This window comes from Amycolatopsis sp. NPDC005003 (genome assembly GCF_053600695.1).
In genome coordinates, this window is record NZ_JBSGAI010000019.1 from 57672 (window position 1) to 113713 (window position 56042).

The following is a 56042-nucleotide window of genomic DNA, read 5'->3' on the forward strand; positions in this document are numbered from 1 at the left end:
AGGACCGGGGGATCTGCGACAAGCCCGCGTGGAGCGTGAGCGCGGCGAACGGGACCGACTGCCACACGACGAGCAGCCAGACGAGGGTGAACGCCGACGCCGGGGACGCCGTCCAGTCGCGCTGGGTGAGGTCCCCGAACCCGAGCCGGGTCAGCAGCCAGTTCACCACGCCGTAGCCGGGCTGGAAGAGCCACTGCCAGACCAGGGTGGACGCCACGTTCGGCAGGGCCCACGCCGCGATCAGGCAGAGCGTGACGGCCGTGCGCATGCCGCGGCCCAGGCGTTGCAGCAGCAGGGCGACGCCGGACGCGATCACGAGCGTCCCGATGACCAGCGCGGCGCAGAACCCGACCGTGCGCGCGAGGACCGGCAGCAGCTGGGGGTCGGCTAGGACGGCGGTGTAGTTGTCCCCGCCGGCGAAGCCCGTCTTGCCGGTGAACAGCGACCGCAGGCCGTACTCCTGCAGCGAAATGCCGACCAGCCGGACGAGGGGGTAGCCGAGCACCAGCCCGAGCAGCGCGGCCGCGGGCAGGAGCAGGCCGTAGGGGAGCAGGGAACGGCGTCTCGTTCTCTCCCGGGTGCGCGCCTTTTCGAGCAGCACAAGGACTCCTTCGCGGAACAGGGGCGGGGTGGCCTGGCGGGGACGGCGGTCGGCCGGGCCACCCCGCCGGTCAGCGGGTGCCCAGTGCCTCGGTGAGGTGGGCGTCGAACTCCCGGGCCGCGTCGGCGATCGGCCGGCGTCCGGTGGCGATGTCGGCGAAGAAACCGTTGATGGACTTGTCGCTCTCGATGGTCGCCCAGCCGGGGGCGGCCGGGGTGGCGACGCTGGTCTTCGCCGCGGTGGCGAAGGCCGCGTTGACCGGCGGCAGCGTGGGCGTGATCCGGTCGATCAGCTCGGTGGAGATCGGCGTCCAGCCGTCGATCCCGGCGATGGCGTCGCGCTGGACGGCCGGGTCCGTCGCCGCCTTGAGGTAGGCCAGCGCCAGGTCCTGGTTACGGCTCTTGGCGGCGACGGCGAGGTCCGAGCCGCCGAGGAACACCGGCTGGGTCTTCCCGGGCGTGGCGCTCGGGAAGGGGAACGTGCCCAGCCGGTCCTTCAGCTCCGGCTTGTTCTTGAGCACGGTGTTGACGCTCGTGTCGAGGATGGCCGCCGCGCCGCCGGAGGAGAAGATCGCGGCCTGGTCCGGGGCCTTGGTGTCGACGTTGCGGGACGCGGGGGAGGAGTAGGCGTTCTGGAAGTCCTTCCACGCTTGCAACCCCTTCAGCGCCTCGGGGCTTTCGAGGGCACCGGTCCACTTCCCGTCCTTCCGCGTGGCGAGCTGCCCGCCGGCGTCCCAGACGAACTGCAGCGCGCCGAACCAGTACCGGCCGGGGAAGTGGAAGGCCGAGAAGTCCGGGGCCGGGTGCTTCGCCTTGACCTTGTCCAGCGCCGCGGTGAGCTCCGGGAACGTCGTCGGCGGGGCGGTGACGCCGGCGTCGGCCCAGAGCTGCTTGTCGTAGATCACCGCCCGGTTGCCGGCGAACAGCGGCGCGGCGTACAGCTTTCCGTCCACAGTGGCCGGTCCGGCCAGGCCGGGCAGCCAGGTCTGGCCCACGGCGAGCTCCTCGCGGTGCGGGGTGAGGTCGGTCAGCGCGCCGTTGGCGGCGAACAGCGGGACGTTCGTGTTGCCGATCTCGATGACGTCCGGGGTGGTGTCCTGGGCCAGCGCGGTGCTGATCTTCGTGTTGATGTTGTCCCACTCCTGGATCTGCACGGTGACCTTCGCGCCGGTGGCCTTCTCGAACGCGGCGTTGATCGCCGCGGTGGCCTGGTCGCTGAGGTCGCCGTTCATCAGCCAGACGGTGAGGGTGCCACCGCCGGCGGCCGGTGCGGGGGTGTCGGTGCCGCAGGCGGTGGCGGTCACGGCGGCGACGGCCAGTGCGGCGGCGAGGGTGCGTCTGCGCATGGGGAGCTCCTGAGCGGTCAGCAGTGGCCGAGGTCGCGCCACTGGGCGGTGAGGCCGGGCTCCGAACCCTGGGTCCACCAGTTCGCCTGCCAGAGGTGGGCGTTGTGCTTCACGCGCTGGCCCTCCAGGTACACCGTGCCCCAGTCCCATTCCGCCGCGGTCGAACAGTTCGCGGGCTGGGAAGGCGTGGTGGGCGTCGTCGGCGTGGTGGGCGTGGTCGTCGGCGGCGGGGTGGTCGGCGTCGTGCAGCCGGTGACGGTGTCCACATGGGACGTTCCGGTCGAGCGGTACCGCCCGGCCTGCGCGACGGCGTCGGCCGGGGAGACGACCTGGTTGCCCGCGTAGTAGGTCCAGTCCACCTGTTCGGTGTAGACGCTGTTCCCGCTCGTGTGCCCGGCGGTGTCGATGAACCACATGTTGTAGTTGATGGACATCGGCGTGCGCGGGTACACCGGGTTGCCCTGCGCGTCGGTGGTGTGGTCGGCGGTGAGCACGCCGTCGATGTAGTACTTCACGTGCCCGCCGGAGACCTGGGTGACGACGTCGTGCCAGCCGGCGAAGCTGCGGTTCTGCGCGGTGGACGTGCGCAGGCCGTCCCACGACGGGTTGTTCCAGTAGGTGTACCAGCTGGTCTGGTAGTTCGCCTGCGGGCCGCCCCAGCCGCCGTTGGGCAGGTACTCGGAGAAGTCGAGCTCGCTGTAGAGCGGGTCGCGGTCGTACCGCAGCGGGGAGATCGTGAAGTAGGTTTCGTTGACGTGGTCGCCGTCCGGGCCGCTGTCCGGCGCGTCGGTGAAGCGGACGCGGCTGGCGTAGGTGCCTTCGAAGAACCGCAGCTGGTTCTGGTAAAGCTCGGCGTGCGTGGTGCCCGCGGCGCTGCCGTCGGTGGTGGCGGTGAGCTGGGCGACGCGTTCGCCGTTCACGGCCGGGAAGCTGACGTTGCTCGTCAGCCAGCGAGCCCCGGGGACGCCGGGGCTGCCGACGTCGTTGCGCGTGGTCCACCCGGCGCCGCCGAAGGCGCCGTCGGTGGGCGAGGCGTAGTGGAAGTCGTCGAAGAGCACACCGCAGCCGGCCGCGGCGGACGCCGGGCTGGCGTCGGCCCCGCCGGAGAGGACGAGGGCCGTCGCGGCCGCGGTCGCGATGCTCGTCAAGGCTGCTGTGGTGGTCCGGATGGACATGGGTCTCCTCCTGGGGATGCCGTCCGCGGGGAGCGCCGATTGGTCTAGACGAATCAGGTGGCCAGTACCTTCCTCCCTGACCACTGGTAAAGTCAAGAAGGCAGTAGAACTTACCTTTGGTAATTTCTGGTGGGGGTCAGCCGATCCAGGCGCGGTAGGCCGCCAGGTCCACGTTGCCGCCGCACACGACCGTCACCACGTGGCGGCCGGCGAACCGGTCGCGGTCCTCGAGGACCGCCGCGATGCCCAGCGCCGCCGACGGTTCCACCACCAGCCCGGCGTGCTCCAGCAGCAGGCGCATGCCGGTGATGATCGACGCCTCGGTGACCAGGACGGCGTCGTCCGCGACGACGAGCAGGTCGGCCAGCACCTCCGGGATCGGCCGCCGCCCGGCGACGCCGTCGGCGATCGTGTTCGTCGGGCCGGTGGTGACCACGCGCCGCGCGTGCCAGGAACGCGTCATCGCCGGGGCGCCGGCCGGCTGGACGCAGACCACCTCGGTCCCGGGCGCCTCGGCCCGCAGGACGTGCCCCACCCCGGTCGCCAGCGCGCCGCCGCCGAGGGCGATCAGGACGGCGTCGAACGCGGGCCCGGCGGCCGCCAGCTCCAGGCCGATGGTCGCGGCGCCGTCGCACGTTTCGAGGTCCAGGCTGTCTTCGACCAGCCGGATGCCGTCGCGGCGGGCGATGGCCGCGGCGCGCTCGCGGGCCAGTTCGTGGTCGCCGTCGACCAGCTTCAGCCGGGCGCCGAGCGCGCGGATGCGGGCCAGCTTGGCCGCCGTCGCGTGCCGGGACGCGACGACGGTGACGTCGAGCCCCCGGTCGCGGCCGGACCACGCGAGCGCTTGGCCCAGGTTGCCCGCGCTGGCGCACACCACCGCGCCCGTGAGCCCGCTCGCCACCACTTCGGTGCCGCGGCCCTTGAAGCTCCGCACCGGGTTCGCCGTCTCGAGCTTGATGCTCACCGCACACCCGAGAACCGGTTCCAGCGCTTCGCAGCGGAACAGCGGTGTGTCGAGGAAGACCGGGTCGATCACCGACCGGGCCGCCCGGATCCGGGCGAGGTCGAGGCGCGTTTCCGGCACGCCGGCAGCCTAGTGCGCGGGCTGGAACAGCTCCACGAGGTTTCCGGCCGGGTCCGCCAGGAGGATCTGCCGCCCGCCGGGCCCGGACACCACCTCGGTGCGGAACGCCACCCCGGCCTCAGTCAGGCGGGCGATCTCGGCGTCGAGGTCGGCGACGACCAGGTGGATGCGGTTGCGCCCGGCGGCGGCGGAGTCCGCGGGGGTGGCGCGGGCGCCGGAACTCGCCGGGCCGGACAGCAGCAGGCGCAGGGAGCCGCGGGTGACGTCGGCGAAGGCCGGCGCCGCGCTCATCCGGACCGTGAAGCCGAGGTGGGTCGTGTAGAAATCGAGGGCCGCCGGTACGTCGTCGACGACGTACCGGACGCTGGCGTACTGCTCACTCATGACCGGGCCTCCTTGCCGGGTACCAGTTCCGGCAGCAGGTGCCGGATGCGCGTGTCGAGCTCCGAAGCCGTCATGGCCATGGACTCCGCTGTCGGGTCGGGGATGCTCCAATGGCGGCGCCGCGGGTGGTGCGGGAACTCCGGGCAGACCTCGCGGACCCGGTCGCACACCGTGATGACGTGGTCGAACCGCCGGCCGGCCACCGTGTCCAGGTGCCGCGGCCGCTGCCCGGTGACGTCGATGCCGAACCGCTCGCCCAGCACCCGGATCGCGCCGGGGTGCAGGGCGGCCTTCGGGTGGCTGCCCGCGCTGGTCACCGTCACCTTCCCGGCGGTGCGCCGGCGCAGCAGCGCTTCGGCGATCGGGGACCGGGCGCTGTTGCCGGTGCAGAGGAACAGCACCGCGACCCGCCCGGGCGAGGGGAGTCCGGGACGCAGGGCCGGGTGCAGTGCCGCGCCGGTCTCGGCGAGCGCGGCCGCACAGTGGTCGAGATCGAGGTGGTAGTAGCTGTCCCGCCCGTCGAAGCTGCTGCGCGTGGCGGTGACCAGGCCACCGCCGCGCAGCAGCCGCAGGTGGTAGGAGACCAGGTTCTGCGGCTCGCCGACGCGCTCCACCAGTTCCCGGACCCGCAGGTCGCCGCCGGCGAGCGCGGTCAGCAGCGACCACCGCAGCGGGTGGGCGGCCAGGCGGACGAACTCGGGTGGCTGAGCGGCCATGCCCGGACAATACATCAAATGGATTTGATGGAAAAGGGCGTCATGATGAGACACGGGCCGAGCGAAGGGACAGCGGATGACCGAGGAGGAAGCCGCGATCGTCGCGGTGGTGCGGGACTTCGTCGATCGCGAAGTCCGGCCGGTGGCACGGGAACTGGACCACTCCGACACCTACCCGGAAGCGCTGATCGAGCGGATGAAGGAGCTCGGCGTCTTCGGGCTGGCCGTCCCCGAGGAGTGGGGTGGCACGCCGGTCTCGGCCCGGTGCTTCGCCGAGGTCACCGAGGAACTGGCGCGCGGCTGGATGAGCCTGGCCGGCGCGATGGGCGGCCACACCGTGGTCGCGAAGCTCCTCGTCACCTACGGCACCCACGAGCAGCGGGAGCGCCACCTGCCGCGGATGGCCACCGGCGAGGTCCGGGCGACGATGGCGCTGACCGAACCCGGCGGCGGCTCCGACCTGCAGGCCCTGCGCACCACCGCCCGCCGCGACGGGGAGTCCTACGTGGTCGACGGCGCGAAGACGTGGATCACCAACGCCCGCCGTTCGCGGCTGGTCGCGCTGCTGTGCAAGACCGACCCGCACGCCGAACCCGCGCACGCGGGCATCAGCGTCCTGCTCGTCGAGCACGGGCCGGGCTTCGAGGTCGCGCGGGACCTGCCGAAACTGGGGTACAGAGGGGTCGAAAGCTGCGAACTGTCCTTTTCGGACTTCCGGGTGCCGGTCACCGCGCTGCTGGGCGGGGCGGAGGGCCGGGGGTTCGCGCAGATGATGCGCGGGCTGGAGATCGGCCGGATCCAGGTCGCCGCCCGCGCCCTCGGCGTCGGCCGGGCCGCGCTGGAGGATTCGCTGCGGTACGCCCAGGAACGCGAGACGTTCGGGAAGCCGATCTGGCAGCACCAGTCGGTCGGCAACCACCTCGCCGACATGGCCACCAAGCTGGAGGCGGCCCGTCAGCTGGTCCACCACGCCGCCCGCCGCTACGACTCCGGCGAGCGCGCGGACCTCGAAGCGGGGATGGCGAAGCTCTTCGCTTCCGAGACGGCGATGGAGATCGCCCTGAGCGCGGTCCGCATCCACGGCGGCTACGGCTACTCGACGGAATTCGACGTCGAACGGTACTTCCGGGACGCGCCGCTGATGATCGTCGGCGAGGGCACCAACGAAATCCAGCGCACGGTGATCACCCGGCAGCTGATCCGGCGGCATCGCCGCGGCTGAAGTGGAGTGAGCGTGGTGGGGCCGTGCCGACTTGGGGGGAGGGGCAGGCACCGCCCCACCACGCTCGGCCGGGCGACGCGAGGTGGCGCCGCGTTGCCCGGCTGGTCCGGAATCGCCTACCGTGTCCGGGTTTCCGCCGGGTGGGCGGTCCAGGGCGGATTGCCGCACTGCGGTCGCCAGGTGCCGAGGTGCACCCACTGGCGGCCCCAGGTGTGGGACATGAGGACCGTCGGGCGCCGGCACCGGGGGCAGGTCTGCGGCGCCGAGTCGATGGACACCTCGTCCTCCTCCGAGCGGTGAGTGGTGGCGGGGACGAGGATCGTCCGAACAGGACCGGAGGGGACCGGGGAAACTACCCGGATCGCTACGCGGGTTGCCCGGGTTGCCCCGCCAGCCAGGAAGCGACCTGGGTCCGCGAGTTGAGGCCGAGCTTCACCAGGATGTTCTCGACGTGCCCTTCGACGGTCCGTCCGCTGAGGACCAGGGCGGCCGCGATCTCCTTGTTGCTCATCCCGCGGGCCACCAGCTCGGCGATCTCCCGCTGCCGCCGGGTCAGCCCGCCGGGCTCGGCCGCCTTGTCCGCCACCCGCGTGGCGGGCCGCTCCCGCAGCGCGTAGCGGACGACCTCGTCGAGGCCGCAGCCGGCCGCGTCGGCGAACGCCGCGGCGAAGGCGTCGTCCCCGAGCGCCTTGCGGGCCGGCGCCGCGCACTGCTCGTCGACACCCTGGTACGGGCTCATTTCGCCGACGCGGGCGCCGCTGAGCCGCCAGACCGCGTCGGCGCCGCCGAGCAGCCGGGCCACCCGCTCGTGCTCGCCTTCGGCGGAGTGGCACCACGCGAGCGCCTCGACGAGGAACGCGAGCAGCGTCCGGTCGGGCAGCCGCAGCGCGACGGCTTCGTGCAGCAGGTCCGCGGCCCGCCGGGGCTCGCCGGCGCGCCAGCGGTGGATCGCGACGGCCCACAGCGCGTAGCCCCGCGACCAGCGCGCCTCGTGCCGGTCGGTCAGGGCGAGCGCCTCCTCCGCGGCGACGGCGCCCTGCGGGTCACCGAGGAAGAAGCGCGCGGCGGCCAGCAGGATCAGCGTGTCGAACACCAGCAGCGCGTCGCCGGCCGCGCGGTACCCGGCCAGTGCCCGCTCCAGCAGCTCGGCACCGCCGGTCAGGTCGCCGGTGAAGAAGGTGGCCATGCCGGCGCATTCCGCGTGGCCGGCCCGGAGCCGTTCGTCGTCGAACTCGACGGCGAGTTCGCCCAGCTCCGCCAGCAGTTCGGCGTGCGGCGCGCCGGTCTGGATCGCCAGGAACGCCATCGCGTACAGCCCCCGGGCCCGGACCAGGGTGCGCTCCCGGCACAGTTCGAGGCCGCGCCGCAGGTAGCGGCAGCCTTCCGGGACGAGGCCGCCGCCGTACCAGAAGTTCCACAGCGAAGCCGCGATGTCGAGCGCCTGGCCGGCCTGCCCCGGGCCGGCCAGGCAGTGTTCCAGTACCGCCCGGAGGTTGGCGTGCTCGCGGCGCAGCCGGCCGAGCCACTCCGACTGCCGCGGGCCGAACCCCTCGGCCCGGTAGCGCCGCGCGAGGTCCGCGTAGTACCCGGCCTGCCGGGTCCGCACGTCGGCCTCGGTGGCCAGCCGGGCGCCGCCGTATTCGCGCACGGTCTCCAGCATGCGGTACCAGGCGTGCCGCCCGAAGGTGCCGTTCTGCCGCCGGATGACCGATTTGTCGACCAGGCCCGTCACGACGTCCAGCGTGCTGCCGCCGCCGTCTTCCGCGGGCACGCAGACGTGCTCGACGGCGTCGAGGTCGAACCCGCCGGGGAACACCGACGCCTGCGCCCACAGCCGCTGCTCCGCGGGCGTGCAGAGCTCGAAACTCCAGTCGATCGCCGCTTCGAGCGTCCGGCGGCGGGGCGGCACGGCGGCCGGCCGGGAAGTGAGCGGGCCGAGCCGGTCGTCGAGGCGTTCGAGGACCTGGTCGACCGTCAGCACGCGGACGCGGACGGCGGCCAGCTCGATGGCCAGCGGGATGCCCTCCAGCCGGCGGCAGATCCGGCTCACGGCCGGGCGGTTGTCCGGGGTGAGCTCGAAGCCGGGCGAGACGGCCGCCGCGCGGTCGGCGAACAGCGTGACCGCTTCGACCGGGCCGCCGCCGGCGTCCCCGGGCCGGGGGACGGGCAGCGGCTCGACGTGCAGGAGGTGCTCGCCCTCCACGTGCAGCGTGTGCCGGCTGGTGGCCAGGACCCGGAGCCCGCCGGAGCCCGCGAGCAGCTTGGCGACCAGCGTCGCGCATTCGTCGGCCACGTGCTCGCAGTTGTCCAGCACCAGGAGCAGCTGCTTGTCTTCGAGGTACTCCGCGAGCCCGGCGGCCTGGTCGCTGGTCCCGCGCAGGCCGAACGCCGTCGCCACGGTGGCCGGCACCAGGTGCGGATCACCGACGTCGGCCAGCTCGACCAGCCACACGCCGTCCGGGAACGCCCGCCGCACGTCGGCGGCGACCCGCAGCGCCAGCCGCGTCTTGCCGACACCGCCGGCCCCGGTGAGCGTGACCAGCCTGGCCGTGGCCAGCAGCCGCTTCACCTCGCCGAGCTCGTGGCGCCGGCCGACGAAGCTGGTCAGCTCGGCCGGGAGGTTTCCGGCACTTCGGCGGGATCGGGCACCCATGCGCCGAGTCTAGGTCCGCACCGCGTCGTCCCTCCAATCACCGGTGATGCCTCCTCAGTCACGGGTGATGCCCCGCTGATCACGCGAGATGCCTCCCGGATCACGCGAGACACCCGGCGGAACAAACTTCGTCGCAGATATTGTTAACAATCTGATCGACGATTAGGGTGCGGGTATCGAGACCCGGAGCGACGAGGAATCCCCTTGATCATCGACTGCCACGGCCACTACACCACCGCCCCGCCCGCCCTCGCGGCGTGGCGCGACCGGCAGATCGCCGCGCTGGACGGCGCCGGTGCCCCGCCCACCGCGGCCGGCCCGCGAATCAGCGACGACGAGATCCGCGAGAGCATCGAAGGCAACCAGCTGCGGCTGATGGACGAGCGCGGCATCGACCTGACGATCTTTTCGCCCCGCGCCTCCTTCATGGCCCACCACGTCGGCGGCTTCGAGACGTCGGCGGCGTGGGCGGCGATCTGCAACGAGCTCTGCCACCGCGTCAGCACGCTCTACCCGGAGCGGTTCGCCCCGGCCGCGATGCTCCCGCAGTCCCCGGGTGCCGACCCGGCGACGTGCCTCCCGGAGCTGACCCGCTGCGTCGAGGAGTACGGCGCCGTCGCGCTGAACCTCAACCCCGACCCGAGCGGCGGCCACTGGACGGCCCCGCCGCTCACCGACCGGTCGTGGTACCCGGTCTACGAAAAGATGGCCGAGTACGACATCCCGGCGATGGTGCACGTCAGCACCAGCGTCAACCCGGCGTTCCACACCACCGGCGCGCACTACCTCAACGCCGACACGACCGCGTTCATGCAGCTCGTGCAGGGCGACCTGTTCGCCGACTTCCCCACGCTGCGGCTGATCATCCCGCACGGCGGCGGCGCGGTGCCCTACCACTGGGGCCGGTTCCGGGGGCTGGCCATGGCGCTGGGCAAGCCCGAGCTGGAGGAGCACGTGCTGAACAACGTCTTCTTCGACACCTGCGTCTACCACCAGCCGGGCTCCGACCTGCTCTTCGACGTGATTCCGGCGCGCAACATCCTCTTCGCGTCGGAGATGATCGGCGCGGTCCGCAGCGTCGACCCGCGCACCGGCCACCACTTCGACGACACCCGCCGCTACGCCGAAGCCGCCCACCTGTCCGAAGACGACTGGGCGGCCGTCCGGGAGCACAACGCCCGCGCCGTCTACCCGCGCCTGGACACGCTCCTGAAGGGCCAGGGCCGGTGACCGCGCCGAAGACGCCGGGCTGGCTCGACTGGTGCGCCGCACCGTCCACACCGGACTTCCGGTTGCCGCCCGGCACGGTGGACGCCCACTGCCACGTCTTCGGCCCGCAGGCGGAGTTCCCCTTCGCGCCCGAGCGCAAGTACACCCCCTGCGACGCGGGCAAGGAGCAGCTCTTCGCCCTGCGCGACCACCTCGGCGTCTCCCGGAACGTCATCGTCCAGGCCACCTGCCACGGTGCCGACAACGCCGCGATGGTGGCCGCCGTCCGCGCGGCCGGCGGCCGGGCGCGCGGGGTCGCCACCGTCCGGTCCGACGTCGGCGACGCCGAGCTGCGGGACCTGCACGCGGCCGGGGTCCGGGGCGTGCGGTTCAACTTCGTCAAGCGGCTCGTCGACGCCGCGCCGCACGACGAGCTGCGCGCCATCGCGAAGAAGATCGCTCCGCTCGGCTGGCACGTCGTCCTCTACTTCGAAGCCGCCGACCTGCCCGAGCTGGAAGGCTTCTTCGGCACGCTGCCGGTGCCGCTGGTGATCGACCACCTGGGACGGCCGGACGTCACGAAACCCGTCGGCGGCCCGGAATTCGGCCGGTTCCTGGACTTCGCCGGCCGCCACGACGTCTGGGTGAAGGTGAGCTGCCCCGAGCGGCTGACCGTCACCGGGCCGCCCGCCTACGCCGACGTCGTCCCGTTCGCCCGCCGCGCCGTCGAGGAGTTCCCGGACCGGGTGCTGTGGGGCACCGACTGGCCGCACCCGAACCTGAAGCACCACATGCCCGACGACGGCCTGCTCGTCGACCACGTCCGGCACGTCGCGGACACCCCCGGAACGCAGCGGAAGCTGCTCGTCGACAACCCGATGCGCCTCTACTGGCCCGGCGAAACCGCCTGAACCCCCGAAGGGCATGCAATGCAGCACGCCAACGCGCTGAACCGGCTGAACCGCCTGCCGATCGCCCGGTTCCACAAGGTCACCCTGTTCGCCGTCTCGTTCGCCTATTTCTTCGAGTTCGCCGACATCAACAGCTTCGCCACCACCGCACCCAAGCTGATCAAGCTCTGGGGCGTCACGGTCGACCAGGTCGCGTACGTGACCTCGTTGTCGTTCGTCGGGATGTTCTTCGGCTCGATCATCGCGAGCACCATCGCGGACCGCTGGGGCCGCAAGAACGCACTGGTGCTGACGACCGTCTGGTTCGGCGTCTTCTCGTTCGCGGCGGTGTTCTCGTGGGACATCGTGTCGCTGGGGGTGTTCCGCGTCCTGACCTCGGCGGGCCTCTCGGCGATGACCGTGGTCGCGGTGATCTACGTCAACGAGCTCTACCCCGCGGCGAACCGGGGCAAGTACCAGGCCTACGCGATCGTGATCGGCATCTGCGGCACGCCGGTGACGAACCTGATCGCCAGCGTCGTCGTCCCCCTCGGCGACTGGGCGTGGCGGCTGGTCTACCTGTGGGGCGCGCTCGGCGTCCTGCTCGTGCTGTTCACCCGGCAGCTGAAGGAGTCGCCCCGCTGGTACGAAAGCCGCGGCGAGCACGCGAAGGCGGACGCGGTGCTGCGGGAGATCGAAGCCCGGGTGGCGGCCGAGAAGGGCCCGCTGCCGGAACCGGCGCCGCCGGCCGGGGAGGCCCCGGTGGCCAAGGCCCCGCTTCGGCTGTTGCTGCGCAAGCAGTACCTGCTGCCGACGTTGCTGCTCACCGTCCTGTGGGTGACCCAGACGATCGGGTTCTTCGGCTATTCGAGCTGGGCGCCGACGCTGCTGGCCAAGGAGGGCTTCAGCGTCGAGAAGTCGGTGTTCTACGTGGCGCTCACGACGGTCGGCGCGCCGCTGGGCTCGTACCTGGCGGCCCTGGTCACCGACCGGTTCGAGCGCAAGTGGTGCCTGGTCGCGTTCGGCACGGTGATCGCGCTGTGCGGGCTGTTCTACGGGCTGACGTTCGATCCGGTGCTGATCGTGGTGTTCGGCTTCCTGGTCAACATGTTCGAGCGCGGTTACACGGCCCTCGGGTACGCGTACTCGCCGGAGCTGTTCGACACGCGCGGCCGGTCGCTGGGCACCGGCGTGTCGTACGGCTTGGGCCGGCTGTCGAACGCGGCGGGCCCGCTCATCGTGGCCGGGCTGTACAACGGCAGCGGGTACCGGAGCGTGTTCTTCTTCATCGCCGGGACGTGGCTGGCCGGCGCGGTGGTGCTGGCGGTCTTCGGCCCGCGGACGCGCCAGGCCCGGCTCGCGCGGGCCGCCGCGGCGCCGGCCGGGGTCTAGAACGCGTACCGGACGCGCAGGTACGGCGCGTGGACGGCGATCAGGTCCAGCAGCTCGTCCAGCAGGGCCCGCTTGTGGCCGGTGCGGTAGCGGACGTTCACGCCGCCGCCCTCGCTGCGCTTGGTCTCCTGCAGGTCGGGCCGCCAGAGGACCTGCTCGGCCTTGGGGTGCCAGCCGAGGTTGACTTCGTGCAGCGCGCGGTTGTGCGTCAGCATGATCACCTCCGCGGCCAGCTGGGCCTTGGTGGCGTCGTTCGTGGCGTCGCCGAGGTCCCGCAGCAGCCGGGCCCAGTCTTCGAGCCACCCGTCGTAGACGACGACCGGGCTGAGGTTGACGTGCACCTCGTACCCGGCGGCGACGAAGTCGTCCAGTGCGCGCAGCCGGTCGGCGATCGGGCTGGTCCGCAGGTCCAGCAGCTTGGCGGGCCGCTCGGGCATCAGCGAGAACCGGACGCGGGTGCGGCCGCGCGGGGCCAGCTCCAGCAGCCCGCGGTGGACGTACTTGGTGGCGAAGGACGCCTTCGCGGCCGGCTGGCCGGCGAACAGGGCGATCAGGTCCGCGACGTTGTCGCTGACCAGCGCGTCGACCGAGCAGTCGGAGTTCTCGCCGATGTCGTAGACCCACGCGGCGGGATCGCACTGGTTCGGCTCCGGCTTGGGGCCCCGCCGGGCGATGTGGCGGGCCAGGTAGCCGGTGATCTGCTCGATGTTGGCGAAGACGGTGATCGGGTTGGAGTAGCCCTTGCGGCGGGGCACGTAGCAGTAGGCGCAGGCCATCGCGCAGCCGTTGGACGTCGAGGGCGCGATGAAGTCGGCCGACCGGCCGTTGGGCCGGGCCGTCAGCGACTTCTTGATCCCCACGACGAGGGCTTCGCGTTTGATCCGCACCCAGCGGCGGACGTTGGTCTCGTCGCCGTGGAGTTCGGGGATGCGCCAGTGGCTGCCGACCTCGACGACGGTGGCGCCGGGAAAGCGGTCGAGCACCTGGCGCCCGCGGGGGAGCTCGGCGGCGGCGGGTTCGACGTAGATGCGCGACGGCGCCAGCAGCTTCTCCCGCTCGAGGGCCGCGTCTGTCACGGAAGGTTCACCTGCGCACTCTCGGGGCTGCCCATGCTACCCGTCGTCTTCGGCCAGGTGCCGGAGCTGGTCGCGGGCCGCGGCCGCGACGTCGGCCCGGACGCCGAGCTCGCCGAGCATCTCGGTGGCGGCCGCCATCTCGGCGGTGCGGCGGACGGCGTGCCGGTACGAGCCGTCGACCAGCCGGTCCACAGTGGACGCGTCGGCGGCGGTGAGCTCGGCGACGACGAGCTGCCGCAGCCACTCCTCGCAGCCGGCGGCACGGGCCGCCCGCAGCGCCTCGACCACGGCGGCGGACATCCCCTTGAAGAAGACGCTGCGCAGCAGCTTGCGCTCGGCGGCGAGCCCCGCCTCGCCGGGCATGGTGTCGACGGCCGCGCCGAGCGGGTTGAGCGTCGCGGCGGTGACGCCGGCGGCGGGTCCGGTGGCCAGCATCGGCACCCGCAGCCCGCGGCCCGGGACCGGCGCCATGATCGCCACGTCGGCGAACGGCACCCGGTGCGCGCCGGCGAGGGCGGCGAGCTCGCGTTTGGTGCCGGGGGAGGCGGTGTTCAGGTCGGCCCAGACGGCGTTCTCCCCAAGCCCGCCGAGGCCGGCTTCGAGGGCGCGGAGGGAGGCCGACGCGCTGTTGACGCTCAGCACGAGGTCGGCACCCCGGGCGGCGTCGGCTTCCGAGCCGGTGCCGACGACGCCGCCGCCGGCCGGGACCACCGGGTCGTAGCCGCGCACGACGGCGCCGGCGGCCACCAGGTCGCGCGCCAGGGCGCCGCCCGCTTCGCCCAGGCCGAGTACGGCGATGGTTGCGGTCACAGCAAGATCCTCCTCGCCAGTTACGATCGAGTACACGATGTTCTCGACAAAATTGTCAACAAACGGAGCCGAGGCTATGACGGAGAGTGCGCCGGACGGGCGGCCGGGGGAGCGGTCCGCGGTGGCGGCCATCCGCGACGCCATCGTCCGCGGTGAGTTCGTGCCCAACCAGCGGCTGGTGGAGGCGGATCTGTCCGCGCAGTTCGGGGCGAGCCGGGCCACGGTCCGGGCGGCGCTGATCGAGCTGACCAACGAGGGGCTCGTCGAGCGCGTGCAGAACCGCGGCGCCCGGGTGCGCGCGGTGTCGCTGGAGGAGGCCGTCGAGATCTCCGAGGTGCGCATGATGCTCGAGGCGCTGTGCGCGGCCAAGGCGGCCGAGCGCATCTCCGCCGCCGAAATCGGCGAGCTTCGTGAGCTCGGCGAACGGATGCGGGCGGCCGTGGCGGGCGGGGACGTGGTCGGGTATTCGGGCCTCAACCAGCGGCTGCACCGCCGGATCCGCGAGATCGGCGGCCAGCGGACGGCGGCGCAGGTGCTGGAACGGCTGCGCGGGCAGAGCGTCCGGCACCAGTTCCGGCTGGCGATGCGCCCGGGCCGGCCGCAGGTTTCGCTCCCCGAGCACCTGGCGATCATCGACGCGATCTGCGCCCACCGGCCGGAGGAAGCGGCCGAGGCCGCGCGCGTCCACCTGAGCAGCGTGATCGAGGCGCTGAAGACGGCCGACGCCGAGGTCTCCCCGCTGCATCCCTGACTCCCGCCAAAATTGTTGACAATTTCGTCAACCGGATCGTACCGTGACGGCATGAACCCCGTCATCGTCACCGATCCGCCGCGCGCCGACCTCGATCGGGTGACGCGGCTGGCCGGCTACGGCGTCGCCACCGTCCACGAGGCGCTCGGCCGCTCCGGCCTGCTCTCCGCCGATCTCCGGCCGATCCAGGACGGCGCCCGCGTCGGCGGTACCGCGGTCACCGCGCTGTGCTGGCCGGGGGACAACCTGATGATCCACGCGGCCGTCGAGCAGTGCCGCGAAGGCGACCTCCTCGTCGTCACCACCACCTCGCCCTGCCGGGACGGGCTGTTCGGCGAGCTCTTCGCCACCGCGCTGCGCCGCCGCGGGGTGCGGGGACTGGTCACCACCACCGGCGTCCGCGACGTCGCCGAACTGCGCGCCCTCGGCTTCCCCGCCTGGTCGGCCGCGGTCAGCGCGCAGGGCACCGTGAAGGCGACCGCGGGCGCGGTCAACGTCCCCGTCGTCGTCGGCGGGCAGCTCGTCCGCCCCGGTGACGCCGTGCTCGCCGACGACGACGGCGTCCTGTGCGTCCGCCGCGAGGACGTCCGGAGCGCGCTCGACAAAGCCCAGGCCAGGCTGGAAAAGGAAGCCGCCGCCCGCGAGGCCTTCGCGAACGGCCAGCTCGGCCTCGACCGCTACGGCCTGCGCGAAACGCTCGAAGCCCTCGGCGTCCGGTACCTGACCGCCGAGGAGTACGCGAAGGAGCGGGCATGACCGGCGTGCGCTGCATGCTCATGCGCGGGGGCACCTCGAAGGGCGCCTACTTCCTCGCCGAAGACCTCCCCGCCGACCCGGCCGCCCGCGACGACCTGCTGCTGCGGATCATGGGCACCCCCGACCCGCGCCAGATCGACGGCCTCGGCGGCGCGCAGCCGGTCACCAGCAAGGTCGCGATCGTCTCGGCGGCCACCGGTGCCGGGCACGACGTCGACTACCTGTTCCTGCAGCTCGGCGTCGGGGAGCCGACCGTCTCCGACCGCCAGACGTGCGGCAACCTGCTCGCCGGCGTCGGGCAGTTCGCCGTCGAGCGGGGGCTGGTGCCCGCGGGCCCCGAGCGCACCACCGTCCGCGTGCGGCTGCTCAACACCGGTTCCGTCGCGATCGCGTCCTTCGCCACCCCCGGCGGCGAAGTCGACTACCGCGGCGGCACCGCCATCTCCGGCGTGCCCGGCACCGCCGCCCCGGTCGAGCTCGACTTCACCGGCACCGAAGGGTCCGTGTGCGGCAGCCTGCTGCCCACCGGGCACGTCCGCGACGACGTCGGCGGGGTGGAAGTGTCCTGTGTGGACAACGGGATGCCGGTCGTCGTGGCCCGCGCGCGCGATCTCGGTGTCACCGGGTACGAACCGGTCGAAGCGCTCGCCGCCGACACCGCGCTGGCCCGGCGGATCGACGCACTGCGCACCGAAGCCGGGAAGCTGATGGGCCTCGGCGACGTCGGCGGCAGCTCGGTGCCGAAGACCACGCTGGTGGCCGCGCCCCGCGACGGCGGCGCCGTCTGCACCCGCACGTTCATCCCGGTCGTACCGCACCCGTCGATCGGGGTGCTCGGCGCGGTGAGCGTCGTGACGGCGCTGCTGCTCGACGGTGCCGCCGGCGGCGAACTGCTCGTCGCCCCGCCGGCCGGGGAGCCGGTCGAAGTCGAGCACCCGAGCGGGAAGCTCGCGATCGGCATCGAGTTCGACCGGGCGGTCACTCCGCCGCGGATCCGCCGGTCCACCGTGGTCCGCACGGCCCGCAAACTCTTCGACGGCACGGTTTTCCCGCGTTCCTGAGCGGCCCGCCCCGCCGTGCCGCTCAGCGCGCGGACTGCCACCGGAAGACCCCCGCGCCCTGCGCGTACGCCAGGTGGCCGCCCAGTGCGCCACCCGCGCCGGTCACGGCCAGGCCGAGCGCGCCCAGCACCCGGCCGCGCGCCACCCGGCCGCGCGTGCGCGCCGCGTAGGACGCGCCGAACAGGCTGATCGCGACCGCGTTGCCCGCGGCGTGCGCGAGCCCGACCCGGCGTTGCCGTTCGTCGAGGTCGGCGTAGTCGAACAGGCCGAGCAGCACGGCGGCCGGCGCGGCGAGCAGCCCGGTGGCGACCAGCCGGCGGGCGGCTTCCTCCTGGCCGGGCAGCAGGTCGAACAGCGCCGAGCACAGCCACGCGCCGATCGGCGCGGTGACGGCGAGCGGGTGCAGCGGGTGCCCGAGCCAGCGCCCGCGCAGCAGCTTGCCGGGGACGCTGGTGGCGGCCCTGCGCAGCCGGTAGGCGAGGGCGGTGGCCGGGACGTCGAGCACTTCGGCCGTTTCGACGGCGGTCAACGCGCGGTGCGGCGGGGCGGGGTTCTCGGCACGGTGGGCTCTCTGCATGCCGTCCCGGCTACCCCCGCCCCGCGCGCCCCAACCACCGGCGATGGTGCCCGCCCCGCCCGCGCGCTACCGTGAGCGTCTTGGGCAACGCTCTGCGTGACAGTGTGCCGGCCTGGGGTGGGGATGGGGATGGGTGCGACGCGGTCCGCGTTCGCGGTACGCGGCTTCCGCCTGCTCTGGCTGGCGGGCCTGCTGTCGGTGGCCGGCGATCAGCTGGCCCGGGTCGCTTTGTCGATACTCGTCTTCCAGCGCACCGGTTCCGCGGCGCTGAGCGCGGCGACGTACGCGCTGTCGATGCTGCCCGCTCTCGTGTCCGGCGCGCTGTTGTCGTGGCTGGCCGACCGGTACCCGCGGCGCCGGGTGATGGTGGCCTGCGACGTGGTCCGGGCCGCGCTGGTCGCCGTGATGGCCGTGCCCGCGATGCCCTTGCCGCTGATGGCCGCGCTGCTCGTGCTGGTGCAGCTGGCCGAAGCGCCGTTCTCGGCCGCGCAAGGCGCCGTGCTGCCCGAGCTGCTGGGCAGCCGTTACGAGGCGGGACAAGCGGTCCAGCAGGTGACGACGCAGCTGTGCCTGGTGCTCGGGTTCGCCGCCGCCGCGTTCGTGGTCACCGGGGTCGGTGCCCACGCCGCGCTGGGCGTCGACGCGGCCACGTTCGCCGCTTCCGCGCTGCTGATCCGCGCCGGCCTCGGCGAGCACCCGCCGCCGTCGGCCGACGGGGAAGGCGGGGCGACGTGGTGGCGGCGGTCGTGGCGCCGGATCGGGGCGGGCGCGGTGGCCGTCGGCCGGGACCGGCGGCTGGCCACGCTGGTGTGGCTGGGCTGGCTGGCGCTGTTCACCGTCGTCCCCGAGGGGCTCGCGGTCCCCTTCGCCCACCAGACCGGGGTGGGCGCCGAATGGACCGGGGTGCTGCTGGCCGCGGAACCGGCGGGCGCGGTCGCCGGCGCGCTGCTGCTGCGGCGGGTCGCCCGGCCGGTGCGGGTGCGTGCGCTCGGCGTGCTGGCGGTCGGGACATCGGCGCCGCTGGTGGCGTTCTGGGGCCGGCCGACCCTGGACGCCGCGCTGGCACTGCTGTTCGTCTCCGGGTTGTGCTCGGCCTACCAGGTGACCGCGGGCGCGACGTTCGTCCAGCTGTCCCCGCCGCGGGTGCGCGGGCGGACCCTCGGCTTCGCGCGGACCGGCATGATCGCCGGGCAGGGGCTCGGGATCGTCGCCGGCGGCGTCCTCGCCCAGCTGGTCGGGCCGGCGGCGGCGATCGCCTGGGCGGGGACCGCGGGAGCGCTGGTCGCGCTCGCCGCGGCCGCGGCCTGGGCGCGCCGCCGCCCGGACGCCGTTTCGGCCGCGCTGCCGGCCGAGGCCTGAGGTTTCACCAGCCTTTGTCGCTCATCGCGGGGCTCCTTCCCGGGTGGCAGGGGAGTGGAATCGAGGTTTCACCAGCCCTTGTCGCTCATCGGCTCGCCCCTTCCGTGCGGTTCGTCCGGTGCCGGATACCCGGGAATGGTCTCAGCCGCCCGGTCGGGTCGCGATGGCGGGAAACACCTGACATCCAGCCGCAACGCGACTACCCTGGGCGATCGGGGGATCACCGGCGCGGGGGAGGCGCTGCGATGGGGGAAAGCGTGGTCACCGACGGAGGCCGGTCGCCGTCGGGGTGGAAGCTGTGGTCGTTGCCGGGGCGGGTGCTCGTCCTCGTGCTGGGGGTGGACCTGGCGGCGATCGGCGTGCTCGTGCTCGCGGCCCGCGCGGCACCGGCACCGGAGCAGTGGGTGACGGCGGGCTGGCTCGCCGCCGCGGCGCTGCCCCACCTGCACGCGTCGCACTTGATCGAGCGTCGGCGGCGCGACCGCGCGGGCACACCGTACGTCGACCTCTGCAGTGTCTGGATCTTCGCCGGGGTGATCGTGTTGCCCCTGGTGCTCGAGCTGGTGCTGGTGGCGGTGATCTACGCGCACCGCTGGGCGCTGGTCAACCGGTTCGACCCGGTCCGGCCACCGCACCGCACGGTGTTCACCGCCGCCACCCTCGCGCTGGCCGCGGCCGCCGCGGCCGCCGTGCTGCACGCGACCGGCGTCCACGAGCACCTCGCCGCCGGCGCGCGGCCCGGCTGGGCCGACCTGGTCGCCGTGGTCGCGGCGGCCGCGGTGCAGTGGGCGGTCAACACCGGGCTCGTCGGCACGGTCATCGCCTGGACGGTCACCGTCGAGCACCCCCGCCGGCTGATCGGCAGCGCGTCGGACAACCTCCTGGAAGTCAGCCAGCTGGCGCTGGGCGTGTTCGTCGCGCTCGCCCTGCTGTGGTGGCCGCCCGCCGCGCTGCTGATGATCATCCCGACGTTCGCGCTGCACCAGTGCGTCCAGCTCGACCAGTTCAAGCTCGCCGCCCGCACCGACCAGCGCACCGGCCTGCTCAACGCGATCGCCTGGCACGAACAGGCCGAGCACACGCTCGAGCGCACCCGCGGCCGGATCGGCGTGCTGATGATCGACCTCGACTGGTTCAAGCGCATCAACGACACCCACGGCCACCCGGTCGGCGACGACGTCCTCGCCGAGGTGGCCACCGTGCTCACCCGGGCCGTCCGGCGCGGCGACACGGTCGGCCGCTACGGCGGCGAGGAGTTCGCGGTGCTGCTGCCCGACGTCGACGAAGCCGAGGTCCGCGCGATCGCCGAGCGGATCCGCCTCCGGATCCGCGCCCTGCGCATCACGGCGCCGACGGGCGAGCCGGTGACGCTGTCGGCCACGATCGGCGCGGCACTGCACCCGGCGGAGCCCGGCGCGGGTCTCGACGAAATGATCCGGGCCGCCGACGACGCGCTGTACGCGGGCAAGAAGGCCGGCCGCGACCGGGTGGCGGTGGCCGGGTGGTGAAGCGGGCCGGGGCCGTGGTGGTCGAGCCGCTGGTGGCCCGGGGCCGGCGGCATCGGTGGGGCCGTCCCCGCGCTCAGCTCGTCTCGCGCACTTCCAGGCGGTGTGGCGCGACGACGGACCGCGGGGCTTCCGGGTGGGCCGCCTGCCGCGCCAGCCGGTCGAGGGCGAGCTCGGCGATGCGGTCCTTGTCCGGCGACACCGTGGTGAGGGCCGGCACGCTGTAGCGGCCGTCTTCGATGTCGTCGAAGCCCACCAGGGCCAGGGCGTCCGGCACCGCGATCCGCCGGTCGGCGGCGGCCCGCAGCGCGCCCAGGGCCAGTTCGTCGGTGAAGCAGAAGACCGCGTCGGGCGGCCGGGGCAGGTCCAGCAGGCGCAGCATCGCCTGGTGGCCGTCGGCCCGGTGCAGGCGCCGCACCGGCACCTCCAGCTCCGGTTCGGCCGGCAGGCCCGCCTCGGCCAGCGCCTGCCGGTAGCCGGCGACCCGCTGCCGCGCGGTCGCGTTCAGCGAGCGCGGCTGGATGCCCAGCGCCGCCACGCGGCGGCGGCCCGAAGCCAGCAGGTGCCGGGTCGCCTCGCGCGCGGCGGCGACGTTGTCGATCGCGACGTGGTCCACGCCGGCGGTGCCGTCGTGCTCGCCGAGCAGCACCAGCGGGACGGGGTCGGTGCGCGCGGCCAGCTCCGCCGGGGCCACCGCCCACGGGCTGAACAGGACGCCGTCGACCAGCTGGCTGCGCCGTCCGTGCAGCAGCTCCTTCTCGCGCTCGGCGTCGCCGTCGGTCTGGTCGATGAGCACGGTCAGGCCCCGGGTGCCGGCGATTCGCACGGTCCGAGCGGCGAGCTCGGCGAAGTACGGCGAGTCGATCTCCGGGACCACCAGGGCCACCAGCCCCGTCCGGCCGCGCCGCAGGGTGCGGGCGGCCAGGTTGGGGCGGTAGCCGAGCGCGTCGATGCTCGCCTGCACGCGTTCCCGGGTCGCCGGGGCCACGTACCGGAACCCGTTCACCACGTTGGACACCGTGCGCACCGAGACGCCGGCGTGCTCGGCCACGTCACGCAGTTTCGCGTTCACCGGGGCAGCGTACCTCTTGCAACGTGGCATGCCACGTTGCAAACTGAGCTGCCACGCCGTCGTGCTCCCCAGGAGGCCAGGATGACCGCGCCCGTCCCACTGCCCGCCGCCGAGCTCACGGCCCTGACCGGGCGCTTGGCCACCGACGGCATCATCGGGCTGCCCGGGGCGTTCCCCCGCGACTGGGTGCGGCAGCTCGGCGAGGACATCGACACGGCGTTCGCCGAGGCGCGGGCGCGGCCGGGCGGAGCGATCGGCCGCGGCCCGAACCGCTTCTACGTCGAGATCCACCCGGAGCAGCTGCGCGGGTTCACCGACCTCGTCACCCACCCCTGGATCACCGCCGTCGCCGAAGCGGTGCTGGGGCCGGAGTACCGGATCGTCGAGGTCGGCTTCGACGTGCCGCTCGCCGGCGCGGCCGACCAGCCGTGGCACCGGGACTTCCCGATGCCCGCCGAAACCGCGCGCGAGCGGCGGCTGACGTCGCTGGCGGTGAACGTGACCGCCGTCGACACCGAGCCGGACATGGGGCCGTTCGAGATCGCGCCCGGCACGCACTGGGACGACGGCGGCGCCTTCGAGCACGGTATGTTCCCGCCGCGGTCGGACTACCCGCGCTACCAGGAGTTGGCGACGCGCAAGTTCCCGCGGATGGGCGACATTTCGATCCGGTCGGCGCTGACGGTCCACCGCGGCACCGCGAACCACTCGGCCAAGGCGCGCCCGGTCCTGGTGCTCGGCCTCGACGCGCCGGGCGCGGGCAACGACGAGCGGCACGACACCGCGGTGACGCGGGAGTTCTGGGCCGCGCTGCCGGGATCCGTGCGCGCGCACCTGGACTGCCCGGTCGTCGACGTCCTGGCGCCGATCACCCAGAAGCACACGATCGAAGGCCTGGTGATGGGAGCCTGATGTTTGGCGGTCCGGTACGCGGGCACCTGGTGGCCATGGCTGATGCGGGAATCACCGAAATGACGGGCCGGGCCGGTGTCGTCGCGGCGCTGCGCCGCGTGCTGCTCGCCTTCGGGGTCGGCGGTGCGCTGGCGTGCCTCGCCTGGATGGCGTTGTGGCTGGCCATGCACGTTTAGCTGCCGGGCTCCGGCCACGCGGGGTGGCCGGAGCCCGGGTTTTCACTGGCAGGCTTCGCAGTCCGGGTCGTCGATGCGGCAGGCGGCGCCGTCGGTGAGCGGGAAGTCGAAGTCCTCCAGCTCGGGCACGGCGACGGACTCTTCCGGGGTGGTGGTGGCGGACATGGCCCTCCCTTGTGGACGAACGGTTTCCCTTGGGTGTAGCGCCGAAGATCGCCGCGCATTCCGTGACGCGCGCCACACCCGGGTCAGCCTTCGAGGAGCCGGACGAAGTCGGTGAGCGGCGGCAGCCCGGAGATGCCGTCCCGGAACCCGCGGGCGGCCGAGCGGTAGGCCGGATCCCCGAGGACACGCGCCACGGCGCCGGCCAGCCCCTCCGCCGTCAGCCCCGCGGCGCCGACCCGGATCCCGAGGCCGAGTTCGCCGACGCGTTCGGCGTTGGCCGGCTGGTCGGCGAACAACGGCACCGCGACCATCGGAACCCCGGCCGAAAGCGCTTCGCGCACGCTGCCGAAGCCCGCGTGCGTCACGAAGACGTCGCTCGCGGCGAGCACCGCGCGTTGCGGCACGAAGCTCGCCAGCTCGACGTTGTCCGGGCGCGGACCCGTCCACGACGCCACCGCGTCTTCGCTGCCGAGCGCGACGACGGCTCGCACGCCCAAGGAACCCAGCGCCGCCACGGTGATTTCGAGCAGCCGCGAATCCGCGGCGAGCAGCGAGCGCACGTTCGAGCCGAACGCGGCGAAGACCACCGGCCCCGCCGCGGGCGGCTCCACGGGCGGTTCGGGCACACGGTAGTACCGGTGTCCCGGCGTGCGCAGGCCATCGGGGTACCACCGCTCCGGCAGCAGGCCGGCGGTCAGCCGGTCGGCGGGGACGTTCGGCGGCCCGAAGCCGCGGCTCAGCTCGGCGAGCCTCCCGGCGAGACCGGGCACGAGCGGCGGCATCAGCGGTGCGACGTCGACGACGGCCGACGGGACACCGAGCACCCCGGCCGCGACGAGCCCGCCGTATTCGTTGGTTTCCCGCACGATGACGTCCGGCCGCCACCCGGCGTCGACGACGTTCCGGGCGAAGTCCCCGGTCATGGTGTCGTTGAAGAGGGGAACGTCGAGGGGCCCGGAGACTTCGGGCCGCCACCGCCGCATCTTTTCGACCAGCGCCGAATCGACGAGTTCGGGGCGGCGGCCCAGCTCACCGGGCGCCAGGACGTCCGGCAGGACGACGACGGGCACCCCGCGCCGGCCGAGCTCCGCGGCCATCGCGCCCCCGGTCGCGATGGCGGCTTCGTGGCCCGCTTCGCGGGCGGCCCGGGCCAGCGGCACCAGGACGGGCAGCAGGTGGGAAGCGATCGGCAGCCCGGTCAGCAGCAGTCGCACAGCGCCCCCTTGATCGACTCCGGTCCCAGGGTAGTGGGCTGGGGACAACTCGGCGGCCCGCGGTCTCCGCCGAGACTCGCAGCGCGCCGGGAAGCGGGACAAGACGGCGAATGTCCGGGCAATGTCCTCGCACATCAGGACAATGTTCCGTGTCCGCGCCGCCCAACTTGGGTAGTCCGTTCCGGAAGGGATCACGGACGCGGCGAAAGGTGGCTTCTCGTGCCGCAGTGGGTGGAGGCGGGGCTGTGGGGTCTCGTCGGCGGGGTGGCGCTCGTGCTCGGCGCCGCGGTGGCCTGGTGGGTGCGGGTGCCGCAGCGGGTCGTCGCGGGGATCATGGCCTTCGGGGCCGGGGTGCTCATCTCCGCGCTGGCCTTCGACCTCGTCGACGAGGCCCAGCGGTCCGGTGGGCTCTGGCCGACCGCGGGCGGCTTCCTCGGCGGCGCCGTGGTGTACGTGCTGATCAACGTGCTCCTCGCCCGCCGGGGTGCCCGGCACCGCAAGCGCTCGGGTGGGCAGCAACCGTCCGAACAGGACACCGCGGGCAGCGGGGCCGCCATCGCCGTCGGCGCCCTGCTCGACGGGGTCCCGGAATCGGTCGTGCTCGGCGTGTCCCTGCTCGGGGGCGGGGGCATCGGCGTCACCGTGCTCGCGGCCGTGTTCATCTCGAACGTCCCCGAAGGACTCTCCAGCGCCGCCGGGATGAAGACCGCCGGACGCGGTGCCCGGTACGTCTTCGGCGTCTGGAGTGGGATCGCGGCCGCCAGCGGGGTCGCGGCCCTCGCCGGCAACCTGCTGCTGCGGACGGCGTCGCCCGCGACCGTCGCCGCCATCACGGCGGTGGCCGCGGGGGCGATCCTCGCCATGATCGCCGACACCATGATCCCCGAGGCGTTCGAACGCACCGAGCTCTACACCGGCTTGCTGGCCACGCTCGGTTTCCTCACCGCGTTCGTCATCGAGCACGCCGGCTGACTCAGCCGGTCTGCTCCCGGATCCAGTCCGCCACGACGTCCACCCGGGCGATCGTCTCGGGCCCGGGCTGCGGGCACGGCGGCCCGGTGTTGACGATGGCGACCAGCGTCGCGGTGGCGTCGTCGTCGGAGACGAAGAACGGGCCGCCCGAGTCCTCGGGGCACGGGCCGTTCTCGACCGTGCGCTTGCCGACCGGCTGGGCCTCCAAGGTCGCCTGGCCGATGCCCGACACCGTGAACCGCCCGCGCTTGAGGTGGTCGGACGGGCCGAGCACGGTCGCCGAGAGCGAACCCCAGCCGGCGAACTGCAGCTGCGTCCCGATCGACGGCCGGGTGGTGGCCAGCGCCACCGGGGCGATGTCGTCGACCGGGCGGGCGAGCTTGGCCACCGCCAGGTCGTTCACCGGCGACTGCCGGACGTCGACGACCTCGCTCGTGTACCCGCCGGGGTCGGTGTCCTTCAGCCGCCCGACGGTGACGGTCATCGTGTACGGCGGCCGCCCGCCGATCCGGGCGTCCTTCAGGTCGTGGAAGCAGTGCCCGGCGGTGACGACCCACTGCCGCGCGACCAGCGAGCCGCTGCAGGCACCGCTGCGCACCCCGCCGCCGGGGACGGGGATGTCGTCGGAGGTCAGCTTCGCGTTGAACGGCAGGATGGGGTTCGGGGCCGGCCGGGTGGACGTGGCTACCGGTGCCGGGGCCTGCGCCAGGGCCGCGTTGTCGGGCAGGCTGTGCCCTCCCACCGCCGCGGCCAGGATCGGGCCCACGGCCGGCGTCCCGGTCACGGCGTGGGCGAACGCGAGGCCGGCTCCGCTCAGCACCGCGACCGCCAGCGCTCGTGCCCGGAACTGCCGTCGTCGTCGCGCCGAAGAGGTCCTCACACCTCTAATGCACGGGCGGGAGGCCGGAATGGTTGCGAGGACCGGCAGGTTCTTGCGTTCGCGCCGGTCAGGGCGCCGGCCCCGCCGGGTCCCGGCGGGGCCGGACCCGTCAGGGGCGCCGGCCCACCTGATCGACGTAGGTCTTCACCGTCACCGCGCTGTCGGTCGTGCCCAGGAACTGGTACGTGGTGGCGTCGAAGACGATCACCAGCGGCTTGGCGTCCGGTGCCGAGCCGGGGGGATTCGGCCAGGTGATCCCGACACCGGGACGGCCGGCGCCGTCGGTGACGTGGTCCAGTGCCGTCAGGCCCGGCACCCTCGCCGCCGCCTCGAACAGCGCCGCGTAGGACGCCGGCTGGAGGACCTGCTCGTAGGCGAGGCCGAAGACGCTCTTGCCCATGGCGTTGACGTTGTCCTTCTGGGCGCCGGGCTGGGCGTTGAGGTAGGCCAGCATTCCGTCGGCGGTCGTCGGCAGGTCCGTCCGATAAACCGGCTTGGGCGTGCAGTCCTCGAGCATCCCTTCCTTGCGCGGGTCGTTCGTGCCGTAGTTCGGCGCCTTGCCGTCGCGGCAGCCACCGATCTTGGTGGTGCCGATCAGGCCGTCGCGGGTGCCGTCGATCGAAAACCAGACCTCGCGGACATGCCCGCCGGGGGACTCCGTCTTCACGTACAGGAACTGGTCGGGGCGCGGCGGCTTGGCTGGTTCCTTCAGGGCGGTGTTCGCCGCCGCGGTCAGCACCTTGACCGGGTCGGCGTGCGCCACGCCGGCCCCGATCCCGCCGACCTGGTCGGCGGGGGCCAGCGCGACGACGGCGGTGATCGCCGCGGCCAGGCCGATCGAGGCGCCGGCGAGCCAGAACCAGCGGCGCGGCCGGTGCCGCCGCTCGCCACGGGCGGCGGCCAGCAACCGCTCGCGGGCCGGGGCGAGCCGCTCCGCCGGCGCGAAGCCGACGGTTTCCGCGCGGGAGCGGATCAGGTCCAGGTCATCCATGACGCGAGGTCTCCTTCACGAGGTCGAAGGCGCCGAGCTCGGCGCGGACGCGGCCGCGAGCCCGGTTGAGCCGGGATTTGACGGTGCCGACGGGGACGCCGAGCGCTTCGGCGACTTCCTGGTAGGCCAGGCCTTCCGCGGCGACGAGCAGCAGGACGTCCCGTTCGCGGGGCCGTAGGGCGGCCAGGGCCCGGTCGAGCCGCGCGCCGAGGGCCTGGGCGCTGACCTGGTCGGCGACCCGGTCGGCGTGCCCTTCGTCGGCGGGCGGCGGTCCGACCGCCAGCCGGAGCTTCAGCTCGCGCGCTTCCGTCCGCCGCTGCCGCGAGATGAGGTTCGTGGCGATGCCGTAGAGCCACGGCCGCGCGTCGGACCGGGCCGGATCGAACTTCGCGCGCTTGTCGAAGGCGATCAGGAACGTGTCCGCCAGGACGTCGTCCGCGGTCGCCGGGCCGAGGCGCCGGGCCAGGTAGCGGTGGATGTGCCGCGAGTGGCGGTCGAAGATGACCGCGAACAAGCTGGGCTCGTGCCGCGACCGCGCGATCACGCTCGCGTCGTCGTCGGAATCGGGTTCTTCCGGGGTCATCGCCCGCCTTTCGGTCCAGCTGGTGTCATCGGCTGTTCCCGGGCGGGGCGGACCGGGTTCCGGGATCGGCGGCAGAAGTGACGCAGGTCACTCAGCGGCACTCGGTGGTGGCGTCTCCGGTCGCGAGCATGCGGCGGTTCGCCTCGCCGAGGCCGTCGGCCAGCGCGTGCAGCTGGTCCGGCGTCAGGACGTCGATCAGCAGCTCGCGGACCAGGGCGACGTGCCCGGGCGCGGCCTGTTCGAGCTGGGCCATGCCTTCGTCGGTGAGCACGGCGTACACGGCACGGGGATCGTTTTCGCACGCGCGGCGGCGCACCAGGCCGGCTCGCTCCAGCTGGCTGATCTGGTACGTCAGCCCGCTCTTGGAGTTCGAGACCGCGCAGGCGAGTTCGGCCATCCGCAGCTCGCGGTCCGGGGCGCCGCTGAGCCGGGCGAGGATCACGTACTGCAGGTGCGAAATCCCGGAATCCTGCTTCAGCTGCTGGTCCAGCCGCCGGTTGAGCAGCTCGTAGGTGCCGAGGAACGCGTTCCAGGCGCGCTTCTCCTCGGCGTTCAGCCACCGCGGACGACCCATGTCACAACGGTACCTGTTGTTCAAATTCGAACTCAAGGGGTACGGTGCGATCAAGGTTCAAATTTGAACACCCTGGAGTCGCCATGATCCCCGCCGCCACCGTCCGCACCCGGGTCCGGGTCCCGTTGCACTTCGCCGACGGCTACTCCGCCACGGCGGACGTCGTCACCTTCGAGGGCCTGGCCGACGGCGCCGAGCACCTCGCCCTGGTGTTCGGCGACCCGGTCCGGCCGCTGGTGCGCCTGCACTCGGAGTGCCTGACCGGCGACGTGTTCGGCTCCGCCCGCTGCGACTGCGGGCCGCAGCTGCGCGAGGCCGTGGAACGGATCGGCGGCGCCGGCGGCGTCCTGCTCTACCTGCGTCAGGAGGGCCGGGGCATCGGCCTCTACGCCAAGCTCGACGCCTACGCCCTGCAGGACGCGGGCCTCGACACCTACCAGGCGAACACCGCGCTGGGCCTGCCCGAGGACGCCCGCGACTACACCGCCGCGGCCCAGATGCTCGCCGCGCTGGGCGTCACCGAGGTGGACCTGCTCACCAACAACCCCGACAAGGTCCGGCAGCTGCGCGAACGGGGTGTCACCGTCGCCGGGACGGTGCCCACCGGCGTGCACGCGACCCCGGACAACCTGCGGTACCTCGACGCCAAGGTCCGGCACACGAACCACACCCTGGCCCTGCCCGAACTGGCCGGGTGAGCCTCAGCGCCGCGAAGCCGCGGTCGCCAGCTGCTCGGTGAGCTCCGCCAGCAGCTCGGTGGCCGCGTCGCCGAGCGCGGCCAGGTCGGCCAAGGTCGTTTCCGCGGTCTCTACGGGCACAGCTCCTCCTCCACGGCGTCGTGCCGCGCGACGACAGCTTCGGCGAAGGCGGCGTGGACGCGCAGGTACTCGTCGCGGCCGACCGCCGTGTCGGCCCATTCGTGCCAGCGGATGTGCGCTTCCGAGACGTCGATCTTCGCGGCCGCCGCCACCGTGGCGGGGGACGTGCCGGCGAGGATCGCGTGGTGCATCAGGGACGGCGAGGAGCGCCGGGCGAGCTCGGCCAGCGCGGCGAGCCGGCCGAGCTCGGCGAGCGTGTCGGACGTGACCGGACGCGGGCGCGGCCGGGGGACCGGACGCGAGTTCCCGAGGTTGTCGGTCAGGACGCTGGTCATCAAACGACTCCTGAGGCGGAAAGCAGCTGAGAGCAACCCGAACGGCGGAGGTTTACCCCGGCCGAGCCGGGGTAAACGCCGCCGCTGGTGATCTCCGTCTCACCGCTTCGAGTGATGCCTCAGAGAGCGTGGACCCGCCCGCAGTGCCACGGGATCCGCTGCGGCCGCACGCTTTCCAGCGTCGGGACGACCGGGGCGATCGTGCCGTCGCGGCGGAACGTCAGCTTGTCGATCGTCGTCTCGCGGTGGGTGCCGTCGCCGCCCGGGATGCCGAAGCGATGGTAGGCGAGGTACCAGTCGTCGGTGCCCGGGACCTGCAGCATCGAGCTGTGCCCGGTGCCGAGGACACAGAGGTGGGCGTCCTTGCTCAGGATCACGCCGCGGTTGGTGAACGGCCCGGTGGGGCTCGGCGCGGTGGCGTAGCCGACGCGGTAGTCCGGGCTGCGGGTGTCGTCGATGGACCAGCTGAGGTAGTACGTGCCCTTGCGTTCCACCGTGAACAGCCCCTCGCGGAAGTCGTTCAAGCCGGTCAGGCGGGTGATCTTCGCACTGTCGTAGGACACCATGTCGTCGTCGAGCGGGACGACGTAGGCGTTGCCGTTGCCCCAGTAGAGGTACGGCCGTCCGGTGTGGTCGATGAACACCGCCGGGTCGATGGCCTGGCCGCCGTCGGGGTTCTTCGCGATCAGCGGCTTGCCCGAGTCGACGAACGGGCCGGTCGGGGAGTCGCTCACCGCGACGCCGATCTTGGCCTCGGCGCAGAAGTAGAAGTAGTACTTCCCGTTGTGCTTGGCGATCGTCGGCGCCCAGGCGTTCTTGTCCGCCCAGCTCACGTCCTTGCCGAGGTCGAGGATGACGCCCTCGTCCTTCCAGTCGACGAGGTTCTTCGACGACCACGCCGAGAACTTCGTCCCGCTCCAGCCGTCGAAGCCGTCGGTGGTCGGGTAGAGGTAGTACGTGTCGCCGAACGCGACGATGTTCGGGTCGGCGTTGAACCCGGGCAGCACCGGGCTGCGCGCCTCGTGCGCCTCGACCGTCCACACGCGACGGTCGCCGCCGGCGCCGGTCACGGTGAACTGCTTCGGCGAGCTGAGGTTGACGGCCTTCCCGTTGTCCGGCCTGATGGTGGCGCCCGGCGCGAGGCCGAACGCCGGCGCGAGCCGGCGCAGGTCGGTGCCCGGTTTGACCGGCAGCACGACCGTCCCGGCCCCGGCGTCGATCACGGCGGGCGTCTTGAGCGCGTCGAGCTGCACCGAACGGATCGCGGTGCTGTTCGACGGCAGCGTGGCGACCTCGGTCCCGGACAGCGCCCGGTTGTAGAGCCGCACGTCCTTCATCTTGCCGGTCAGGGTCTTGTCGCTCGCGTACACCGAGCGGCCGAGGTAGTTCGCCGCCGTGACGCCGCCGCCGAGGTCCGACGGCTTGATGGTGGCGTTCGCGTTGCGGGCGACCTCCACGCCGTCCAGGTAGAGTACCTCGACGCCGTTGCCGACCGTGAGCGTCACGTTCTTCCAGACCCCGCGGGGTAGCCCACCCGCTCCGGCCGCCTGTTCGGTGGTCCAGTTGCCGGTGGCGATGGCGCCGCGGAAGCCGCCGCTCGCGGTGCCGCCGGTGGTGAAGAGGTAGCCGTTGCCGGTGCCGTCCTTCGCCGTGTTGCCCAGGCCCCACAGGAAGTACGGCGTCTGCTGGTTCGGATCGACCAGGACGTCGGCCGACACGGTCGCCGCCGAAGCGCCGGTGAGCAGGTTGTTCGGCAGCTGGACGTGCCCGTTCTTGCCGCCGAAGGCCAGGGCCCCGTCATTCCAGCTGACGTCACCGGCGAGGGCGCCGTCGTAGCCGTGGCCGGTGGTGTCGGTCGCGACCGTGCCCGACTTCGCGTCGAGCGGCCAGTGCGCGACCAGGCCCTTCGCGTCGGCCTTCACCGGGGCCGGGGGTGCGCTCAGGCGGTTCATCTCGGCCTGCGTGACCGGCAGGACGGTGCCGTGCCGCGGCGACGCGGGCAGGTGCGCGCCGGTCGACATCGTCCACTTGCCCGAGTTCAGGTCGGTGCTCTCGAACGGGACGTACCCGCGGCCGCCGAACTCGTCGATGAACAGGTACCACTTGTTCTCGGTGTTGGACTTGAACCCGGTCGGGCCCTCGCCCGCGGACAGGCCCGGGCTGGTCGCGGTGGCCTTGCCGATGCAGTCGGCGACGAAGCCGTAGTGCGGGTCGAGCAGGTCGGTGGCCTTCTCCTCGGTGATGAACTTGCTGCACGGTGTCGAGGACGTGTTGTCGCGCTCGTCCTTGGTGAACCGGTAGTAGGTGTCCTGGTTCTTGAGCACCGTCGAGTCGATCACCGAGTAGCCCGGGTCGATCCACACCTTCGGCGCGCTGAAGGTGACGAAGTCGCGCGTGGTCGCGTACATCATCCGGTTGTAGCTGTCGCCGAGGTGGTTCGGGTCGTTCTCCGCGTACAGCTTCGACGCCCAGTAGACGACGTACGTGCCGCGCTTGGCGTCCCAGAAGGCCTCCGGGGCCCACGTGTTGCCCGCGGTCGGCGGCGACACCTGGACACTGCGCTGCTGCGACCAGTGCGCCAGGTCGGTCGACTCCCACACCATGATCGACCGGCTGCCGGTGCGCTGGGCGGCGTCCCAGCCGCGGCCGGCGTAGATCCGCAGGTCGGTGGCCAGCAGGTAGAACTTGTCGCCGTCGGGGGAGCGCAGGATGAACGGATCGCGCACGCCCAGCTCGCCGAGGCTCGACTTGAGCACCGGCTGGCCGTTGTTGAGCTCGGTCCAGTTCAGCGGGTCGTTGCCCTTGCTGAGCGCCGAGTAGATCTGCTCGCCGTTGGAGGTGCCTTCGCCGGTGAAGTAGAAGAAGCTGTAGCCGGCCAAGGGTTCCTGGACCGGTTTGGGGACGACGGTGGCGGTGAACCGCCGGGTGGTGCTTTCGCGGCCGAGGCTGACCTTCGCGGTCAGGACGACCTTCGCGGGGGCCGCGCCGGTCGGCGGCCGGGTGACCTCGCCGGTCGGGGTGATCACCGACGGCGCGGACGACGTCCAGGCGACGCTCGTGCCGTCCGGGCCGCTCGCCGGCAGCGTGAGGTTGCCGCGGACGTCGTCGATGCCGGGCACGGACAGCGCGCCCGCGGCGTCGCGCAGGCCCGTGCCGGAGGGCGCCGCACCGGCGCCGGCGCTGCCGAGGGGGACGAGTGCGGCCGCGACGGCCAGCACGACGCCGAAACGGCGTGGGGAGAACAACTTCATCGTTGTCGGTTCCTTCGGGGCACGTCGGGGACCGGCGCATGTTAACGTTAACATGACCCGGGGTACGCTGACTCTAGGTCGGCGTGGTCCGGTGGTCAAGAGCCTTACGGATGGCGGCCCAGCTGTTCGGCGATCGCCGCCCGCGGGTACGGCGTCTTCCGGCTCTCGGTGTGCAGCGCGAAGTAGAAGTCGTTGACGACGGCGGCCAGTGGCGCGTACCGGCGCAGCAAGGGGGCCTGGCGCGGTACCTCCCCGGCGGCGCAGGCGCGGACGAAGTCGTTGCGGGTGCGGGCATCCGGCCACGCGCGCAGGCCGCGGACGTGCCGGTTGACCAGGTGGGTCAGCACGTAGGCCCGGTCGTGGCCGTCGTGTTCGGCGAGGAACTCCGCCTCGGCGTCCGAAAGGTCGAACTCCGGGGCCACGGTCAGGCCGAAATCGGTGAGGTAGAGGCGTTCGCCGTCGGTGACGATGTTGGCGAAGTGCGCGTCGAAGTGCTGGACGCCCCGCTCGGCCAGGAATCCGGTGATGTGCCGCAGGTCGTCCTCGAGCGGCAGGTCGTCGCCCGGCCACCCGGCGAGGTCGTGGGGCAGGTGCTCGAGGAACAGCACGAGGTCGGTGGTGGCTCCGGCAAGCGCTTCCAGCCGGCGCCGCACGCCGGCGTCGCCGTGCCAGAACGCCACGTCGGCCTCGATGTCGGCGCCCGGCCGGGGCAGGCCGGGCCGGATCCGCCAGTGGTGCAGGAGCGGGAAGTTCGCGCACTCGCCGCCGAGGACCCACTCGGTCGTCATGAGGTGCGCTTCCAGTTCGCGCCAGGCGCCGCCGCCCGCGGACCCGACGCCGTAGTGCGACCACGGGGGAAGCCCGTACAGGTCGGCCGTCGAGCGGGGGTTCGCCAGTTCGATGCCGGTGAGCGGGACCCGCTTGACGAAGACGGGCTCGCCGGCCACCCGCAACAGCCAGGACGACCCGCCGATCCCGGTGCCGAGCGGGCGGGCGGCGGCCAGGAGGTCGTCGCCGGCTTCGGCCAGGGTGGCGGCGATCTTCTCGTGGCGTGCGAGCCGGCCGGTCATGCGCGCACCAGGGGCAGGTAGACCTCGTCGACGATCTCGACGAGCACGGCGTCGTCCACTGTGGTCAGTCCGTGCGTGAGGTATTCGTTGCGCAGCAGCACGAGGGCCACGGTGGCGACGCGCGGGTGCCGGGCTTCCGGCCGGGCTTCGCCCCGGGCCACCGCCCGGCCGACGAGGGTGAGCCACGCGGCGGCGCCCCCCTCGGCGGCCTGCTCGTGCAGCTGCTCCCGGAGCTCCGGTTCGTTGCCGACGCCGGTGAGGAGGCTGCGAAGAGCCCGCGCGGCTGGCGAAGTCTGGCCGCAGTTGATCGCCCGCAGGAGGGTCAGCGCGTCCTCGCGGAGGTCGCCGGTGTCGGGCGGCCTCAGGGTGTCTTCGGCGAGGTGGCGGTACGCGGCGACGCCGAGCGCGGCGCGGTTCGGCCAGCGGCGGTAGATCGCGTTCTTGTTGGTGCCGGCGCGCTGGGCCACCCGCTCCATGGTCAGGCCCGGGTATCCGGCTTCGGCGAGTTCGGCCGCCGCCGCGCGCAGGATCGCCTCTTCCAGGTCGGTGCCCCGGCGCCGGGTCTTCGGTGCGGCCATGGGCGCCAGCCTATCCCATTAGGGTACGGTACGGTCCGTACCCTAATGATGGGAGTGAACATGCGGGCCAAAGGCATCGGCTACGACACCGGCTTCGAGCGCGGCGGCCGGTTCAACCGGCCGTTCGAGCCGGACCTCGTCCGCCGCGAGCTGGCGATCATCCGCGACGACCTGCACTGCACCGCGGTGCGGCTGATCGGCACCGACCTCGACCGGATCGAGTTCGCCGCCCGCGAGGCGGCAGCACTGGGGCTGGAGGTGTGGTTCTCGCCGTTCCCGTGGGACCGTACCCCGGAGGAGATCCTGGCCCTCCTCGCCGACGGCGCCGCCCGGGCCGAACGTCTCCGCGAGGCGGGTGCCGAGATCGTGTTCGTCACCGGCGCCGAGCTGAGCCTGTTCAACGACGGCTTCCTGCCGGGCGGCAGCCTCACCGCGCGGCTGGAAAACCTGCTGGCCACCCGGGAGCTCGTGGCCGGATTGCCCGAGCGGGTCAACGCGTTCCTGGCCCGCGCGGTGGCCGAGGTCCGGGCCCGCTTCGGCGGCCGCGTCACGTATGCGGCGATTCCGCTGGAGCGCGTCGACTGGGCGCCGTTCGACATCGTCTCGGTGGACGCGCACCGCTCGAAGGAGGTCGCGCACATCTACCGCGAAGGCGTCCGGAACCTGGTCGCGGCGGGCAAACCGGTGGCGATCACGGAGTTCGGCGTGACGCCGTACCGCGGCGCGGCGGACCTGGGTGCCCGCTGCGGCGAAATCGTCGAGTACGAAGACGACGTCCCGGTCCGGCTGACCGGTGACCACGTCCGGGACGAGCAGGAGCAGGCCCGGTACCTGCGCGAACTGGTGGAGATCTTCGCCTCGGAAGGTGTCGACGCGGCTTTCGCCTGCACGTTCGTCTGTTACGGGCTGGTGCACCGGGCCGATCCCCGGACCGACCTGGACATGGCGAGCTGGGGCGTGGTGAAGGTGCTCGAGGAGGGATCGGGGGAGACGTACCCGGGTGTCCCGTGGGAGCCGAAGGCGGCGTTCGGTGCGCTGGCCGAGTGCTACGCGGTCTGATGAATTCTTGGCCAACCACCGCGACACCTGGGGTGGCGTTGACAGAAAGCGCTGTCTCTTCTAGCTTCATAGCGCAAGACATCGGATGTCCAGCCCGGTTCCCGGGCCCGTCCGCCGACCGATGTGCACCCCTGCCGAACAGCTCGTCAGGAAGGACACACCGACGATGCCAGCATTCCCCCGCCGGACGGCCCTGCGTTCGCTCGCCGTCTCCGCTCTCGCCGTCCCGCTCGTGCTGGGCACGGCCCTCCCCGCCCACGCCGCTCCACTGTGGCACCCGGACCCCGCCACCGACGGCCTGAAGGCCTTCGAAGGCATCGAAGCCGACCGCGGCAACCACCACCCCGACCGCAAGTACGTCGTCGTCGAGGGCGACCACTACCGGTTCAACATCTGGAAGGACGACCGCGACACCACCGGCGGCGGCGACCGCCAGCGCACCGAGACCAAGGGCATGGTGCAGAACGGCACCACGCTGAAGATGCACAACGGCGAGACCTGGACGCTGTCCTACGAGATGTACATCCCCGCGTCCCTGCACGGCACCAGCAAGTTCACCCACATCTTCCAAACCAAGACGCCGTCGACCAACGGCGGCCCGTGGGTGACGCTCGACCTGACCCGCAGCGGCAGCAAGGAGGTGCTCAACGCGCGCGCGTACGCCAACTCGGGTTCGCCGAGCATCGCGGCCACGGATCTGGCGCCGCTGCGGGACAAGTGGATCACCATCGAGTGGACGTTCACGCCGGGGTCGAAGGGCAAGGCGGCCTGCGTCATCCGCAACGGCACCGGGGCGGGCGCGCCGGTCGCCGCGCAGGGCAGCATGAGCAACGTCAACCTCCCCGACCAGGGCGACTACGTGCGCCCGAAGTGGGGGATCTACCGGTCGGTCAAGAGCGCCTCGTCCGACATCCTCGACACCTACCTGCTGTTCCGGAACTACACGGCGGCCCGCAAGTAGGTGCGCGCTCGCCCGGCGAGGGTGACACTGGCGGCATGAGGGTCGTCGACGGGTACCCCGGCACGCGCCGCCCGTCGACGACCCCGCCGGCCTCGCCGCCGGCTCTGCGCCGCGGTCCGCTGCTGGTCACGGCCGTTTTCGCCGCCCTCGGCGGAGCCGTGACCACGGCGGCCGCGCTGCCTGCGTTGTGGCGGGTCTGGCAGCTCTACGCGATGTTGTTCGGCGCGGTGGCCGCGGTGGAAATCGTCGCGGCCGTCGTGGTGCTCGGGTGGCCGACCCGCAAGACGGCGCACTTCGGCGCGCTCGCGGCGGCCGGGGCGCTCGCCGTGTGGGTGGTCAGCCGTCCGCTCGGGCTGCTGACGCGCTTCGATCCCTGGCAGCCGGCGGACACGGTGGCCGGCTTCACCGACTACGTGGCCGCCGCGCTGCAGGTCATCGCCCTGTTCGGCTTCCTCGTCGTGGCCCGGCGGCGGGCGCACCCGTGGCCCTCCGCGGCGCGGCGGGCGACGGCGTGGATCGTGCTGTTCCCGGTGCTCGTGGCCGTGCTCGCGACCGGCGTGGCGGGCTCCGTCGCGGCCGGCGACAGCAGCACCGGGCCCGCCGCGTCGACGTTGCTCGACGCCGGCCCGGGCACGGTCGAATACTGCCGTCCCGACGGCATTCCGCTGGCCATGGACCTCTACCGGCGGAGCTCGGGCGGCCCGCCGGCGCCGGTGGTGCTCTTCCTGCACGGCGGCGGGCTGGTCCTGGGCAACCGCAAGCCCACCGGGCCAGGGGCGCTGCTCGCCGGCTCGCGGTCCGGGCCGCTGCGGGACGAGCTGACGGCCCGCGGCTTCGCGGTCGCCGTGATCGACTTCCGGCTCGCGCCCGCGTCACCGTGGCCGGCCCCGCTCGAGGACGCCCGGTGCGCGGTGCGGTTCCTCAAGGCCAACGCGGCGGCGCTGGCCGTCGACCCGGCCCGGATCGCGGTGGCGGGCACCGGCACCGGCGGCACCCTGGCCTCGCTGCTCGGCGTCGCGCGTGGCCAGGACACCGGCCAGTACCGGGCCCAGGACAGCACGGTCCGCGCGGTGGCGGCGCTGTCGGCCCCGGCCGGCTTCGACCTCGCCGGCCTGGATCCGCTCACCCGCGCGTCGGTGCTGATGGCGCTGGGCCGCTCGCCGTCGGCGCTGCGCGCGGCGAGCCCGCTGACGTACGTGGGTCCCGGCGCACCGCCGTTCCTGCTCGGCAACGGCGGCCGGAAGTCGGCCGAGTTCGCGGCCGGCCTGCGTGCGGCCGGGGTGCCGGTGACCGAGGGGCCGGTCGCCGAGCGCGAGGTGGCGGATTTCCTCGCCGCGGCCGTGGGCTGAGGCTTGCGCTGGAGTGCGCTCCAGGTCCTAGCGTGAGGGCACACCGATCACGTCAGGAGTACGTTCCATGGAACTCGGCTTCCACCTCCCCATCTTCGACATCGACGGCGGCACCCCTGCCATCGCCGGCGAGCTCGCCCGCGTGGGCGCCGCGGCGGAGGAGGCCGGTGCGACCTGGCTGTCCTTCATGGACCACTACTTCCAGATCGAGCCGACCGGCCTGCCCGCCGAGTCGAACATGCTGGAGGGGTACACCACGCTCGGCTTCCTCGCCGCGCACACGTCCCGCATCGAACTCGGCCTGCTCGTCACCGGCGTGACCTACCGGCACCCCGGGCTGCTGGCGAAGATCGTCACCACGCTCGACGTCCTTTCGGGCGGCCGGGCCGCCCTCGGCATCGGGGCCGCGTGGTTCGAGCGCGAGCACCAGGGGATGGGCGTGCCGTTCCCGCCGGTCGCCGAGCGGTTCGAGCGGCTCGAGGAGACGCTGCGGATCTGCGCGCAGATGTGGGACCCGGCGGACAACGGCCCGTTCGAGGGCAAGCACTACCGGCTGGCCGAAACGCTGTGCTCGCCGCAGCCGATCACCCGGCCCAAGGTGCTCATCGGCGGCGCCGGAGAACGCAAGACGCTGCGGCTGGTCGCCCAGTACGGCGACGCGTGCAACCTCTTCGGCAGCTCGCCGGAGGACGTCGAACACAAGCTGGACGTGCTGCGCCGCCACTGCGACGACGTCGGCCGCGACTACGCCGCGATCCGCAAGACGATCCTGGCCAACAACCCGCGCCCGACACCGGAAACCCGCGACGACTTCGTCCGTTCGATGGCGGACTACGCGAAACTCGGCATCCAGACGGCGATCGTCACGCCGACGACGGGCTCGCCCGCCGCGTGGATCGAGGGGATGGCCCCGGCGGTGCCGCAGCTGGCGGAACTCGGTTAACCGGCCGGGAGCCGCGCGGAACGATTTCGACGTCGAACAGCGGGTTGAGTGATCTCACCCGCTGTTCGGCCTGACGGACCAGATCCGCTTGGTGCAGCGGGAAAAGCGCGTGGACCGGGCGTCGGAGGCGGGCGCGCTCGCCACGACGGCCGCCGGCCGCCATCGTAACGTCCATAGTGGACAGTAGTGTTTCCGGTGAACCACTTCGCCGTTTTGTCCGTGTGCCCTGGTGAGGTGGCGACCCGAGAGGAGGGGCTGATGCCCCACGTGCGCACGACAGGACGACACCGCAAACCGGCGACGATCGGACTCGCCGCACTGGTGGGCGTAGCAGGCGCAACGGCGGCGGCGATCGCGTTGACCAGCCCGGCGGGCAACGCGGCCACGGACAGGTGCGGTGGTCTGGACACGGCGTTGCGGAACAACCTGACGTTCATCGCGAGCCAGCGCGCGGCACCGGACGCCCAGTCGGAAGCCCGCATGGCGGGCCGCCAGGCGGTGGTCGACCAGATCGAGCAGCAACGCGCGGCCGCGGGCTGCGCCAACCAGGTCGCGGCCAACGAGGTGGCGGCCCAGTGCGCGGCGATCGCGGAGGCCGCCCAGAACGGCAAGGCCGAGGACGCGGCCGACCGGAAGAATGCGGCCGGCAAGGGAGAAGCGGCCGCCGGAAACGGCAAGGCTCAGCAGAAGGGCATGGCGGGGAACGGCGCCGCTGACGAGAACGACATGGCAGCCGGGGCCGGCGCGACCGGCAAGAAGGGTATGGCGGCGGGGAACGGCGCCGCTGAGGAGAACGGCATGGCGGCCGGAAGCGGCGCGGCCGACGAGAACGGCATGGCGACGGGGAACGGCATGGCCGGCCAGAACGGCATGGCGGCCGGGAGCGGCGCTGCTGACGAGAACGGCATGGCGGCCGGCAACGGCGCGGCCGACAAGAACGGGATGGCGGGGAAGAAGGGCGCGGCCGAGAACGGCGCGGCCGACAAGAAGGCGGCCAAGAAGGGCGCCGCTGCCCAGGATGCCGCTGCCGTCCAGGCCTGCGAGGTGGTCCAGAAGTGCCTGGCCCAGGCCACCGGCGTGGCCGACGAGAACGCCATGGCGAACCAGAACGGCAAGGCCGAGGAAAACGGCGCAGCCGACCAGAACGGCATGGCCGGCGAGAACGGCATGGCCGGTCAGCAGGGCATGGCCGACCAGAAGGGCGCGGCCGGTAAGAAGGACAAGGCCGCGGAGAACGGCATGGGCGCTGAGCAGGGCGCGGCCGAGCAGAACGGCATGGCCGCGGAGAACGGCGCCGACGGCAAGGCCGCCCAGAAGGATGCTGCGAAGCAGAACGGCATGGCGGGCGAGCAGCAGGGTGCCGGGCAGATCGTCCTCTCCGCGCAGGACTGCGCGGCCATCCTGAACTGCGTTGCCCAGGCCGATTCCGCGGCCGTCGCGCAGCAGCAGGGCATGGCGGCCGACGAGAAGCAGAAGGCCGAGAACCAGAACGCGCAGGACCAGAAGGCCGAGCAGCAGAAGGCCAAGGACCAGCAGAAGGCCAAGAACGACAAGGCCGAAAACAAGGCCGACGACAAGGCTGCCGCAAAGGAGGCCGCCGAGAAGGCCGATGCCGCCGGAGCGGCCGCGACCCAGTGTGTCGCCGCCGCGGTGGCCGCGGCCGGGAAGGCACCCGCGGGACGCTGAGCAGCACCGGACCCGGACCGGCGGCCCCACACCCCGGTCCGGGTCCGGCCCGGGGCGCGGGGCCGCATCCAAGCCCGCGGTGCAGCTGAACCGCCGCGAAGCACCCGAGCCGGCGAAATCACGCGAGCCGGCGAGTCACGCAAGCCCGCGGTGCAGCTGAACCGCCGCGAAGCACCCGACCCGGCACCTCCCACACCACGTCCGGCCCACCCGAACCGGTGACCGGCGGGAACTCCGGCCCGTCGCCGTTCGTTGACCGGGTGGAGCGCAGTACTCTGGCGCTCGGCAACCGTCCGACGACAGCACGAGGCTCGAGTGACCACCGACCCGGCGGCCGAGGACCTGCGCGAGGCGGCCGACGAGCTCGCCGTCGCCGGGCAGCTCCCGCGATTCCTCCTGATGTACAAGTTCGCCATCGAAGAGCTGATGACGAAGCTGCGGATCCTCAGCGAGGAGTTCGACTTCGTCCACCGGCACGACCCGATCGAGCACATCACGAGCCGGGTGAAGCGGCCGGAGGCCATCAGGGAAAAAGTGCGCCGCCGGGGGCTGGGCGGCGACTGGGTGGCCGCGGCCGCCGCGCTCGACGACATCGCCGGCGTCCGGGTGGTCTGCCCGTTCGTCTCCGACGTCCACGAGGTCGCCCGCATGCTCACCGCGCAGGACGACGTCGAGCTGCTGCGCACCAAGGACTACATCGCGAGCCCGAAGGCGAACGGCTACCGGAGCCTGCACCTCATCGTCCGCATCCCGGTCTTCCTGTCCGACCGGGTGGAAAAGGTCAAGGTGGAGGTGCAGCTGCGCACCATCGCCATGGACTTCTGGGCGGCGGTGGAGCACAAGCTGTCGTACAAGTACCGCGACAGCGTCCCACCCGACTTCGCCGGCGAGCTCGCCGCGGCGGCCAGGACGGCGGCCGATCTCGACAGCCGGATGGCCGCGCTGCACGAACGGATCCGTTGAGGCTCCCCGAGGGAGTCCAGCACGATGCACCGCGTGATCGGGCGGGAAGCCCGCCGGTCACGGCGCGAGCACCGCGGGCAGGTTCTCGTAGCCACGCAGGATGCGCGTCGACCGGCGCCGGCCGCCGGGCAGCACGCGCAGGCCGGGGAACCGGTCGAAGATCGAGCGCAGGCCGATCTCGCCCTCCATGCGCGCCAGCGACGCCCCCAGGCAGTGGTGGCGGCCGGCGCCGAACGACACGTGGTCGCGGGCGCCGTCCCGCCTGACGTCGAAGACGGCCGGCTCGGCGAACACCCGCGGGTCGCGGTTGGCGCCCGCCAGCACGGTGGTGACCAGCGCCCCGCCGGGCAACGGAACCCCGGCGACCTCGGTCGCGCGCGTGGCCACCCGGCCGGTCAGCAGCACCGGCGGGTCGTACCGCAGCACCTCCTCGACGGCGTTGCCCCACAGCTCCGGCCGTTCGCGCAGCACGGCGAGCTGCCCGGGATCGCCCGCGAGCAGCGCGATGCCGCTGCCGAGCAGGTTGACGGTCGTCTCGAACCCGGCCGCCAGCACCAGGCCCGCGGTGGACTTCAGCTCCGTCTCGGTGAGGCCGACACCGCCGTCGCGGGCGGCGACGAGCTTGCTGAACAGGTCGTCGCCGGGGTTGCGGCGCAGGTGGTCGAGGTGCTCGCCGAGCCAGGCGTCGAACTCGGCCAGCGCGGCTTCGACGTCGCGGAAAGTGCGCCAGCCGAGCCCGAGGTCCAGGCTGGGCGCCGCGGCGGCACCGAGGGAAAGCACTTTGCCGAGGTCGGACGGCGGCACGCCGAGGATCTCGCTGATCACCGTCACCGGCAGCAGCCCGCAGTAGGCCTCGACGAGGTCGACCGGTGCGCCGGGGTCGAGCGCGTCGAGCAGGCCGTCCGCGATCTCCTGCACCCGGCCGCGCAGCTGCTCGACCGCGCGCACGGTGAACACGCCGGTGACCAGCTTGCGGTAGCGGGTGTGCTCGGGCGGGTTGACCGCCAGCAGCGACGGCGGCTGCACCGGGTGCAGGTGCTCACCGGCCGACCACACGACCAGCCGGCCGAGCGCCGAGCCGTCGGACCCGATGAGGCCGACGCGGAAGTCCTCGCTGGACAGCACTTCCCGGACGGCGGCGTGCGTGGTGGTCAGCCAGCCGAAGCGGGTGCGCGCGAGCGGGCCGGCGTCGCGGATCTCCTCGAACAGGCCGGCCAGGTCCTGCCCTTCGGCCGCGGAGACCACCATCCGGCCCTGGAGGTCACCGCGCTTGGCCTCGCGGCGCAGCACGGTCCGGGGGAGCGCGTGGCCGAGACCCCAGCGCACCACGGGTTTCGTGCGGGCGAGGACACCTTCGAGCATGGCTTCCCCCATCGGTCGGCGAACCTAGAGTGTAGGTTGCCGCGGTGGTGTGAACCGCCCGACCGGCGCCAGCAGCACGCCCAGCGCGACGAGCTCGGTCAGCGCCATCCCGCGTTCCACCAGGCCGAGCGGGATGAGCGTCCACCAGCGGCCGTCCTCCGCCGCCGCGACCACCACCGCGCCCAGGATCACCGCGAACCAGCCCAGCGACACCACCGCCAGCACCCGCGCCAGCCGGCGCCGCCCCGGCGACGACGGGAACGCCGTGCGCGCCGCGACCAGCACCGCCAGCGGCAGCGCGACGAACGCCACCACGCTCGCGATCCGGTGCAGCGTGCCGCCGAAATCCGCGCGGGAGACCGTCGCCCAGTCCGGCTTGGGGAACGCCACGATGACCAGCAGCCCGACCGTCCACAGTGTTCCCAGGACGGCCGCGGGCACCGGGAGCCGCCGCTGGTGGCGCAGCACCGCCAGGCCGGCCGCCGAGCCGAGGGCGACCAGGACCACCGCGAGGTCGAACACCCACTTGTGGTCGGACAGGCCGTATTCGCTGATCGTGCGGCGGGTGACGCTGATTTCGTCCGTCGGCGGGATGACCTGCAGCAGCAGCACCAGGCCGGCGCCGATCACCAGGGCCGCGATGCCCGTCAGCGAGACCGCGACCGACACCCGTCGCGCAGGGAACGTGACCATGGACCGACGGTAGCCGACCGGTGGTTGAACTCCCCGTGAAAAGGCGAAGCGGGTTGAACGCTGTACGACTTACGGCGGTGTCCGCGGCCGGATTTCCTCCATTAAGGTCGCTCGGTTCCGGTACGTCCGTGCGTGCCGGGTCTCGGTCAAGGAGGTCTCGACCTGTGGGGAATTCACCAAGACGGCTGGTGATGCTGGCTTCGGCCGTCGCGCTGGCCGCAACGTTCGTCGCGTTGCCGTCCGGCACCGCGGGCGCGGCGCAGAACATCCTGCGCGCCGACAAGTCGGTGGCCCGTTCGTGCTTCGGCAAAGTGCTGCCCAAGGGCACTTCGGGCACCGATCGGCGCGAGCTGACGTCCACCGTGGACGGACTCGTCCAGGCGCGGCTCAAGCCGGTGCCGGGTGCCGAAGGCGACTGGGACGTCGCCGTGTTCGACAAGGCCACCGGCGCGGTGGTCGCCGCCTCGGCGGCGTTGCGCAGCCACGAACTCGCCGAAAGCTTCGTGAAGAAGGGGCAGGAACTCGTCGTCCAGGGCTGCCGCTACGGCGGCTCGGCCGGCCAGGTGCAGCTGGGGGTCGACTTCCTGGCGCTGACGCCGCAGGGCACGCCGACCGGCACGGCTCCGGCGAGCCAGCGCGCGGAGCTCGTCCGCGTCGAGACGCCCACGCGCGCCGACAAGAGCAAGCTGACCGCCCTCGGCCTCGACGTCACGGAGAAGGGTGACGCGACCGGGGTCGAGGTCGTCCTCGCCGGCGACGCCGACCGCAAGACGCTGAAGGACAGCGGCTTCAAGTCGAAGGTCATCGAGGCCGACCTGTCGGCCAAGTCGGTCCAGGACGCGAAGGCCGACCGCCAGTACGCCGCCACGACCGCCGCGTCCGTGCTGCCGTCCGGGCGCACCAGCTACCGGCACCTCTACGACTACAACTACGAGCTGAAGGAACTGGCCCGCAAGAACCCGGGCCTCGTCTCGGCGTTCACCATGCCCGAGCCGACCTGGGAAGGCCGGGACGTCGTCGGCGCCGAAATCGCCACGGACGTCAAGAACGTGACCGACGGCAAGCCGGTGAACTTCACCATGGGCGTGCACCACGCCCGGGAGTGGCCGGCCGGCGAGCACGTCATGGAATGGGCGTACGAGCTGGTCAACGGCTACTCGGGCGACGCCGCCATCCGGTCGCTGGTCGGCAAGACGCGCAACATCGTCGTGCCGATCATCAACCCGGACGGCTTCGAGATCTCCCGCGAGGCCGAGCCCAAGGGCGACTTCACCCGGTTCGACTACGAGATGAAGCGCAAGAACTGCAACGTCAACGACTCGCCGCCGCAGTTCGCGACCGGCGTCTGCAAGGCGAACCCGGGCGGCCGCGTGCGCGGCACCGACCCGAACCGCAACTACGGCGGCTTCTGGGGCGGCAACGGCGCCGAGATCGCCTGGAGCGGCGACACCTTCCGCGGGTCCGCGCCGTTCAGCGAGCCCGAGGTGCGGAACGTGCGCTCGATCGTGTCCTCGCGCCAGGTGACGAACCTGCTGACGATGCACAACGTCGCCGCGCTGGTGCTGCGCCCGCCGGGTGTGGCGGACGTCCGCGCGCCGCTGGAGGAGCCGCAGTACAAGGCCCTCGGTGACAAGCTGGCCTCGCGCAACGGCTACACCAGCGAGCCGAGCTGGGCGCTCTACGACACCACCGGCACCACCGAGGACTGGTCGTACTGGGCCACCGGTGGCTGGGGCTTCACCATCGAGGTCGGCGGCAACGGCTTCCACGGCCCCTACGCCGACGGCGTGGTGGCCGAGTACGCGGGCCTGGCCCCGTCGACCGGTGCCGGCAAGGGCGGCAACCGGCAGGCGTTCCTGGACATGCTGAGCAACGCGGCCGACCCGCAGCAGCACTCGACGCTGATCGGGTCGGCGCCGAAGAACTACCAGCTCAAGCTGCACAAGACGTTCCAGACGCCGACGTCGCCGGTGATCCAGCCCGACGGCTCCACCAAGCCGCCGATCTACATCACCGACGACCTGAACTCGAAGTTCACCGCCACCGGCGGGCGCTTCGCGTGGTCGATCAACCCGTCGACGCGGCCGTACGTGGCCGGCCGGTACGGGCGCGAACCGCAGGGCCCGGCGCAGCAGGGCTTCGCGGTCACCAACCCGGCGGGCGTGCCGCCGATCAACCAGAACTACCCGGTCGACCCGACCGGCGACTCGTTCACCTTCCACGTCGACGGCCTGCCGAAGGTCGACAACGGGAAGTTCAGCGTCAACATCAACTGGGCGAACACCGCGACCGACTGGGACCTCTACGTCTACGACTCGGCGGGCAACCTGGTCAGCTCGTCGGCGAGCGGCGGCACGACGTCCGAGCACGCCGTGCTGCTCGACCCGCCGGCGGGCGACTACAAGGCCGTGGTGGTCAACTACGACCAGGCGGACCCGGGCACCGTCGACGACTGGTCCGGCGATGTTTCGTTCTCGTCGCCGATCCCGCCGACGTACGGCACGAAGGAGGCCTATCAGCTGACCTGCTCGTCGCCGAGCGGCAAGCTCGTCGGCGTGGCGGACGTCTACGCCGACCGCGGCCAGACGGTCGACGTGGGCGAGGTCTGCACCCGGTCCGCGCACGCGCAGAAGCAGCGCGTCGCGGGCGGCGTCCGGTAGTAGTGCGTTTCGTGAAGGCCTCCTCGCTCGCGCGGGGAGGCCTTCACGGCGTCAGGGCGAGGGTGACGCCGAGGACGACGAGGATCGTGCCCACGACGCGGTTGAGGGCCGGTTCGGCGCGGGCGTACCAGCGCCGGGTCGCGGGGGAGGAGAACAGCAGGGCCACGCTCAGGTGCCAGCCGGCCGAGGCGGCCACGATCAGCGCGACGGCGGCGGTTTTGACGGCGGCCGGTTCGGTGGGTGGCAGCGCGGCGGTGAGGACGCTGCCGAAGAACGCGGCGGCCTTGGGGTTGGTGAGGTTGCTGAAGACGCCGCGCCGGAACGCGCTGCCTTGCCGCGTTTTCCCGGTCGGCGGCGCCGCGGGTGCGCGGGCCCGCCACCACAGCCGGATTCCCAGCCACGCCAGGTATCCGCCGCACGCGAGGCGCAACGCCGTCGCCAGCCACGGAATGTGAGCGAGGACGCTGCCCAGCCCGAAGACCGCGACCGCGGCCAGCAGCCCGCCCGCGGCGACCACGCCGAGCGCGATGGCGACCGCGGCGCGCCGGGTCCCGGTGGCGGCGGTGTGGACGATGAGGACGAAGTTGGGGCCGGGGGTGATCGCGGCCGGGAGGTAGGCCAGCAGGACGGTGCCGAGGGTGGCGGCGGGACTCACGCCGGGTGGTTGCCCGGGACGACCCGCGAAGGCGCCGGATCCGTCGCTGCCGCCGCGGGGTTGCCGCAGGCGGCGCCGCGGCGAGGGCGGGTACGCGAAGGCGCCGGAACCGCCGGTGGGCACTGGTAGCGTGGAAATCGGGGGCTGCTCATGCCGCCCGGCCGCCGCCGACCACCTGGTCGCGCATCGTCCGCAGCGTCTCGTGGTCCACAGTGGACGGATCCGCCGCCAGCCATTCGCCGATCTCGTGCAGGAACTCCTCCGGCGTCATCGGGGCGACGGGCAGGTCACCCGGGTCCGCCGTGGTCAGGTCGCCGCTGCGGCTCGGGTACACGATCATCACGCCGCGCAACGCCACCCCCGGCAGCAGGCCGCGATACGCCGCCAGGCTCTCCGCGAGCCGGCTGCCGCCGCCGCGGAACGGGCGGCCGTTGCGCAGCAGCCTGCCGTCCTCCGCCGTGCCGTAGTGGCCCGGCAGCCACAGCTTCGACTCGATGAGCACCAGCCGCTTCCCGCACAGCACCGCGTGGTCGACGTCGGCGAACACCGAGCCCGGCCAGGCGAGCCCGTGGAAGATGCGCGCGCCCGGCAGCCGGGTCAGGTAGCCCTCGAGCAGGTCGGCGGTGAGCCGCTCGGCCAGTTCGTCGCGCTCGGTGCCGGGTGCGCCGAACACCGTGCGGCCGCCGAACTCCTCGGCGTACGCCTCGCGCGCCTTCGCGGCCCGCAGGTAGCCGCGCGCCAGCCGCTGGACCAGCAGCGCCGTGCCGGCCGTGAGCAGCAGCCAGACGATGAGCACCGGGGTGCTGAACCCGACGCCGGTGACCAGCGGCAGGAGGACCAGCACCATCCCGGCGACCGCGACCACCACCGGCGTGTGCCCCGGCCCGCTGCGGCGGCCGTGGCGCATCCGGGTGTCCTCCCCGGCGAAGTGCCACCAGCTCAGGTCCTCGGCGTCCAGCTCGGGCAGGTCGGGGACGAAACCGGGCTCGTCGCCGAAGCGCCGCCGGGGCCGCGGCCGGACCGGCACCGGTACCACGGTCGCGCCGCCGGCGTCGTAGCGCGCGCGGGCGATCGGGTCGCCGAGGACGTCGTAGGCCTCGCGCAGCAGGCGGAACGTGCCGACCGTGCCGCCGCCGTCCGGGTGCATGGTCTTGGCGAGGCGGCGGTAGGCCGTCTTGACGTCGGCCGCCGTGGCGTCGCGACGGAGGCCGAGCACCTCGTAGTAGTCGACGTCGGGCACGCGGGCGGTCACCTCCGATGGCTGCGCGAAGACTTTATGGGGTCGGGTCTCCGGGGCTGTCACCGCCTCGGCGGCGCGCCAGGGTGATGGTCCTCGGTGCAGGTCAGGGCGGTGTGAGGAGTTTTGCCGGTGGCGGCGGGGGAATCGGCCGCTCCGGCGGGGCGCTCGCGGTGGCGCGCGTGACGACGGCCGGGGCGGGACCGGCGGCTCGTTTGCCGTGGTCGGGCAGTGTCCATTGAGGACTAATTGTCACCCGGAAGTGTTGTAACGCAGGGGAAAGGCGGCTTCGTGGTGACTTTTCGTAGTCGGAAACCACCTGGATGGCCCTGAACATGTGTTCGAATGCTGGGCTAAGCTTGTGCCATGTCCTCTCACAGACGTGGCGGGCCCACCGCCACCCCACCTCGGCAGCGGGCCCGTCACCCCCGTCAGCGCTCGCGCAGCAGGTACCGCTGCAGCTTGCCGCTGGCATTGCGCGGCAGTGCGTCGAGGAAGCGCACCCGGCGCGGGTACTTGTACGGCGCGGCAACGGCTTTGGCGTGCTCCTGCAGGGCGTGCACGGCGTCCGGGCCCGGGGTGGCGCCGGGCCGGAGCACGACGAATGCGGTCACCACCGCACCCCGATCCGGATCGGGTGTGCCGACGACCGCGCACTCCTCGACGTCGGGGTGCGTCAGCAGCACCTCTTCGACCTCGGGAGCCGCGATGTTGTAGCCGGACGAGACGATCATGTCGTCGCTGCGCGCCACGAAGCGGAAGTAGCCGTCGGGTTCGCGGACGTAGGTGTCGCCGGTGATGTTCCAGCCGTCGCGGACGTAGTCGGCCTGCCGGGGGTCGCCGAGGTAGCGGCAGCCGGTGGGGCCCTGGACGGCGAGCAGGCCGGGCGTGCCGTCCGGCGCCGGACGGCCGTCGGCGTCCAGCACGGCGGCGCGGAAGCCGGGGACGACCTTGCCGGTCCGGCCGGGGCGGGCGTCGTCGCCGGCCGCGGAGATGAACACGTGCAGCATCTCCGTGCTGCCGATGCCGTCGATCAACGGCGATCCGACGACCTCGCGGTACCGCTCGGCCACGGCGGCGGGCAGGGCTTCCCCGGCGGAGACGGCGCGGCGGACGCCGGCCAGCAGGGGACCGTCGCCGGAGCCGAGGATCGCGCGGTAGGCGGTCGGGGCGGTGAACAGCACCGTCACGCCGTGCTCGGCGACGATCGAGGCCAGCTCCTTGGGGGTCGCGCGCTCCAGCAGGAGCACCGACGCGCCGGCGTGCAGCGGGAACACCAGCAGGCCGCCCAGGCCGAAGGTGAAGGCCAGTGGCGGAGTGCCGCAGAATACGTCGTCCGGGGTGGGCCGGACGACGTGCCGGGAGAACGTGTCGGCGATGGCGAGCAGGTCGCGGTGGAAGTGCATGGTGGCCTTCGGCGTCCCCGTCGTGCCGGAGGTGAAGGCGAGCAGGGCGACGTCGTCGGCGGCCGTCGGTACGTCGGCGAAGGTCGCCGGGTGCCGGGCGCAGCGTTCGGCCAGCTCGGTGCGTTCGGTGCCGTAGGGCACCACCGGCAGTCCCGGCGGCAGCTCGTCGAGCAGGTGCTCGTCGCACAGGGCCACCGTGGGCCGCGCCCGGTCGGTGATCTTGCCGAGCTCGCCGCGGCGCAGCATCGGCATGGTCGTGACCGCGACGGCTCCGGCCTTGAGGACGCCGAGCCAGCAGGCCGCGAGCCACGGCGTGTTGGTGCCGCGCAGCAGCACGCGGTTGCCCGGCACGACACCGAGTTCGGCGGTGAGGACGTGCGCGATCCGGTTGGCGCGGGCCAGGACGTCGCCGTAGGTCCACGTCTCGTGGGGTGACCGCAGGCAGGGGCGGTCCGGGCCGAGGCGGGCGGCGGTCTCGTCGAGCAGCGCCGTCGCGGCGTTGAGGCGGCCGGGGTAGCGCAGCTCCGGCAGGTCGAACACCAGCCGCGGCCACTGGTCGGCGGGCGGCAGCCGGTCGCGGCAGAACGAGTCCGTGTGGGCGCTGGGAGAAAGCGTCATCGCAGCTCCTCGGTCGTGACCTGCACCACCTGGAACGCAGCACTCGTTGCGACCGTCGAGAAGACGCAATGTCGGAACGATGACGACGGCAACCGGAAAGCCATGCCGTTGGCCTTGTAACCCTGGAGGGTGATTCGCCGACCTAGTCCCCGCCGGTGCATCCGGGCGGCACCTGGGGAGGGAAGGCGAATGGACGGTTTCTCGCTGCTGGAGGAGGCCATCCGGTCGATGCCGGTGCCGGGAGCGCCGCCTCGCCTGTCGCTCGACGGGGCCGCGGTGGGGCTTTCGTTCCTGGACACCGCGCTGCGGCTCAACCACGTGCGGCGGCTGACCGAACGGATCTCGCTGGTCGACCACCGGGTCGCCCGGCGGATCACCGAGGTGGACATCCGGCTCGGGATGCTCGACGAAGGGCAGCGGCAAGCGTCCGAGCTGTTCCGCAGCATCGCCAGCCACAGCCCCGACGGTGCCGACCAGAACGACGGCCAGGCTTTCGTCGCCGCCGAGATGTGGGTGCCCGTCGCGCGGATCTCCCGGACGGCCGCGCCCGTCGACGTGCGGGACGCCTCGGGCCGCAAGCTGCCGCGGCTCACCCAGTACGAGACCTCGCGGCTGCTCGCCTCGGGGCTCTACCGCCTGCTGCGGGGCATCCTCACCGGGTTCCCCGACGCCCGGCGCGACGAGCCGCTGGCCCGCCTGCTCTACCAGGACCACGAACCCCGCTGGCTGATCCAGGCCGCCCTGCTCGCGTTGCTGACCGACCGCAGCAGGCCGACCGGTCCGCGCCCGCGGGAGCTGACGCGCGGGATGGCGGCCGGGCACGCGGCCGAGTGCCGCCGCAAGGCGCTGCGGCTGCTCGCCGACTACCGGGAGCCGCTCGGGGACTACTTCGCGCTGCTCGACGTCGCCGTCAACAACTACCTCCTCGTGGTGGCCATGGACCGCGGGGCCGACGAGCACCTGCTCACCTACGAGGCGCCGCTCGCGGTGGAGAAGCCGAAGCCCCGGTGGTCGTGGAGCGGGACCCTGCGGGCGAGCAGCCGCGGGTACCTCGTCCAGTACGAGGGCGCCATCCCGGCGAGCCTGCGGTCCTACCACCTCGTCGTCGAGACCGAGCCCGGCGTGCACATCCAGAAGATCTACCTCCGGACCGACGCGGACCAGGGCCTCGCGGGCGAGCTCGTCAGCGACCTGAAGGCGCTGGCGACCCGGCTGGCACCGGAGGCCGCGCCGCCGCGGAAGTCGCCCTACTCGAAGATCCTCGAGCTCCAGACGCAGACGACCCTCCGCCGGCTCGCCGACCTGCTCCGCCGCCGGCAGTGGGACGCCGAGCACGCCCGGATCGCCGTACCGGAACAGCACCTGCCCGGCGTGGCCGAGCTGGGCTGGGCGGCGATCTCGGGGGAGGCCGTGGCCGACGGCGCCGCGCTCGACAACTCGCTGATCCGGCACCCGCACGTCGAGCCGGCCAGGCTCGGGCAGGCGGCCCGGGAACTCGAGGCGCAGGAACTCGAACACGACCTCGCCACCGAGGACAACCCGACCAGCAACCAGGCCAGCGTCTACTGGCGGCGGCGGGCCGTCCGCTCCCTCGACGGCGCGCAGATCCGGACCCGCGCCGGGATCCTGCTGCGCGACGCCACGCCGTCGAGCCCGACGACAGTGCTGCTGTACGCGTTGTCCGTCGCGCTCATCGCGTACTCCGCGGCCACCTTCGGGGCCCACCACTTCTGGCCGTACTGGGGCGACGGCGCCGCCCGGCTGCGCGCGTCGAGCGCGTCGAACAGCCCCGGGGCGCTGATCGCCGTGCTGCTGCTCGTCCCGGGCTTCCTGTACTCGCGGCTGCCGCTGCCGGACCGGCATTCGGTGGCCGGGCACCTGCGCGCGCTGCCGAGGCTGGTGGCGCACGTCTGCATCGGGGCGATGGCCCTGCTGTGCGCGGCCATCGCCGCGGACTCCGCGCGGTCGGTCCTGCCCGTCGCGTTCGGGCTGGCCACCGTGGTGCCGCTGCTCGCGGCGATCGCCCTCGTGCCGCCGATCCGCTCGGCGTGGAGCCGCCGCCGCGACCAGCGCCAGGACGCCGAGGAGCTCCACCTGATGGGCGCGCCGCACTGGGTCGACGGCCGGGGGACGAGCAAGCAGCGCCGGCGGACGCCGGACGCGATCTTCTCCTCGTCGGGGTCGCTTTCATGAGCGAAGGGACGGACATGACCGGCGACGCGCCGAAGGCCCGTTCGGCGCACGCGCTGGCCAACCTCGCGAGAGCGGGCTACTGGTCGCTGCGGCAGCCGCTGACCGAGGTGGACTTCGAGGTGCACCACCTCGTCGACCGGCCCGGCTACCTGGTCGGGCTGGTGACGGGGGAGGGCCGCGGCGAACCGAAGTCGCGGTTCTTCCTGGAGACGCTGTCTTCCAGCGCGCACGGCGCCGGCCTGGTCGTCGGCATCCGGACCGGGGAGAAGCCCGACCGGCTCCGGATCCGCGACCACGGCAGCACCGTCGAACCGGAGCTCGATTTCGGTTCGGACGAGCTGAGCCACGTGTTCCGCGGGACGGCGCGGCCGAACCTGACGTTCCTGGCCGAGTCCGACCGCCGGTTCGAAGGGATCATCGCGATCGCCGACGAGCCCGCGAAGCTGCGGCTGAGCCACGGCAACCAGATCAAGAACCTGCTGGTCACGCTCAGCCAGATCGCCGTCGAGGTGGCCCGCGCGCCGCTGCTGTCCATCCAGTGCCCGGTCCAGCTGCCGGTGGAGGTCGAGGCCGAATACCGGGAGGAGCGGATCCCGCGGGCCGCGGCACTGGCCGTCCGGTTCTCGATCGCGCTGCAGCACCCGAGCGCCGAACTGACCTTCGAGATCGCGGACCGGATCATCCGGTACTGCGACGAACGCGGGTTCCGGCTGTGGCTCGCCGACACCCGGCTCGGGCACCGCACCGGCAACTGGTTCCGCATCCGCGCCCACCCGGTCGAGGAGCCGCACCCCTCCGAAGAACCGGAAGGTGTGCTCTCCACGATCATCCCGGTCACCTTCGTGGGCCCCGCGCGGGTCGGGTCGACGCACGCGCTCGTGTCGCTGCTGCTGCAGTTCCCCGAGATCGGCGTGGTCGGGGCCTCGATCACGCTGCTGGACGACCTCGCGTTCATCCACCTCCAGCTCGGCGTGGTCACCCCGGCGGAGGAGGTCGCGCTGCCGGTCGCCCACAGCAGCGAAGACCCCCGCACGGCGATCACCACCATGCTCGCCGGGTTCGCCAAGGTGCCGAACGGCAAGCACGGCCAGGAGCTGGGCGACCACCTGTGGGAGCGCGCCGGCGACTACCAGACGCTGGCCGGCCCGGTGGTCCCGGTGGTGCACCCGGCCGCCCAGCGCCGGCTCGCCATCTGGATCTCGTGGCAGATGGAACGGACTTCGCGCGGCATCTCCGTCGCCGTGCGGGCACTGCGGCAGGCCTTCGACTACATGGGCTTCCCGCTGCCGGAAGGCGACGCGACCGGTCCGGAAGCCCGCGACGCGCCCAACCTCGAATACCTCATCTGCCGGGACCTGGGCAATTCCCTGTTACGGGGCAAGGGCAAGTTCTCGGTGCCGCTGAACCTCGTCCAGCAGCGGTTCACCAGCACAGCGGTGGAGATCGCGCCCTCGAAGCTGTGCGTCGGGCTGGAGGACGCCTGGAAGACCGCGCTGGACGAGGACCCGGGCGGCTACGCGGTCCGGGAAGTCACCGTCGTGTGGCGGGAGTACTGGCTGGGGCACTGGGCGGCCACGTCGGTCTGACCCGGGCGGTCACGCGTTCGTGAGGGCGCGGGAACCCGGTGCCGCGGGCGGCCGCCCGTACCTTTTCGATCATGGCCGAGACTCCCGAACCCCCGCCCACCCTGGCCGATCCGCGTGCGCTGCTGGTGGGCTACCTCGACCACAGCACCGCCGCCGTCCTGCGCAAACTCGACGGCCTGTCCGAGCACGACCTGCGCCGGAGCGTGCTGCCCTCGGGCTGGACGCCGCTGGGCATGGTCAAGCACCTGGCCTGCACCGAACGGTTCTGGATCCGGTACGTCTTCGCCGGGGAGGACGTCGACTTCACCTGGCCCCGCACCGCCGAGCAGGAGTGGTTCGTCGCGCCGGACGAACCCTCGGCCGACATCACGGCGTTCTTCCTGGCGGAGCGCGAAAACTGCGCCCGGCTCGCCGCGGTCACGCCGCTGGCCGCCCGGGCGGTCCGCACGACCCGCCGCGGCGGCGCCGAAGAGCACCCGACGTTCGCGTGGATCCTGTGCCACCTGGTGCAGAGCTTCGCCCGGCACGCCGGGCACGTCGACGTCGGCCGCGAGCTCGTCGACGGCGTGACCGGCAAATAGCGCCCTCAGGCGGGCGGCGCGACCGTGGCGTCCTGGTCCGCGCGGCGCAGCGCGTCGGCGACGAACCCGGTGGCCTTCAGCTCCTCGACCAGCTCGTGCAGGAACGCGATCGTCTCCGGGCGGCGGTCCGGGGTGGTGCAGACGGCCTGCCGGATCTCCATGAACCGGCCCGGCAGCAGGCGGGTACCGGGGTGGGCGGCGACGTAGGCGGTCAGCGGCCGGCGGATCCCGGCGGCGACCTCCAGGCCCTGCGCCTCGAACGCCGCGACACCGTCCTCGCCGCGCACGATCGTGGCGTGCCGGAGGGTCCGGGTCAGGTACAGGTCGTACGCGGACCCCTGCTTGACGCCGATCCGCACGTCCGGCTGGTCGACATCGTCCGGCGACGTGAACGGCGAGCCGTCCGCGACGACGTAGCCGCCCTCGATGACGACGTACGGCGCGGTGAAGGTCACCTGGGCCGCGCGGGCGGGCTCGATCGCCAGGAAGGCCAGGTCGGCCGTGCCCGAGGTCAGCGCCTCGAACGACTTGCGGGCCGCGTCGAAGCAGGCGAACTCCACCGGGACGCCCAGCCGCGCGGCGACTTCGCGCGCGAGGTCGACCGTGATCCCGCCCGGGGCCGCCGGGGTGCCGTGCGCGAGCACGGGGTTGCCGAGGTTGATCGTGGCGCGCAGCGTGCCGCCGGGCGCGAGGTCCCGGGCGACGGCGGAAAGATCTCCCATGACCGGCGAGGCTAGCGGCGGGACCCCGCGCGCGCCCCGCGAGTGTCGCTCACGCCACGGGCGGGAGGCCGCGTGGGCTTGGCGAGTGTTGCTCGCGCTACCGGTGGGAGCCCGCGTGGGCTTGGCGAGTGTCGCTGACGCCACCGGTGGGAGCCCGCGTGCGCTCGGCGAGTGTCGCTCGCGCCACCGGCGGGACGCCGCGTGCGCTCCGGGAGTGTCGCTCGCGCCACCGGCGGGAGCTCGCGCGCGCCCCGCGAGTGTCGTTCACGCCACCGGCGGCTCGTCCGCGGTGGTCAGGGCGAACACGGTCTCCTGGTGGTAGACCTCGCCGGGCCGCAGCACGGTGCTGGGGAAGTCCGGGCGGTTGGGGGAGTCCGGGAAGTGCTGGGCCTCCAGCGCGAAGCCGGCGCCGCGGTGGTACGGGCGGCCGCTCGTGCCGGTCAGGTCCGCCGTCAGGTAGTTGCCGGAGTAGAACTGCAGGCCGGGCTCGGTCGTCCACATCGTGAGCAGGCGCCCGGACGCCGGGTCCCACGCCCGGGCGGCGAAGGGCGCGCCGTCGTCGAGCACCCAGTTGTGGTCGTAGCCCTGGCCGATCACCAGCTGGGGGTCGGGCTCGCCGATGCGGGCGCCGATCGCCGCCGGACGGCGGAAGTCGAACGGCGTGCCCTCGACCGGGACCGGGTCGCCGGCCGGGATCAGGTCGTCGCCGGTCGGGCAGTACCGGCTCGCGGCGATTTCCAGGCGGTGTTCGTGGACGTCGCCCGCCCCTTCGCCGGCCAGGTTCCAGTAGGTGTGGTTGGTCAGGTTGACCACGGTCGGCGCGTCGGTGGTCGCGCGGTAGGTGATGCGCAGCCGGTCGCGCGCGTCGACGCGATAGGTGACTTCGGTGGTGAGCCGGCCGGGGTAGCCCTGGTCGCCGTCCGGGCTGACCAGCGTGAGCCGCACGGCGACGCCGTCGCCGTCCCGGATTCCGGCGGCCGACCAGACCCGCGTGTCGAACCCGGCGGGGCCGCCGTGCAGGCTGTTCTTGCCGTTGTTCAGCGGCACCCGGTACTGGACGCCGTCGAGGGTGAAGGTGCCGCCGCCGATCCGGTTGGCGAACCGGCCGACCACCGCGCCCAGGAAGACCCGGTCCGCGCCGGGCCGGTTGTTGGCGACGTAGGAGCCGAGGTCCGCGAAGCCGAGGACGACGTTGGCGGGCCGGCCTTCGC

Annotated in this window: 51 protein-coding genes (2 of these 51 cut by a window edge); 23 read left to right on the forward strand and 28 right to left on the reverse strand. The window is 72.8% G+C overall.

Annotation, left to right across the window (positions count from 1 at the left end; all coding sequences use genetic code 11):
- The 6 genes from ACWED2_RS22620 to ACWED2_RS22645 form a co-directional block, all read right to left on the reverse strand.
- A protein-coding gene (locus tag ACWED2_RS22620) for a carbohydrate ABC transporter permease (protein ID WP_449692466.1) crosses the window boundary here: on the reverse strand, positions 1–601 show its 5' portion. The gene continues 323 nt to the left of window position 1, outside the view; 601 of the gene's 924 nt are visible here — the first part of the coding sequence; the start codon lies at positions 599–601; its stop codon lies off the left edge, out of view.
- 70 nt (positions 602–671) lie between these two features.
- Entirely contained in the window at positions 672–1946 is a 1275-nt protein-coding gene (locus tag ACWED2_RS22625) for an extracellular solute-binding protein (protein ID WP_449692467.1), read from the reverse strand.
- A 17-nt stretch (positions 1947–1963) separates the two neighbouring features.
- Positions 1964–3121 carry a carbohydrate-binding protein gene (locus ACWED2_RS22630; RefSeq protein ID WP_449692468.1) on the reverse strand — a complete coding sequence of 386 codons (1158 nt, stop codon included), beginning with the start codon at positions 3119–3121 and terminating at the stop codon, positions 1964–1966.
- A 136-nt stretch (positions 3122–3257) separates the two neighbouring features.
- Positions 3258–4205, reverse strand: coding sequence for a threonine ammonia-lyase (locus tag ACWED2_RS22635; RefSeq protein ID WP_449692469.1), 948 nt, complete (start codon positions 4203–4205; stop codon positions 3258–3260).
- A gap of 9 nt (positions 4206–4214) precedes the next feature.
- Positions 4215–4589: a VOC family protein gene (locus tag ACWED2_RS22640; protein ID WP_449692470.1), complete on the reverse strand. Its 375-nt coding sequence runs from the start codon at positions 4587–4589 to the stop codon at positions 4215–4217.
- On the reverse strand, positions 4586–5305 hold the full coding sequence (locus ACWED2_RS22645; RefSeq protein ID WP_449692471.1) for an arsenate reductase/protein-tyrosine-phosphatase family protein: 720 nt from the start codon (positions 5303–5305) through the stop codon (positions 4586–4588). Before ACWED2_RS22645 ends, ACWED2_RS22640 begins: the two co-directional genes overlap by 4 nt.
- 76 nt (positions 5306–5381) lie before the next feature.
- Between ACWED2_RS22645 and ACWED2_RS22650 the strand changes: the two genes are divergently transcribed.
- Complete coding sequence (locus ACWED2_RS22650) at positions 5382–6527, forward strand: acyl-CoA dehydrogenase family protein (protein ID WP_449692472.1); 1146 nt, start codon at positions 5382–5384, stop codon at positions 6525–6527.
- A 364-nt stretch (positions 6528–6891) separates the two neighbouring features.
- Here ACWED2_RS22650 and ACWED2_RS22655 read toward each other — a convergent pair whose 3' ends face one another.
- On the reverse strand, positions 6892–9180 hold the full coding sequence (locus ACWED2_RS22655) for an ATP-binding protein (protein ID WP_449692473.1): 2289 nt from the start codon (positions 9178–9180) through the stop codon (positions 6892–6894).
- Positions 9181–9384: 204 nt separating this feature from the next.
- On the opposite strand from ACWED2_RS22655, the gene ACWED2_RS22660 reads away from it, so the two are divergent.
- From ACWED2_RS22660 to ACWED2_RS22670, 3 genes are read left to right on the forward strand one after another with little or no spacing between them, the layout of a single operon-like run.
- On the forward strand, positions 9385–10410 hold the full coding sequence (locus ACWED2_RS22660; RefSeq protein ID WP_449692474.1) for an amidohydrolase family protein: 1026 nt from the start codon (positions 9385–9387) through the stop codon (positions 10408–10410).
- Positions 10407–11300 carry an amidohydrolase family protein gene (locus ACWED2_RS22665; protein ID WP_449692475.1) on the forward strand — a complete coding sequence of 298 codons (894 nt, stop codon included), beginning with the start codon at positions 10407–10409 and terminating at the stop codon, positions 11298–11300. The genes ACWED2_RS22660 and ACWED2_RS22665 overlap by 4 nt, the downstream gene beginning before the upstream one ends.
- Before the next feature lie 18 nt (positions 11301–11318).
- A complete protein-coding gene (locus ACWED2_RS22670; RefSeq protein WP_449692476.1) occupies positions 11319–12671 on the forward strand; it encodes an MFS transporter in 1353 nt (450 codons plus the stop codon).
- Here the strand turns inward: ACWED2_RS22670 and ACWED2_RS22675 are convergent.
- Together ACWED2_RS22675 and ACWED2_RS22680 are read right to left on the reverse strand one after the other, a co-directional pair.
- Positions 12668–13747, reverse strand: coding sequence for a spore photoproduct lyase family protein (locus ACWED2_RS22675; RefSeq protein WP_449692477.1), 1080 nt, complete (start codon positions 13745–13747; stop codon positions 12668–12670). The two genes, ACWED2_RS22670 and ACWED2_RS22675, sit on opposite strands and share 4 nt — an antisense overlap.
- Before the next feature lie 36 nt (positions 13748–13783).
- Positions 13784–14557, reverse strand: a complete 774-nt coding sequence (locus ACWED2_RS22680) for a DUF1932 domain-containing protein (protein ID WP_449692478.1) — start codon at positions 14555–14557, stop codon at positions 13784–13786.
- 76 nt (positions 14558–14633) lie between these two features.
- On the opposite strand from ACWED2_RS22680, the gene ACWED2_RS22685 reads away from it, so the two are divergent.
- The 3 genes from ACWED2_RS22685 to ACWED2_RS22695 are packed head-to-tail and all read left to right on the forward strand — an operon-like array spanning position 14634 to position 17125.
- Positions 14634–15308: a GntR family transcriptional regulator gene (locus tag ACWED2_RS22685; protein ID WP_449692479.1), complete on the forward strand. Its 675-nt coding sequence runs from the start codon at positions 14634–14636 to the stop codon at positions 15306–15308.
- A 51-nt stretch (positions 15309–15359) separates the two neighbouring features.
- Positions 15360–16064: a 4-carboxy-4-hydroxy-2-oxoadipate aldolase/oxaloacetate decarboxylase gene (locus ACWED2_RS22690; RefSeq protein WP_449692480.1), complete on the forward strand. Its 705-nt coding sequence runs from the start codon at positions 15360–15362 to the stop codon at positions 16062–16064.
- Positions 16061–17125, forward strand: coding sequence for a 4-oxalomesaconate tautomerase (locus tag ACWED2_RS22695; protein ID WP_449692481.1), 1065 nt, complete (start codon positions 16061–16063; stop codon positions 17123–17125). Before ACWED2_RS22690 ends, ACWED2_RS22695 begins: the two co-directional genes overlap by 4 nt.
- Positions 17126–17147: 22 nt before the next feature.
- Here the strand turns inward: ACWED2_RS22695 and ACWED2_RS22700 are convergent, their stop codons facing one another.
- Complete coding sequence (locus tag ACWED2_RS22700) at positions 17148–17702, reverse strand: DUF2231 domain-containing protein (RefSeq protein WP_449692482.1); 555 nt, start codon at positions 17700–17702, stop codon at positions 17148–17150.
- A gap of 129 nt (positions 17703–17831) precedes the next feature.
- Between ACWED2_RS22700 and ACWED2_RS22705 the strand changes: the two genes are divergently transcribed.
- Positions 17832–19061, forward strand: coding sequence for an MFS transporter (locus ACWED2_RS22705; RefSeq protein ID WP_449692483.1), 1230 nt, complete (start codon positions 17832–17834; stop codon positions 19059–19061).
- 245 nt (positions 19062–19306) lie between these two features.
- Positions 19307–20569: a diguanylate cyclase domain-containing protein gene (locus ACWED2_RS22710; protein ID WP_449692485.1), complete on the forward strand. Its 1263-nt coding sequence runs from the start codon at positions 19307–19309 to the stop codon at positions 20567–20569.
- Positions 20570–20642: 73 nt separating this feature from the next.
- Here ACWED2_RS22710 and ACWED2_RS22715 read toward each other — a convergent pair whose 3' ends face one another.
- The gene (locus ACWED2_RS22715) at positions 20643–21638 is read right to left on the reverse strand and encodes a LacI family DNA-binding transcriptional regulator (RefSeq protein WP_449692486.1); all 996 of its coding nucleotides are present in this window, start codon (positions 21636–21638) and stop codon (positions 20643–20645) included.
- Between the two features lie 81 nt (positions 21639–21719).
- Between ACWED2_RS22715 and ACWED2_RS22720 the strand changes: the two genes are divergently transcribed.
- Positions 21720–22550 (forward strand): phytanoyl-CoA dioxygenase family protein, encoded by an 831-nt coding sequence (locus ACWED2_RS22720; protein ID WP_449692487.1) that lies wholly within the window; start codon positions 21720–21722, stop codon positions 22548–22550.
- 35 nt (positions 22551–22585) lie between these two features.
- Positions 22586–22726, forward strand: coding sequence for a hypothetical protein (locus tag ACWED2_RS22725; RefSeq protein ID WP_199191080.1), 141 nt, complete (start codon positions 22586–22588; stop codon positions 22724–22726).
- Positions 22727–22768: 42 nt separating this feature from the next.
- Here ACWED2_RS22725 and ACWED2_RS22730 read toward each other — a convergent pair whose 3' ends face one another.
- Together ACWED2_RS22730 and ACWED2_RS22735 are read right to left on the reverse strand one after the other, a co-directional pair.
- Complete coding sequence (locus ACWED2_RS22730) at positions 22769–22891, reverse strand: hypothetical protein (protein ID WP_255410490.1); 123 nt, start codon at positions 22889–22891, stop codon at positions 22769–22771.
- Between the two features lie 83 nt (positions 22892–22974).
- Positions 22975–24105 (reverse strand): glycosyltransferase, encoded by a 1131-nt coding sequence (locus ACWED2_RS22735; RefSeq protein WP_449692488.1) that lies wholly within the window; start codon positions 24103–24105, stop codon positions 22975–22977.
- Between the two features lie 219 nt (positions 24106–24324).
- Here ACWED2_RS22735 and ACWED2_RS22740 point away from each other — a divergent pair, with 219 nt between their 5' ends.
- Positions 24325–25077, forward strand: coding sequence for a ZIP family metal transporter (locus tag ACWED2_RS22740; protein WP_449692489.1), 753 nt, complete (start codon positions 24325–24327; stop codon positions 25075–25077).
- Between the two features lies 1 nt (position 25078).
- On the opposite strand, the gene ACWED2_RS22745 is transcribed toward ACWED2_RS22740, so the two are convergent.
- The 4 genes from ACWED2_RS22745 to ACWED2_RS22760 form a co-directional block, all read right to left on the reverse strand.
- Positions 25079–25957 carry a S1 family peptidase gene (locus ACWED2_RS22745; protein WP_449692490.1) on the reverse strand — a complete coding sequence of 293 codons (879 nt, stop codon included), beginning with the start codon at positions 25955–25957 and terminating at the stop codon, positions 25079–25081.
- Positions 25958–26066: 109 nt separating this feature from the next.
- Entirely contained in the window at positions 26067–26948 is an 882-nt protein-coding gene (locus ACWED2_RS22750) for a CU044_5270 family protein (RefSeq protein WP_449692491.1), read from the reverse strand.
- A complete protein-coding gene (locus ACWED2_RS22755; RefSeq protein WP_449692492.1) occupies positions 26941–27531 on the reverse strand; it encodes an RNA polymerase sigma factor in 591 nt (196 codons plus the stop codon). The genes ACWED2_RS22750 and ACWED2_RS22755 overlap by 8 nt, the downstream gene beginning before the upstream one ends.
- Before the next feature lie 91 nt (positions 27532–27622).
- Entirely contained in the window at positions 27623–28105 is a 483-nt protein-coding gene (locus ACWED2_RS22760; RefSeq protein WP_449692493.1) for a MarR family winged helix-turn-helix transcriptional regulator, read from the reverse strand.
- A gap of 83 nt (positions 28106–28188) precedes the next feature.
- Here ACWED2_RS22760 and ACWED2_RS22765 point away from each other — a divergent pair, with 83 nt between their 5' ends.
- Positions 28189–28803, forward strand: coding sequence for a GTP cyclohydrolase II (locus tag ACWED2_RS22765; RefSeq protein ID WP_449692494.1), 615 nt, complete (start codon positions 28189–28191; stop codon positions 28801–28803).
- Positions 28804–28913: 110 nt separating this feature from the next.
- On the opposite strand, the gene ACWED2_RS22770 is transcribed toward ACWED2_RS22765, so the two are convergent.
- From ACWED2_RS22770 to ACWED2_RS22785, 4 genes are all read right to left on the reverse strand, one after another.
- Positions 28914–29258 carry a hypothetical protein gene (locus ACWED2_RS22770; RefSeq protein ID WP_449692495.1) on the reverse strand — a complete coding sequence of 115 codons (345 nt, stop codon included), beginning with the start codon at positions 29256–29258 and terminating at the stop codon, positions 28914–28916.
- A 119-nt stretch (positions 29259–29377) separates the two neighbouring features.
- Entirely contained in the window at positions 29378–32509 is a 3132-nt protein-coding gene (locus ACWED2_RS22775; RefSeq protein ID WP_449692496.1) for a family 43 glycosylhydrolase, read from the reverse strand.
- A 104-nt stretch (positions 32510–32613) separates the two neighbouring features.
- Entirely contained in the window at positions 32614–33579 is a 966-nt protein-coding gene (locus ACWED2_RS22780; RefSeq protein ID WP_449692497.1) for a hypothetical protein, read from the reverse strand.
- Positions 33576–34157 (reverse strand): TetR/AcrR family transcriptional regulator, encoded by a 582-nt coding sequence (locus tag ACWED2_RS22785; protein WP_449692498.1) that lies wholly within the window; start codon positions 34155–34157, stop codon positions 33576–33578. The genes ACWED2_RS22780 and ACWED2_RS22785 overlap by 4 nt, the downstream gene beginning before the upstream one ends.
- A gap of 60 nt (positions 34158–34217) precedes the next feature.
- Here ACWED2_RS22785 and ACWED2_RS22790 point away from each other — a divergent pair, with 60 nt between their 5' ends.
- The 6 genes from ACWED2_RS22790 (at position 34218) to ACWED2_RS22815 (ending at position 41118) form a co-directional block, all read left to right on the forward strand.
- Positions 34218–35216, forward strand: coding sequence for a hypothetical protein (locus ACWED2_RS22790; protein WP_449692499.1), 999 nt, complete (start codon positions 34218–34220; stop codon positions 35214–35216).
- Between the two features lie 166 nt (positions 35217–35382).
- Positions 35383–36177, forward strand: coding sequence for a hypothetical protein (locus tag ACWED2_RS22795; protein ID WP_449692500.1), 795 nt, complete (start codon positions 35383–35385; stop codon positions 36175–36177).
- A 35-nt stretch (positions 36178–36212) separates the two neighbouring features.
- Entirely contained in the window at positions 36213–37526 is a 1314-nt protein-coding gene (locus ACWED2_RS22800) for an alpha/beta hydrolase fold domain-containing protein (RefSeq protein WP_449692501.1), read from the forward strand.
- 67 nt (positions 37527–37593) lie between these two features.
- Positions 37594–38469, forward strand: a complete 876-nt coding sequence (locus tag ACWED2_RS22805; RefSeq protein ID WP_449692502.1) for an LLM class F420-dependent oxidoreductase — start codon at positions 37594–37596, stop codon at positions 38467–38469.
- 258 nt (positions 38470–38727) lie between these two features.
- Entirely contained in the window at positions 38728–40155 is a 1428-nt protein-coding gene (locus tag ACWED2_RS22810; protein WP_449692503.1) for a hypothetical protein, read from the forward strand.
- Positions 40156–40470: 315 nt separating this feature from the next.
- Positions 40471–41118 carry a GTP pyrophosphokinase gene (locus tag ACWED2_RS22815; RefSeq protein WP_449692504.1) on the forward strand — a complete coding sequence of 216 codons (648 nt, stop codon included), beginning with the start codon at positions 40471–40473 and terminating at the stop codon, positions 41116–41118.
- A 57-nt stretch (positions 41119–41175) separates the two neighbouring features.
- Here ACWED2_RS22815 and ACWED2_RS22820 read toward each other — a convergent pair whose 3' ends face one another.
- Together ACWED2_RS22820 and ACWED2_RS22825 are read right to left on the reverse strand one after the other, a co-directional pair.
- Positions 41176–42480: a cytochrome P450 gene (locus tag ACWED2_RS22820; protein ID WP_449692566.1), complete on the reverse strand. Its 1305-nt coding sequence runs from the start codon at positions 42478–42480 to the stop codon at positions 41176–41178.
- A 24-nt stretch (positions 42481–42504) separates the two neighbouring features.
- Entirely contained in the window at positions 42505–43173 is a 669-nt protein-coding gene (locus ACWED2_RS22825; protein ID WP_449692505.1) for a DUF998 domain-containing protein, read from the reverse strand.
- Positions 43174–43364: 191 nt separating this feature from the next.
- Here ACWED2_RS22825 and ACWED2_RS22830 point away from each other — a divergent pair, with 191 nt between their 5' ends.
- The gene (locus tag ACWED2_RS22830) at positions 43365–45833 is read left to right on the forward strand and encodes a M14 family zinc carboxypeptidase (protein ID WP_449692567.1); all 2469 of its coding nucleotides are present in this window, start codon (positions 43365–43367) and stop codon (positions 45831–45833) included.
- 43 nt (positions 45834–45876) lie between these two features.
- On the opposite strand, the gene ACWED2_RS22835 is transcribed toward ACWED2_RS22830, so the two are convergent.
- The 3 genes from ACWED2_RS22835 to ACWED2_RS22845 form a co-directional block, all read right to left on the reverse strand.
- Positions 45877–46488: a LysE family translocator gene (locus ACWED2_RS22835; protein ID WP_449692506.1), complete on the reverse strand. Its 612-nt coding sequence runs from the start codon at positions 46486–46488 to the stop codon at positions 45877–45879.
- Between the two features lie 148 nt (positions 46489–46636).
- A complete protein-coding gene (locus ACWED2_RS22840) occupies positions 46637–47728 on the reverse strand; it encodes a J domain-containing protein (RefSeq protein ID WP_449692507.1) in 1092 nt (363 codons plus the stop codon).
- A 428-nt stretch (positions 47729–48156) separates the two neighbouring features.
- A complete protein-coding gene (locus ACWED2_RS22845; RefSeq protein ID WP_449692508.1) occupies positions 48157–49749 on the reverse strand; it encodes an AMP-binding protein in 1593 nt (530 codons plus the stop codon).
- 189 nt (positions 49750–49938) lie between these two features.
- Here ACWED2_RS22845 and ACWED2_RS22850 point away from each other — a divergent pair, with 189 nt between their 5' ends.
- The 3 genes from ACWED2_RS22850 to ACWED2_RS22860 all read left to right on the forward strand — a co-directional run bounded on the left by ACWED2_RS22850 (position 49939) and on the right by ACWED2_RS22860 (position 54109).
- On the forward strand, positions 49939–51942 hold the full coding sequence (locus ACWED2_RS22850) for a hypothetical protein (protein ID WP_449692509.1): 2004 nt from the start codon (positions 49939–49941) through the stop codon (positions 51940–51942).
- Positions 51939–53528, forward strand: coding sequence for a hypothetical protein (locus tag ACWED2_RS22855; protein WP_449692510.1), 1590 nt, complete (start codon positions 51939–51941; stop codon positions 53526–53528). Before ACWED2_RS22850 ends, ACWED2_RS22855 begins: the two co-directional genes overlap by 4 nt.
- Before the next feature lie 71 nt (positions 53529–53599).
- A complete protein-coding gene (locus ACWED2_RS22860; RefSeq protein WP_449692511.1) occupies positions 53600–54109 on the forward strand; it encodes a DinB family protein in 510 nt (169 codons plus the stop codon).
- Positions 54110–54114: 5 nt separating this feature from the next.
- Here the strand turns inward: ACWED2_RS22860 and ACWED2_RS22865 are convergent, their stop codons facing one another.
- Together ACWED2_RS22865 and ACWED2_RS22870 are read right to left on the reverse strand one after the other, a co-directional pair.
- On the reverse strand, positions 54115–54831 hold the full coding sequence (locus ACWED2_RS22865; RefSeq protein ID WP_449692512.1) for a transporter substrate-binding domain-containing protein: 717 nt from the start codon (positions 54829–54831) through the stop codon (positions 54115–54117).
- A 264-nt stretch (positions 54832–55095) separates the two neighbouring features.
- Positions 55096–56042: the 3' portion of an aldose epimerase family protein gene (locus tag ACWED2_RS22870; RefSeq protein WP_449692513.1), read on the reverse strand. It continues 145 nt past the right edge of the window; the window shows 947 of its 1092 coding nt (coding positions 146–1092); the start codon falls outside the window, past its right edge; the stop codon is at positions 55096–55098.

What these genes read in the sequence shown, in the direction of transcription:
- ACWED2_RS22795 (WP_449692500.1), top strand. Translation starts at nt 35,383, where the DNA reads ATGCCAGCATTCCCCCGCCGGACGGCCCTGCGTTCGCTCGCCGTCTCC.
- ACWED2_RS22855 (WP_449692510.1), top strand. Translation starts at nt 51,939, where the DNA reads ATGAGCGAAGGGACGGACATGACCGGCGACGCGCCGAAGGCCCGTTCG.
- ACWED2_RS22825 (WP_449692505.1), bottom strand. Translation starts at nt 43,173, where the DNA reads ATGGTCACGTTCCCTGCGCGACGGGTGTCGGTCGCGGTCTCGCTGACG.
- ACWED2_RS22770 (WP_449692495.1), bottom strand. Translation starts at nt 29,258, where the DNA reads ATGACCAGCGTCCTGACCGACAACCTCGGGAACTCGCGTCCGGTCCCC.
- ACWED2_RS22650 (WP_449692472.1), top strand. Translation starts at nt 5,382, where the DNA reads ATGACCGAGGAGGAAGCCGCGATCGTCGCGGTGGTGCGGGACTTCGTC.
- ACWED2_RS22760 (WP_449692493.1), bottom strand. Translation starts at nt 28,105, where the DNA reads ATGGGTCGTCCGCGGTGGCTGAACGCCGAGGAGAAGCGCGCCTGGAAC.
- ACWED2_RS22655 (WP_449692473.1), bottom strand. Translation starts at nt 9,180, where the DNA reads ATGGGTGCCCGATCCCGCCGAAGTGCCGGAAACCTCCCGGCCGAGCTG.
- ACWED2_RS22640 (WP_449692470.1), bottom strand. Translation starts at nt 4,589, where the DNA reads ATGAGTGAGCAGTACGCCAGCGTCCGGTACGTCGTCGACGACGTACCG.
- ACWED2_RS22725 (WP_199191080.1), top strand. Translation starts at nt 22,586, where the DNA reads ATGGCTGATGCGGGAATCACCGAAATGACGGGCCGGGCCGGTGTCGTC.
- ACWED2_RS22625 (WP_449692467.1), bottom strand. Translation starts at nt 1,946, where the DNA reads ATGCGCAGACGCACCCTCGCCGCCGCACTGGCCGTCGCCGCCGTGACC.
- ACWED2_RS22785 (WP_449692498.1), bottom strand. Translation starts at nt 34,157, where the DNA reads ATGGCCGCACCGAAGACCCGGCGCCGGGGCACCGACCTGGAAGAGGCG.
- ACWED2_RS22820 (WP_449692566.1), bottom strand. Translation starts at nt 42,480, where the DNA reads ATGCTCGAAGGTGTCCTCGCCCGCACGAAACCCGTGGTGCGCTGGGGT.
- ACWED2_RS22630 (WP_449692468.1), bottom strand. Translation starts at nt 3,121, where the DNA reads ATGTCCATCCGGACCACCACAGCAGCCTTGACGAGCATCGCGACCGCG.
- ACWED2_RS22670 (WP_449692476.1), top strand. Translation starts at nt 11,319, where the DNA reads ATGCAGCACGCCAACGCGCTGAACCGGCTGAACCGCCTGCCGATCGCC.
- ACWED2_RS22695 (WP_449692481.1), top strand. Translation starts at nt 16,061, where the DNA reads ATGACCGGCGTGCGCTGCATGCTCATGCGCGGGGGCACCTCGAAGGGC.
- ACWED2_RS22805 (WP_449692502.1), top strand. Translation starts at nt 37,594, where the DNA reads ATGGAACTCGGCTTCCACCTCCCCATCTTCGACATCGACGGCGGCACC.
- ACWED2_RS22750 (WP_449692491.1), bottom strand. Translation starts at nt 26,948, where the DNA reads ATGGATGACCTGGACCTGATCCGCTCCCGCGCGGAAACCGTCGGCTTC.
- ACWED2_RS22810 (WP_449692503.1), top strand. Translation starts at nt 38,728, where the DNA reads ATGCCCCACGTGCGCACGACAGGACGACACCGCAAACCGGCGACGATC.
- ACWED2_RS22645 (WP_449692471.1), bottom strand. Translation starts at nt 5,305, where the DNA reads ATGGCCGCTCAGCCACCCGAGTTCGTCCGCCTGGCCGCCCACCCGCTG.
- ACWED2_RS22755 (WP_449692492.1), bottom strand. Translation starts at nt 27,531, where the DNA reads ATGACCCCGGAAGAACCCGATTCCGACGACGACGCGAGCGTGATCGCG.
- ACWED2_RS22690 (WP_449692480.1), top strand. Translation starts at nt 15,360, where the DNA reads ATGAACCCCGTCATCGTCACCGATCCGCCGCGCGCCGACCTCGATCGG.
- ACWED2_RS22730 (WP_255410490.1), bottom strand. Translation starts at nt 22,891, where the DNA reads ATGTCCGCCACCACCACCCCGGAAGAGTCCGTCGCCGTGCCCGAGCTG.
- ACWED2_RS22705 (WP_449692483.1), top strand. Translation starts at nt 17,832, where the DNA reads ATGGGTGCGACGCGGTCCGCGTTCGCGGTACGCGGCTTCCGCCTGCTC.
- ACWED2_RS22765 (WP_449692494.1), top strand. Translation starts at nt 28,189, where the DNA reads ATGATCCCCGCCGCCACCGTCCGCACCCGGGTCCGGGTCCCGTTGCAC.
- ACWED2_RS22700 (WP_449692482.1), bottom strand. Translation starts at nt 17,702, where the DNA reads ATGCAGAGAGCCCACCGTGCCGAGAACCCCGCCCCGCCGCACCGCGCG.
- ACWED2_RS22780 (WP_449692497.1), bottom strand. Translation starts at nt 33,579, where the DNA reads ATGACCGGCCGGCTCGCACGCCACGAGAAGATCGCCGCCACCCTGGCC.
- ACWED2_RS22845 (WP_449692508.1), bottom strand. Translation starts at nt 49,749, where the DNA reads ATGACGCTTTCTCCCAGCGCCCACACGGACTCGTTCTGCCGCGACCGG.
- ACWED2_RS22720 (WP_449692487.1), top strand. Translation starts at nt 21,720, where the DNA reads ATGACCGCGCCCGTCCCACTGCCCGCCGCCGAGCTCACGGCCCTGACC.
- ACWED2_RS22710 (WP_449692485.1), top strand. Translation starts at nt 19,307, where the DNA reads ATGGGGGAAAGCGTGGTCACCGACGGAGGCCGGTCGCCGTCGGGGTGG.
- ACWED2_RS22800 (WP_449692501.1), top strand. Translation starts at nt 36,213, where the DNA reads ATGAGGGTCGTCGACGGGTACCCCGGCACGCGCCGCCCGTCGACGACC.
- ACWED2_RS22830 (WP_449692567.1), top strand. Translation starts at nt 43,365, where the DNA reads ATGCTGGCTTCGGCCGTCGCGCTGGCCGCAACGTTCGTCGCGTTGCCG.
- ACWED2_RS22775 (WP_449692496.1), bottom strand. Translation starts at nt 32,509, where the DNA reads ATGAAGTTGTTCTCCCCACGCCGTTTCGGCGTCGTGCTGGCCGTCGCG.
- ACWED2_RS22860 (WP_449692511.1), top strand. Translation starts at nt 53,600, where the DNA reads ATGGCCGAGACTCCCGAACCCCCGCCCACCCTGGCCGATCCGCGTGCG.
- ACWED2_RS22850 (WP_449692509.1), top strand. Translation starts at nt 49,939, where the DNA reads ATGGACGGTTTCTCGCTGCTGGAGGAGGCCATCCGGTCGATGCCGGTG.
- ACWED2_RS22790 (WP_449692499.1), top strand. Translation starts at nt 34,218, where the DNA reads ATGCGGGCCAAAGGCATCGGCTACGACACCGGCTTCGAGCGCGGCGGC.
- ACWED2_RS22685 (WP_449692479.1), top strand. Translation starts at nt 14,634, where the DNA reads ATGACGGAGAGTGCGCCGGACGGGCGGCCGGGGGAGCGGTCCGCGGTG.
- ACWED2_RS22865 (WP_449692512.1), bottom strand. Translation starts at nt 54,831, where the DNA reads ATGGGAGATCTTTCCGCCGTCGCCCGGGACCTCGCGCCCGGCGGCACG.